This window comes from Bacillus sp. FJAT-28004, assembly GCF_001280845.1.
Classification (GTDB): Bacteria; Bacillota; Bacilli; order Paenibacillales; family Paenibacillaceae; genus Pristimantibacillus.
In genome coordinates this window covers 2,195,632-2,253,302 of sequence record NZ_LGHP01000001.1, presented here as the reverse complement: position 1 = coordinate 2,253,302, position 57,671 = coordinate 2,195,632, and the positions used below count along the sequence as shown (strand labels likewise).

Genomic DNA, 57,671 nt, shown 5'->3' with positions numbered 1-57,671 from the left:
GTACCGCGCTCTGCTTCAGCTTTGCCCTTCTCTGATACAGAAACCCACACGATTCTTCGATCATGATCATCCCTTGTGCGTTCAATGAGCTCATTTCGTTCCATCCGATCAAGCAGTGTTGTAATTGCAGCAGGCGTAGTAGCCAAATATTGGAGCAGATCCGACGGCTTCATCGGTTGATGCTGCAGCATCAACTCTAATACATTCAACTGCCCTTCGGTCAAAGGAGCAAGCGACTGTTCCAAATTGTTTTTCCATTCACGCGAAAGCTTCGTCCATAATCGAGTAAATTCTCCAGACACCATACTCCCACACTCGCTCTCTGTCAATTTCCACCTATTTGTTATTTATTATAGCAGTCTTTATTGTCGAATAAAAGATTAACCCAATTAATAATTTGCGCTATTAATCGATATATTGTTGAACATTATGACAGGGTTAGACATACAATAAGGCGAAAGCCTAGCGCTATGTCTATTCATGCTTAACATGTAAGGAGCGTGCTCCCAGTGGAAGAAAGAAAAGCAATAATCATTCAAAAAATCAAAAAATACGGCATCATAAAAGACCCACAATGGCTGGACCGCCCGGATGAGCTGGTACCATTGTGGGTCATGCTTGAAGCCATATTGGAGGTAATTGAGCGATTTGATCCGCCTAATCGACCTTTTGATTAGTATCTGAGATGGAGCGTGCAAGCGTGCTCGTAATAACATCGTTTTTCTCTACAGGGAAAATGAGCTTGCCAATCGATTTACGATCTTCAATCGGCGCTTTCTCCGATGTGACTGAAAGCTTAGCCCCAGATGAAGTTATCACTAGGATTTCTTTCGCTGCCTTGCAATAATAAGCTCCTACAAGCGATGAACCATTTGGACGAACTCGTTTGCCTTCTTTGAATTCGAACGTTTGGACGCCTTTTCCGCCTCTGCCCTGAATTGGATAATCCAGAAGCAATGTACGTTTTGCGTAACCGATGTCGGTAATGACGAGTAATTCGCCTTCATCCTCAGCAACCCATTCCGCGGTGACAAGCTCGTCTCCATCCTTAAGCTGTATGCCTCTGACGCCTGTTGCAACTCTACCCATCGAATTAACCTCAGTCTCAGCAAACCGGATACTCATTCCCTGCTTGGAGATAAGCATGATTTGCTTCGAACTGTCGCTCAGCACAACTCGAATGATCTCATCGCCCTCTGACACCTTGCAAGCTGCAACAGCCGTGGATCTAGTCGTTGCATATTCCTTAAGTTCCGTCCGTTTCACTTGGCCTCGTTTCGTTACAAATACAAGTGATGCAGTAGAAGCCAAAATATCTTTGATTGGAATGACACTGACTATAGAGTCATCCTTAGGAATTGGAACAACATTCACAATCGCGGTTCCTGTATCTTTCCACTTAAACTCTGGAATTTGATGCACAGGCAATAAATAATATTGACCTTTGCGCGTAAACAACAGCAAATTGTCAATCGTATTGACCTCAAGTAATTCTCGTACGAAATCGCCTTCCTTGACGCCTGCGTTTTGCAGCTCGCCACCTGATCTCGTAAACGAGAGCATGCTCGTCCGTTTTACATAGCCATCCTGGCTTAGTGTGACCAGCACATCCTCAGGTGTAACAAGCACTTCGAGGTTAACTTTAAGCTCTTCAATTTCACCACGCAGAACAGAACGACGATCAATGCCGTATTTCGTTTGAATTTCGAGAAGTTCATCCCTGATGACACCAATCAACTTCTTTTCGCTAGCCAAGATCGATTTCAAGTAAGCAATCTTCTTCATCGCTTCCTTAAGCTCTTTCTCAAGTGTTGTGATCTCCAAGTTCGTTAAGCGATATAGCTGCAAAGTAAGGATAGCATCCGCTTGACGAGCTGAGAAGCCAAACTTAGCAACCAAATTGTCCTGCGCATCCCCACGGTTTTTGGAGGCTTTGATCGTCGCAATGACCTCATCCAATATGTTGAGAGCCTTCACTAGCCCCTCAACCACATGAGCGCGATCCTCAGCCTTCTCCAGATCGTATTTCGTGCGGAATGTGACTACTTCCTTCTGATGATCGATATAAGCTGATAATATTTGCTTCAGACCGAGCTGCATCGGTGTTTTGTTCACGATTGCGACCATATTGAAGCTGTAAGCTACCTGTAGATCCGTTTTCTTAAACAAATATGCCAAAATACCTTGTGCATCGGCATCTTTCTTAAACTCAACAACGATGCGCAAGCCATTACGTCCGCTCTCATCACGCACTTCTGCTATGCCTTCGACCTTCTTCTCTAGCCGAATGTTTTCCATTGCGGTAACCAAACGTGATTTGACGACCTGATATGGAATTTCAGTAATGACAAGCTGCTGCCTGCCGCCGCGCATATCCTCGATAGCCGTTTTGGCGCGAATGTAGATACGTCCTTTACCCGTAGCGTAAGCATCGCGAATGCCTTCTTCGCCCATTATAATGCCTCCGGTAGGAAAATCCGGCCCTTTCACATACGCCATAAGCTCTTCGAGCGTTAACTCTGGGCTTCCCATAAGGGCGATACAAGCATCAATAACCTCTCGCAGGTTATGAGGCGGGATTTCCGTGGCAAAGCCGGCAGAGATGCCGCTAGTTCCGTTAACGAGCAAGTTAGGGTACCGCGATGGCAGCACAACCGGTTCCTTTGTCGTATTATCGAAATTATCTTTGAATTGTACTGTTCTTTTCTCGATGTCACGAAGCAGCTCCATCGCAATTGGCGATAAACGAGCTTCCGTATAACGCATAGCTGCTGCAGGATCATCATCCTGAGAGCCCCAGTTTCCATGCCCATCCACAAGCGGATGTCCCATTTTCCAAGGTTGTGCCATCCGCACCATACCCTCATAAATAGACGAATCTCCATGCGGATGATAGTTACCCATTACGTCGCCGACTGTTTTAGCCGATTTGCGGTATTGCTTGTCCGGTGTATTTCCTGAATCATACATCGCATATAGAATACGACGCTGCACGGGCTTTAAACCATCGCGAACGTCAGGAATGGCACGGTCCTGAATTATATACTTTGAATAGCGTCCGAAGCGGTCGCCTACCACTTCCTCCAAAAACGCCGGTAAAAACTGTTCCAGCATACTCACGCAGAAATCCCCCTATTCCTCGTATTCCATAAAATCGACATTTTCAACAATCCAGCGTTTACGCGGGTCAACCTTATCTCCCATAAGCGTCGATACTCTGCGCTCCGCTTTGGCAGCATCCTCGATCTGTACCTGTAGAAGCGTCCTCTTCTCAGGATCCATCGTCGTTTCCCATAATTGATCGGGATTCATCTCACCAAGCCCTTTATAACGTTGTAGCTCATAATTTTTACCGTATTCTTTCAAATAGTTTTGCAGCTGCTCATCCGTCCACGCATAGCGTATCGTCTCCAGCTTGCCGGATTTACGAGTAATTTTGTACAATGGCGGCTGAGCGATATATACGCGTCCCAAATCGATTAATGGCTTCATATAACGGTAGAAAAAAGTAAGAAGCAGCACTTGAATATGAGCACCGTCTGTATCCGCATCTGTCATAATAATAATTTTGTTATAGTTGCATTCCTCTGCTACAAACTCCGAGCCTACGCCCGCGCCTATTGCTGAAATGATTGCCTTATACTCGTCGTTTTTCAAAATATCGATGAGCTTGGCCTTCTCAGGATTCATTGGTTTTCCCTTAAGCGGCAGCAGTGCTTGATACTTCGAGTCACGGCCCTGCTTAGCTGAACCTCCGGCAGAATCACCTTCCACAATAAACAACTCCGTACGCGTTATATCCTTAGACTGCGCAGGGGTTAGCTTGCCATTTAGATTAGAGCTCTCGCTCCGCTTCTTGCCGCTGCGAATTTCTTCACGCGCTTTGCGTGCAGCTTCTCTCGCTTTTGAGGCTTGAAGCGATTTCTTTAACAGCATTTGGGCGATTTGAGGATTTTCCTCTAGAAATACCTGCATCTTCTCAGAAACGATCGCATCAACTGCGCTCCGTGCAGATGAGCTGCCGAGCTGATCCTTTGTTTGTCCGACAAATTCAACCTCAGACATCTTGATATTAATTACGACCATCATGCCTTCACGCAAATCGTTGCCTTCAAGATTTTTGTCTTTCTCCTTCAGCATCGATGCTTTGCGGGCATAATCATTCATGACACGAGTATAAGCGGTTTTAAAACCAGTTTCATGTGTACCGCCGCCGCGTGTTGGAATTGAGTTAACGAATGAAGCTATCGTCTCGGTATAGCCGTCATTATATTGGAGGGCTACCTCCACCTCAATATCATCCCGTTCACTGGCAAAATGAATAACATCATGCAGTACGGTCTTTTCTTCGTTCAAAAACTGGACGAATTGGCGAGCTCCGCCTTCATAATGAAACACATCCTGTTTGCCGCTGCGGTCGTCTTTAATCGTTACTTTCAGCCCTGAGTTCAGAAATGCGATCTCTTGCAAACGTTCAGCCAGCGTATCATAACTTAGTGTCGTACCATTTTGAAAAACACGTCCATCTGGCTTAAAAGTAACCTTAGTGCCTGTCCGATTCGTAGTTCCTATTACCTCAAGGCCGCGTACGGGCTCACCAACATGCTCACGCCCCGCTTCATCAACCCAATATTCAAAACGTTGTCTATGAATTTTGCCGTCACGGTAAATATCGACCTCAAGCCATTCCGACAAAGCATTTGTTACTGACGCACCAACGCCGTGCAAACCGCCGGATTTCTTATATCCGCTGCCGCCAAACTTACCGCCTGCATGCAAAATTGTAAAAACGACCTGCGGTGTAGGTATACCGGTCTTATGCATGCCGGTAGGAATACCACGCCCGTTATCATGTACGGTTACTGAGCCGTTCTTATGCAGCGTTACTTCTATGGCCGAACAAAATTTAGCCAAATGCTCATCTACTGCATTATCGACAATTTCCCAAACGAGATGATGCAAACCCGAGCTGCTTGTACTTCCTATGTACATGCCCGGTCTTTTTCTTACTGCGGTTAACCCTTCAAGCACCTGTATATCATCGGCCTCATAATTTCGGTCTGCGGCCGCTGTATTTGCGAAGAGATCTGTTTGCTCAGACATGAGCGTCCCCCTATCTTTAATCACGTTTCCGTATCTTCAAGCTATTTTAATTCAATTTGTCATGTTTCGTAAAGTCTCCTATGGAAACGATTCGTGTAAGAATACCAATAATCGCAAGCACGGTAAAGGAAAACTCAGGCACTTTAGTTTGATAAATCGTTGCAAGCTGTTCTAATAAGTAGCCGGTTTCAGATTAACGTCAATGAAAATAATTAATACTCATTTAGGATGCTTTATTTTACACATTGCCAAAAGAGATACATATAAGGATAACACACTATGCTTACTTAACCGAACATTTCAACGTATAGTTGAATTGCAGCCATTGGATACCATCATGATTTACACCGAATGACAATAACTTATTCATAACCATCAGCTCAGCGTATGTAATAATCGGAATAAGTGCAAGCATAATTAACACAATAACAAAAAAACTTTTTTTGTTCCACAATTTCCACAACTCATTTTCAATAAGCGGCATAAGCAATTGATGTACTTCCTTGCTCCAGATGCTTCTACCAGCTTCGACCACGAAACATAGCGTTATACTCTTATCGTACATGGAGGAATTTTAGTAATAAAAAGCCGTTTACAAACGTTTCGTTGGATTAACTGTTGTTAGCATGTTTTACAGATTCATTAAATTTATGTATGCATGGTAACAATTTTAATAAAAAACATACGAATGTGATACTAAGTCCTGTATTATTAAACGTTTAGGATTGACTTTATCACTCATCCTTCGTAATATGGTTTACGGTTCAAATCCACATCCAAAATCATATTCGAGGTATCCATATGCAAATGAATACGAATGATCGCATTGATTGTATGAAATGCAAGCATTATTTTATAACATGGGAGCCGAGTGCCCCTAAAGGTTGCAAAGCCTTTGGTTTTAAGACAAGCATAATGCCAAGCCTTATGGTACTTCGTTCATCAGGTAAACCTTGCATGCATTTTGAGTCAAAAGAAATTCGTCAAAAGTAAATATAAAAATATGGATTGCTGAATTTAACCCATTAGGCATATGCGCAACAAAAAAAAAGCACCCTAAGGTGCTTTTATCGAGAACAGATTATCTTATTGAACTACGACTATAATCCTATGATTTATGCTTTGACCAATTAGGATCACTATTGTCAAGCAAATAAGAGAAGTCGTTTTCCAAACGCTTCTGCTCCTGCTTTTTCTTTTCCTCTTCCTGTTTGCGAAGCTCTTCTTTGCGTAATGCCTCAGCTTGCTTCATATCATCAGCCTGTGCTTTTAACTTGCCAAGTACCTCATTACTGAGCAAATCCTTAAGCGTCAAGCCATTGTCCGGCTCGTTTTTTGGAGCTGATCTTGGAGCTGATGACGTTATTTTCTTCTGTTTCTTTCCCATAGCTGCTACACCTGCCTTAAAATGAACATTCTATTCGTTATTATACGATACGTAAAGAGCTTCCGCAGCTGTACGAGCCAAATCGCGTGCTTGTTCAACATTTGGAGCTGTGCTTAGCGTAACGGCCATTCTACGTCCGACCTTCGTTTCCGGTTTTCCGAAAACCCGAACCTGTGTATTAGGAACCGACAACGCCTCTTCAATACCTCCGATGCGGAAATCGGAAGACTCACGGTCTGCTTTCAAGGTATGTGATGCACCATGCGTCAGCAATCGAATCGTTGGAATAGGGAATCCTAAAATAGCTCTTACATGCAATGCAAACTCAGACAAATCCTGAGTCGCCATCGTTACCATGCCTGTATCATGCGGACGCGGCGATACTTCACTAAACAAGACGCCATCCTTTGTAATGAATAACTCAACACCATAAATACCATACCCGCCCAGCTCGTCTGTGATGCGTTGCGCTATTGACTCCGCTTGTGCGATCTGAGCCTCTGTCATATGATGCGGCTGCCAGGATTCGATATAATCGCCATCCTTCTGCACATGACCAATTGGCGGGCAATAGCTCGTACCCGAAACAGATCGAACGGTAAGCAGCGTAATTTCGGATTCAAATGTTACGAAACCCTCCACGATAACGCGCTGCTTCTTCGCACGTCCACCTTCCATCGCATAGCTCCAGCATGCTTCTAGCTCCGCTTCGGATCGGCAGACGCTTTGTCCTTTACCTGAGGAACTCATAATTGGTTTGATGACGCATGGAAAGCCAAGTGTTTCAGCCGCGAGACATAGCTCGTCAAAAGTGTCTGCAAATCGATATGGAGCCGTTGGCAGCTCTAAAGTCTCAGCAGCCAAGCGGCGAATACCTTCGCGATCCATCGTCAGCCAAGCTGCGCGTGCCGTAGGAATGACGCGATGTCCTTCCTTCTCCAGCTCTAGCAGCGTTTCGGTTGCGATCGCTTCAATTTCCGGAACAATAAAGTCAGGCTGCTCCTTCTCGATAATACGGCGAAGCTCAGCTCCGTCCAGCATATCGGTCGTATAGCTGCGATGTGCAACTTGCATGGCTGGCGCCTGGTCATAACGATCTACAGCAATCGTCTCTATGCCAAGTCGCTGAGCCTCCAGCACGACCTCTTTACCAAGCTCACCGGAGCCTAGCAGCAGCAACTTACGAGCATTCGTTGTTAAGGGTGATCCATACATAAACAAAAAGAACCTCCTGGAAGCAAATCGAATCGGCAGCTCTGCCCAAAAGGCAGTGACAATCGTTTCGGTTCGTTTTTTCTTCCATTGTGGAGGTTCTATGCTCAAAAATCAACTATTTTTATAAGCAATTGATGATAAAGATAGGATTATTGCTTATGTTTTAAAGAAAACGGTATTGCGCTTCGATCAAGCCGTTGTATACGCCGCGCTTTGCAAGCAATGCTTCATGATTGCCTTGTTCGACGATTTGACCATGGTCAAGCACGATAATTTCATCCGCATGACGAATCGTTGACAATCGGTGAGCAATCATAAAGGATGTACGACCAGCAAGCAGCGTCTTAAGCGCCTCTTGAATTTTTAACTCCGTTTCAGTATCAATGCTGGCTGTCGCTTCATCCAAGATCAGTATTTGCGGATCAGCAAGCAATGCTCTGGCGAACGACAGCAGCTGACGCTGACCCATGGATAGCACATTGCCTCGCTCCTCTACCTGCGTATCATAGCCATCAGGAAGCCCCATGATGAAATCATGCGCATTAACAGCTTGAGCCGCTTTTACGACTTCAGCGTCGGTCGCATCCAAACGTCCATACCGAATATTGTCGCGAATCGTGCCTGCAAAAATAAACGTATCCTGGAGTACGATGCCGACCTGTGAGCGCAAGCTCTCGATCGTCACATCACGAATGTCGATGCCATCGATGAGCACTCGACCTTCAACTGGATCATAGAACCGGCATAATAGGTTAATGATCGTACTTTTTCCTGAACCTGTATGACCTACGAGAGCAATGGATTGGCCTGCCTTCACATCAATAGTAATGCCCTTGAGTGCCGGTCTACCCTTCTCGTATTCGAACACGATGTGATCGAACTTCACCGCGCCTACAATTTTAGGCAGCGGTTTTGCCACCTTTTGTTCTGCTACAGTCGGTTCTTCATCAATAAATTCAAAAATCCGCTCTGATGAAGCCATAGCAATGAGAAGCTGGGAATACATTTGTCCTAGTCTGTTGATCGGGTCCCAGAAGTTCCCTATATAGTTGGCATATCCGACAAGCAAACCAACCGTAATGGCTCCTACTTGAATTAGATGTGAACCGTACCAGAAAAGAATAAACGTACCGATTGCTGAAGTGATTTCGATTACTGGACCAAACGTTTGGTTTAACGATGACGCTCTGTTCCATGATTTATTGTTGACCGTGTTCATATGATCGAAAAAGCTCATATTGTCTTTCTCTTGTACGTACGCTTGCGTAACTTTCATCCCTTGAATACTTTCATTTAAATGAGAGTTAATGCGGGACTGCTTAATGCGCACATCCTGCCATGCAAAACGAATCTTTTTGCGCAGCGTCGTCGACACAATAAACATGAGCGGCACGGTTATCATCACCGCGAGTCCAAGCTTAAAGTTCCATACGAGCAAAATAATGACGATACCGAACAGTTGCACACAGTCCATCAATAAGTTGACGACCCCGTTTGTGAACAAATCCTGCAGTGCATTAACGTCGTTCGTTACACGAACGAGTACTGAGCCTGCTGGACGTTTATCATAAAAACGGAAGCTTAGCTTTTGAATATGCTGGAATAAATGATTTCTGAGATCGTAAATGACTTTTTGTCCAATGATGTTCGTATATTTGATCCGGTACGTATTGGATGCCCATTGAATAACATACAACACCAGCATGATGCTTGCTATAGTGATCAGCTTGGATACGCTTGTTTCACCATTCTCAGGAGCAATCGCTTCGTCAATCGCGAGGATGACGAGCGCCGGCACGCCAAGACGTGTCAATGTACCAAGGATCATCATAATGATGACGGGCATTAATTGTTTTGAGTAAGGTTTCATATATCCGAACAATCGACGCAATTGACTCCAGTTAAAGGGTTTTTCAATCAGCTCATCGTCTTGGTATATGAAGCGCTCATTTTTGTTGCTAGCCTTTGCTTTGGCACTCGTACTCATTATACGGTACTCCCTTTCCGCTCATTCGCTTGCGCAGCCACGGCAGCATCATCAAGCGGATAGTCAGCATATTGAATATTGTAGGTGTCGCGGTATGGTCCCTTTTGCTTTATCAACTCTGCATGTGTTCCGCGCTGAACGGCATGACCTTTGTCTAATACGATGATTTCATCGGCATGTCTAAGCGAAGATATCCGATGTGCAATAATAAAGGTCGTGCGGCCGGCCATCAGTTCCTTGAAGCCCGCTTGAATTTCATGCTCGGTTTCCATATCTACCGCGCTTGTTGCGTCATCCAAAATTAAAATTCTAGGATTTTTAATGAGTGCTCTCGCAATCGCAATCCTTTGCTTTTGTCCACCGGACAAGCCCATTCCTCTTTCGCCGACGATTGTATCGTAGCCTAGCGGCAGTTCCAAAATGAAGTCATGTGCTTTTGCAAGTTTAGCCGCATGTTCGATCTGCTCTGGTGTTACATCCCGCACGCCATAAGCGATATTATCGCGAATCGAAGCGGAGAATAAGAACGTTTCTTGGAACACGGGAGCAATTAAGGAACGAAGGCTGGCGACATCCAAATTCTTAATATCGATGCCATCGAGCGTTATCGAACCTGTTTTCACATTGTAGGCTCTCATTAGCAATTGAATAATTGTTGATTTACCTGAGCCTGTCGCACCTAGAAATCCAATGACAGAGCCAGCTGGCGCATCAATGACCAAGTCGGTTACCGCCGGCGTTTTGTCAGGATAGCTAAAGGTAACATGGTCAAAGCGCACATGTCCTTTCACTGTATCGCTTGTAACCTCAATCGCATGCTCAATATTTTTTACATGAACATGTTCATTTAGCAGTCCTAGTACTCTCTCGCCAGAAGCTTTGAACTGCGTGTAGTTATTAATATGGAACCCAAGGCCCCACATCGGGCCGATAATGTACCAAATTAAGCTGAAAAATGCTACGAATTCGCCAAGCTGAAGCGATCCGTTAATAACAAGAATACCGCCGGTTACAAGAAGGATAACCGCACTTAAGTTCGCAACGAGCTCCATTACAGGGAAAAATTTCGCCCAAATTTTTGCTGCGCCAACTTGATTCGTCTGGTAGGCTTCACTGCGTACTGCAAATTTCGACACTTCATGCGATTCGCGTGCAAAAGACTTAACGGTGCGTACACCCGTAATATTCTCTTGAACCGCAGTCGTTAAATTACTCATTGCTTGACGCATTTCGCGGAACGCGGGATGAATATTACGCTCAAAACGAATGGCGGCGAAACCAAGCAGCGGTATAGTCACTAGCGTAATTAGCGTTAGCTGCCAATGAATGGACAACATCATCGCACCGCCGAACAAGATCATTAGCACCATATTCAAGATTTGCGCAAAGCCAAAACCGATAAAGTTGCGAATCGCCTCCAAATCAGCTGTCAGACGAGACATTAAATCGCCTGTTTTCGCTTTGTCATAATATTGAAAGGACAGCTTCTGCAGCTTGTCGTACAGCGCATTCCGCATGTGGAACGCTACTTTGTTTCCAAGTCGTGCACCAAAAAAACCATGTAAATACTGCATACACCCTTTAAAGATAATGACTCCGACTACTGTAAAAGCAAGCGTCGGTACTAACTCGAATTTTCGTGGCGTAATGACATCATCAATCAAGTACCGCAGTAAATTCGGATAGACAAGTCCGAGCGCCGTAGCGCACATTAAGCAAAATATTGAGGTGAACATAAACTTTCGTTCTGCCCAATAAAATGCTTTCAACTGCCTTAGTACGTCCAAGTAAATCCATCTCCCCGTATCTATTTTGTAAGCATGAATGAATATTATCAGCATCATCAAATGGGAGCAAACAGTATAAATATGCATATAACTGTTATAAAGCCCTTATTGTCTCGTTATCTAAATTGAAAACGGTTAATACTCCCAATTGGTCGTTAATCATGACAAATATGTGCCTATTACTCAATTTTTGCACAAAAACACACTAAATAAAAAAAAGCTTTTGCAAGCGTTTAACACGCTCGCAAAAGCATTCAGCTATTAATGCGATAGAACAATCCCTATTCATTGACAATTAGAGATGAATCAATTGATCGTACAGCTCCTTAAGCTCAGCCGTATCCGCACTTCCGGACAACGAGATTCGTTTGCCGCTTTCATAGGCAAGCATATCCTCTTGCAGCTGTTTGCCAGCTTGTTCAGCAGCATTCTGCCATATTTGCTCGTATAGCGATGTCCACAGTAAGGTTTGCTCAGACATCCATCCATTTAATGAAGGAGCAAGCAGCGCTTCAAGCTCTTTACGGAGTATCGATTTGCCCTCGCCTTCAAAAAATTGACGCGGTGATTTGAAACGGCTCCAAAGCAGTTTTGCATCAACTGAATCAGATTCCCAGGCAATCGGCTCATCCGGTGTTGGCAAAGCAGCTGGCGCATAAGGAACAGCGCTATAAGCTGTGATTGATGTCTCTAAACGCTGAGCTGTATGACTATATTGCTTTTGCAGCTGAGTATGAACCCCTCGTTCCATCCGAAGCGAGGTTGCCAACATCTCCTGCGATAGCTCCAGCTGGACGAGCCGCTGCAGCTCAAGCCAAGATGTCCATATTGCTTTGCGCAAATCACGTCCATCGTCCTGCAAAGAAGCAGGATTAAAAGCTAGGTTGTAAAACTCACCAAACCGATATTGGATACGTTGAACGACATAATACAATAACTCGCTAAGCTCCTGCTTAAGCTGCTCAGGCATCGTTCCTGTTTGAAGCGCTGATATATCGATCTTCGCTTCGTTAACAGCTTGCAGGAGCGCTATAAGCTCCGCTTCCCGCACGGCTGCATCGCCCTCTGCGCTTTGAAGCCAGCCTGCTACTGTCGCAGCCGCGCGTTTCAAATCTTGCTCCGCAGCATCAATAGCTAGTCGTCCGAGATCGTTCTGAATAAATGAAAGGAATGATTGCTCGAAAGCTTCAATGCCGGAACGTTTTAACAGCTCCGCATTTCCATCCAGTTTACCGTCCAGCGCCTGTAAGCTCGATACAGGGAATAGGCGAGGCGAGCGAATCGCATGTTGAAGAAGATTCGTCTCGACATGCTTTAACACGCCTGTAAGCTCCTCCTGGTCTGCTGCCAAATCAGCTGCGTTAACAAGGAAAAACATTTTATCGAGCTCGAATTGATCCTTCACTCTTCCAAGCTGCATCAGAAACTGACGGTCAGCTTGCGAGAAGGCATGATTGTAATAAGTAACAAACAAAACAGCATCCGCGTTTTTAATATAATTGAAGGCTACGCCTGTATGTCTAGCATTTACGGAATCTGCTCCCGGTGTGTCCACGAGCACGATGCCCTGCGCCGTTAGCGCGCAGTCATAATGGAGCTCGATTTCACTTACGAAGCAGGAACGTGATTCCTCTGCAACATACTTTTCGTATTCCGCTTGATCGACCGATAGCTGCTGACCGAGCAGTGGTTCATGTTCCGCCCAGCCGGCGCGAGCCGCGCGCAGGAAGCTAAAATGCGGGCGTCCGCCAGCACCGATGGAATCCGGTGAAAGGCGATCAATCGCCCGCATAAGAGCAGCGTCATCCGACAACTGCTCTGAACCAGCCTTTTCTCCGAGAAGCGCTAAGGAATAGCGCACATCGTCTACAATGGCAGCGCGCGTCTTCATGACGATGCGCGCGGTACCATGACCGTGCTCCGCCGTAGGGGGCACGAGCCGGTTGATCGCTGCCGTCGTCGGATTAGGAGAAACCGGGAGCACCGGTTCTCCGATCAGCGCGTTCGCAAGCGATGATTTGCCGGCGCTAAAGGCGCCGAATAATGCGATGGTGAAGCGGCTGTCCTGCAGCCGCTTCGCCTTGTCGCGCATCGCTTGCGCTGCAGCTGCCAGTGCAGCATGCGGCGCAAGCAGCTCCGCAGCGCCAGCTAAGCGCGCAGCAGCGCTGTGCTGCTGCGCCAAGGCTGCTCCGCCAGCAAGGGCGCTTCGCCCTGCTGCCGCGTGATGCTGCTCCGCTGACGCGCTGCGCCCGCTCACGCTCGTTAACACACCCCGCGCTTCAGCAGCTACGCCGCCTGCTTGCGCGAGCCCGCCCCCACCAGCACCAGCTGAACGCGGCGCTGGCAATGCCGGCCTTGCCGGCGTCTCAGGCAGCGCTGCAGCAAGCCGCGCCTTATGCTCCTCAGCGCGCTTCGCCAGCGCCGTGAGCGCATGAAGTGCACCAGCCTGCGCGCGAAGCGCAGCAAGCTGTGACTCTGCCTCAGCGGCGGCAGCTTCGCCTAGCACCGCTGCATGATCCGCCAGCGCATCGATGATTTCAAGCGCGCGCTGGCGATAAACCGCCTTCACATCCGCGGCTAGATCGCGGCTAAACGTCATTGTATATTCGTTGCTGATGACGGCTCCTGTTTTCACCCTTGCAATAAGCCATTCCGAATCCGGCAGCCAAGCCAAATTCCGTACTAGCTCCGCTTCCAGCTGCTCCCCATCGTATCCGATACGTTCAGCTTCTGTGCGCAGCAAATGCTTCACATGCCAATCGATTGAAGCACTGATTAAGCTGTTTAACTCTTCGCTGAACACCAGTAAGCGCCGTTCCTGCTCTGCAGCAGTCTTGGCTGCCGCAAATAGCAATCCAGCCTTAAAACCAGGTTTGCGGCTCTCTAGAAACGTTTGAGCCAAATCACGCAGTCCCGCTGGCGTTATATTCGCATTATCGAGCAGCGTTTGCAGCTCTTTGCGCAGCTGCGCCCGATAAACCTCTTTCTGCTCAGAAACATGACGGATCTTCTGTTTCAACTGATCCATTTCCATAGAGACAAGGGCTACTGCCTCAACGCCACCTGCCTCCGCCAGAAGCCGTTCACGCTCAGGCTCAGCTTGCAGCTCGCTCCATTTCAAATGTCCATCTGCCACATGACGCAGTGACGCATCTACGCTGTATACACATAGCGGCTTGCGGATCGTTTGCAGTTTATCAAGCAGCTCTAGCAATTGCTCCCACTCTTGAAATGGGTGTTCGGGATCGCGTAACGACAAATAAACGATCCCCGCCGGCTCCAAGTGCCAAGCGTGAAACGCATCCTCAACGCTTTGCCGATAACTCGCGAAGGACAGCTCGCGATCACGATGCTTATCAATCTGATTAACAATAAAGTATAAGGGCTTTCCCCAATCCTTCAATTGCTTGGCAAAAGAAAAATTGATTTCGGACTGAACATGGTTATAATCCATTACATAAAACACGACGTCTGCAAGATGCAAAGCGGATTCAGTAGCCATGCGATGGGCATCGTCAGTCGAATCAATACCAGGCGTATCAAGCAGCACCGTATGATCTCCTAGAAGCTCCGTTGGATAAACGATGGATACGGAGGTGAATTGCTCGCCATCCACGCAATAACGATCAAGCTCGTCGATTGGCACTTCCGCTTTGGAAGCTACACCGTTCTTAACTGTTTCAACAGCTGCATATGCTCGATCACCGCCGCGAATGGATACAACGTTCGCGCTTGTTGGAATTGGACTTGAAGGAAGCAGCTTTGTACCGCATAAACGATTGATAAGGGTTGATTTACCTGCTGAAAAATGTCCACAAAAAGCGACAGTAAGCCGACCATCGGTCAGCTTACTGTTTAGCTCCTGTGCTTGCTTTGCATGTAATGTATCTCCTGTAGCGGACATTAATCCTGCTGTCTCGGATATAGCTCCCGCTATGCTTTGCACGGTAATTTCTGTCATTTGCTTCTCCTTAAACGGCTTGCTCTTCTTCAGACGGCAAACAAATTTCAAATACGTTGCCATGCTGCAAAATCATGATGTTGCGTTCTTTATCTCTCATAACGACAACCTCAGGTTTTACGCGCATACGCTCGATGTATTGATCAGGAACGTCACCTGAGCCGCTAACTGTAATTCCTTCTACGAGGATATCCTCATGCTCCTCTGGCGGAGACTCAAGCACTTGCTCATAAATATCAGAAAAAAGCTCAAAATTGTTTGTGTACACGGAAATACAGTTCATTTTCATCATCCTTCACTGGCTATTTTAGGTTTTATACTCTTATTTTTGGTTTTAAAACCTGGCTTCATACGTTGTTTACCTTCTTTGCACAAATCAAGCAGCGGACAAATCGGACACTGCGGGCTTTGCGCTTTACAATGATAGCGGCCGAAAAAGATGAGCCTGTGGTGGGTTAATGTCCACTCCTCGCGCGGAACGAGCTTCATCAGCTTCTTTTCAACCTCTAGAACACTGTCATCCGCTTTAGCAAACCCTAATCGTTTCGTTACGCGATCCACATGCGTATCGACTGCGATGGCAGGCACGCCAAATGCATTTGACATGACGACATTAGCCGTCTTCCGCCCTACACCTGGCAGCTCGGTTAGACCCTCATGACTTTCAGGCACTTTCCCGTCATATTTATCAATGACTATGCGGCAAAGCTTTTGTATATTTGAAGCCTTACTTCGAAACAAGCCGATGCGGCGAATGTCCTGCTCTAGTTCTTCCAGCGGCACGCTCAAATAATCCTCGGGACACTTATATTTTTGAAATAAGTTCACCGTTACCTTATTGACCGTCTCATCCGTACACTGAGCAGACAGCAGCACTGCTATTGTAAGCTCAAACGGATTACTGTGAATCAGCTCACAGTGTGCATCTGGAAACATGTCCGCTATAATATCTAGCACATGACGCATTTTCTGTTTCGCAACCATCGTCCTCTCCCCTAATCTAACACTATCGTTCAAAGTGTAGCGAAATTTGTCACGGTTAGCAACCGTAAACAAGCACATTCTATAAAAAAACTGCCCCTAAGGGCAGTTTTTTCACAAAAAATGAATATCTCAGGCTATATTTCATGAAAATTTCATTAAAAAGCTACTTGACGATTGCAATAGCATAATTTCTAAAGCCAAAGATTGTAATTGTATCTCCTGACTTAAAAGCTGTTACCGAAACCGAATTTCCATTTAAAATGTATTTGGTCTGGCTGTTTACATTAAAATAATTCCGGTTATCCGTATCCGATGCTTTCTCCGTCCATACTTGCGATGTCGTTGCATTGAAGTTCGTAAATACACGGCTCTCGCCAACAGCTACAGTCAATTGTGTTTTGTTGCCTTCCAGCTTCTGAACCTCAACATAGTCGCCAACCGTCAACAAGCTCGTTGCTGTTCCTTGTGAGGCTCCTTTGAGGATAACAAATCCAGCATCGCCATTGTAGGCAACGGTTTGACCTACAAGGTCTACAATCGTGACACTGTTTGCTGATACCGATTGAACTTTTCCATAAGTAACGGATACTGTACGTGCTCGAGCAGCTTCTTTCCCTAAGTAATTCACAGCAATAATAGAGCCTGGAGTAATCTGTTCAATCGTGAGCGTTGCACCTGCTTCGTTAACCAATTCTGTACCTAATACATTAAGTTCAAATGGAGCTGTCATCGCGTTTTTGACACGAATCTTTTTGTTATTTACATCTACTGAGATTACATCGTATTGAGCATTTGTATGGACTCTGATCTTTGTTACTCGATCTTGGTTACTGCTTAAATCAAGCGTTAGTAGATCGCCTGCCTTTAAATCACTTAAAGACGCATTTGCAATCGCAGAGTGCTCCACGAGAGCAGTGTTATATGGAAGTGATAACGTAGCACCGTTCTCCAAACGAATGTTCATCAAATTACTTGACGAGTTCATTGAAATTAAAGTACCCGTATATTTAGTTAAAAATTGCAGTGATACGATCGAATTTCCTGTATAGCTGATAACAATTTTTCTGTTAACAGTCAATAAGCTATTTGCAGATGCAAGTGAAATAACATTACCGCTGTATTCAATTCTTGTTTTATCCGTAAAATATAGTGCTTGGGCATTGTTACCATTAGCATCGAGGATAGTTAACAGCTTTTTATCGTAAACAAAACCGGCAATCTGAGCACCTGCAATCATTTTCACATTGCGGTTGACTACTTTCACCTTCGTTACTTTATCTGACTCATTAAGAGTTAGCTCCACTTGGTCTGCTTCTTTAATCAGATCACCAATTGTCGCACCGTTAATTCCCTCAATTTCAACGTTTACCGTATCCGCCATCAATTTAGATACAAGTGTAGTACCCTCCATAATGGTAATTAGGTCACCAGTCGCGCCATAGAAAGTACCTTTTACATTCGTAGCTGATGCTTGTGTCGATGCAATTATTTTAAGAGTTGCGGGAGCATCACGGAAACTGTCCTGCACAATGCTAATCTGGCTATCTCTCTTAATTGCACTCAAAGCTAACGGTTTGCCATCCGTATCAACTACTGCTACTGCATCATTATAGAAAAATTCCACAGGCTTATTGTTGATCCATACATACAGCTTCTTCTCATCCGCTATGACACGATCCAGTGTACCTGTCGTTGTTTTTGTGTAGGCTTTATCACCCGTCACCTCGACGTACAACGCTTTTCCGTCCTTGGCAATAATGCTTATATCTCCGTACTCAAGCAACTGCTGTTTCGTAATCGGTGTTTCCGTATTGTAATGATAGAATAACGTATCTGAATTGATACTATAGTTGGTTTCCTTTTTATCGCTGTAAACGGTAATTTGTGTATCAGTTATTTTAGTAACAATACCGTTCACTTGACCTTCATATGCTACGGGGAACAGCTTCTCAGCACGGCTGAACATCGTAGCAAGACTCGCGCGGTTCACGTTCGCTTTAGGTTGAAATTTGTCGGTCGTAACACCTTTTACGAGATCAAGCTTGTTTGCTGCATTCACGTATCCTTTATATAAGGAATTGATTTGCGCTGCATCCGCGAAAGTTGAAGCTGTATTTTGCAATCGTTTGGCTTCTTCCTCTTGCTGAATAGCGCGAACCATAAGTTTTGTCACCCATTCACGGGTAGCAGGCTTCGTCCCCCAAGCCGTTTTGGGATCTTTAGCAGCAAGTTCAAACTCTTCTGCTTGATCAAGCAAGCCTTCCTGGAAAGCTAGCGTAACATACGCTTTAAAATACTTGCTTACGGAAAAAGAATTAGGAAATCCTATGATAGCGTCATTATCAGCTTTTTTATCCAGACCTGCAAACCTTAGAGCCATCAGAACAGCCTCTTGCTGACTCACATTTTCTTTCGGACGAAATACGGCGGCTCCTGTTGATGTCTTATTTCCTTCAATAATTCCTTGCAATGCAAGTTTAGCTATATGCTTCTCTGCCCAGTGACCGTTGCTTACATCGGTAAATGGTGTTGTATATCCGGAGGCTGCGGATGCAAAAGAAGCAGGCATGATTACCCCGCTTCCTGCAACTAGTGAAAAAGCTAGCGCTCCAATCAAAATCTTTTTGCTCGCAAATTGCATTGTCATAAGTAGATATTCCCCCTGATTAGTATGTAATAACTCATGCAGAACGGCTTCGCCAACCTATTGCTAGGACGGAGCGAAGCCATTCATAGTCTTTGCTTATTGCTTGTTCATTGGATATTCTAATTCAACATGACCCATCAGAGTCTCAACCTTTTGTCCATCGACAAGCAGTTCGATCGATTGAACAGCATCGAATTGAAACAATGTTTGTTGAAGCGTCTTAATGACAAACATCTCGCCTGGCGCGCCAAGTCGCGCTTCATCTGGCAAATGGATATCCAGTGTAACAAGCCCGTCTGATAGTTGTACGGATTTAACCTCAATCCGTTTCCATAAAGATAATTTATTCTCGTCAGCATCTTTCTGCAATTCAGCAATTGCAGCCTTGACCAGATCAATATCCTTCTCATAAGTTAGCTTGACTGGATGCTCCACGGTTTCAACCAGCTCTGGATCGGTTAAGTAAATAATAGCATCTTGCTCTTTTAATGCCGGTGTAGGCTCTGGTGAAGGCTCTGGTGAAGGTGAAGTCGTTGGCGATACAGTGCTGCCTGGATTATTACCTGGCTTGTCCTGTGCACCACAGCCGACAAGCGCAGCGGATAAAATGATGACAGCAAGCAGCCCGCGTGCTTTGAAAGTTTTCATAACACTGAACACCTGCTTTCTATTTTACATTTAAGTACTCTTTGATGCCTGCAACAAGCTCAGCAGCTATTTTGTTTTGTGCCGCATCATTAAATAACAATTTTGCATCGTTAGCGTTGGATAAGAATCCCGCTTCAATCAGTACAGCAGGCATCGTTGTTTGTTTGATGACTTTATAAGCTTCTTTCTTGACCCCACGATCTCTAAGACCTGTTGCGGCAATCAGATGCTTATGAATAACACCTGCAAACGCCTTGCTGTTATCGCGATAATAGTAAGTTTCAGTTCCTGTTGCGGAACTAGCACCACTATTGGCATGAATAGACATAAATAAATTAGCCTTTTTGCTTTCTGCAAACTTGACGCGATCATCTAAAGTCGGATAGGTATCACCCGTTCTTGTTAGATGAACCTTTATCTTGCTTTCTTTGTCAAGCAATGCCTTCATCTTTAGAGCGATATTAAGCGTAAATTCTTTTTCCCACTTTTTCAATACACTCGCTGCACCTGGATCTGAACCGCCATGTCCCGCATCAAGAACAACGTTATAGACTTTGGATGATGGAGGATCGACCGGCGTACCTGGAACATCTGTTGCCGACATTAAGCTAAAATGAATCTTTCCTAATTCCTCGGTCATCTCATAGCCGGTATTATCGCCAATAAGAATGACTAGTCGAGCGGTAGCTGGCGTGTTCGAAAATAATGAATAACGATAACCTTGCAAATAAGTGCTGTCTGTTACATTAACCTCAACTTGTCCATTCAAAAACTGTGAAGATAAGTCCGATGAATAGTTAGTATTCGGAAAATCAAATACGATACGCTTTGGGTTTTCGAGCACCATTGGCTTGCTGGCTTTAACTTCGCCTTCATAATCAATAGTCACTCTGCTTTCGCCAGAATAAGAAATGTCTGTAATCTGGCCTGTTGTTTCAGGCGGAAAAGTCGGTTCAGGATCGATCGGTTCTGTCGGATCTGTTGGTTCTTGTTCGTACATATGTACTTCCTTCTCAACAGCTTTCCATTCGAAATCCAAACCAAACTGTTCACCAATAAAGCGTAGTGGAACTAATGTGTAGCCCTTAATGATTGCAACTGAGGTGTCCATTTTAACCTTTTTGTCATTAACGACTGCCATATTGTCATTTAGTTTTAACTTTATGACATTATTGGCGTGAGTTACTGTCGCTGTTTTGGACGTGTTATCCCAAACAATCTGATAGCCTAAGCCTTCTGATACGGTCCGTACTGGAACAATCGTTGAACTGTTGATGATTTGCGGACTGACAACAGATTTCAATAGCTGACCATTTAAGAAAAGCTTGGGTACGACCTCAGCAGCTTGTCCTACTGCGGAGAACATCGTGAAAAAAATCGACATAAACATTAATACGGATACAAATCTTTTCATTTCCCACCTCGATGACTGAAATTGCCCTCATCGAATGAGTGCATTCGACTTTAACAGACGCAAATATAGACGCAGCTTGTCAGAAAAAGTTGCGTTTAAAGGAAAAAAGAGGACGATTCTCCCCTAAGGGATGATTCGTCCTCTTCATTTCATTTTAATTACACAAGACGAGCGATATGTTTTTGCTCATAAGCTGTAATTTTGTCTTCATGTTGAAGAGTCAAACCGATATCGTCAAGCCCTTGCAGCAAAAATTGACGACGGTGCTCATCAAGGTCAAATGAGATCGTTAGACCATGCTCATCCGAAAGCTGTTTGTTTTCCAAATCAACAGTAAGCTTGTAGCCGTCATGCTTAGCCGTGCGCTGGAATAGCTCTTCCACTTGCTCTTCGCTAAGCTTGATTGGCAAAATACCGTTTTTGAAGCAGTTGTTGTAGAAAATATCCGCATAAGACGGAGCGATAATAACTTTGTAGCCATAGTCAAGAATAGCCCAAGGAGCATGCTCACGGGATGAGCCGCAACCAAAGTTAGCACGGGAAACAAGTACAGATGCGCCCTCGTAACGCGGTTTATTCGGCTCGAATTCTACGTTCACATCACCATTTTCATGAAAACGCCATTCGAAGAAAAGAAATTGGCCAAAGCCGCTGCGCTCAATGCGCTTCAAAAATTGTTTCGGTATAATTGCATCAGTATCAACATTGACCCGGTCGACCGGGGCTACGATGCCTGTAAGTTGTTTAAACGGTTCCATATCTTATTTACCCCTCTCGCGTTCCATTCGTTCTACACTACGGCTTTAATTTCCCAATCGCGTACATCTGTGAAATGACCTTTAATCGCGGCAGCAACTGCCATCGCAGGCGATACAAGGTGCGTACGTCCGCCGCGGCCTTGACGACCTTCAAAGTTACGATTAGAGGTCGAAGCGCAGCGCTCGCCTGGTTTCAATACGTCAGGGTTCATCGCAAGGCACATTGAGCATCCTGCGTCACGCCATTCAAAACCTGCTTCCGTAAAGATTTGATCCAGGCCTTCTTTCTCGGCTTGAATTTTTACACGGCCTGAGCCTGGTACGACGATAGCCGTTACACGATCGCTAACTTTGTAGCCTCTAGCGATTTCAGCAGCAGCGCGCAAATCTTCGATACGGCCGTTTGTACATGAACCGATAAATACATAATCGATTGCGATTTCATTCATTGGTGTTCCTGGCTTTAGATCCATATATTCCAGTGCAGCTTCAGCTGCTTTACGCTCGTTCTCTGTTGGAAGATCAGCAGGGAATGGAACCTTTGCTGTAATGTTGGTACCCATGCCCGGGCTAGTTCCCCAAGTCACTTGCGGGATTAGAGCATCAACGTCGAAGTGAACGACTGTGTCATACTCTGCACCTTCATCAGTTGTAAGCTGTTTCCAAGTCTCAACTGCTTCTTCGTAGTTAGCTGGCGCATATTGACGGCCGCGAAGGTAATTAAATGTTGTTTCATCTGGAGCGATTAGGCCTGCGCGTGCGCCTGCTTCAATTGACATATTACAAACAGTCATCCGCTCTTCCATAGTCAAGCTTGTGATTGCTTCGCCAGTAAACTCAATGACGTAACCTGTTGCGAAATCTGTTCCGTACTGTGCAATAACGCCAAGAATTAAATCTTTTGCCGTTACGCCTGGTTTGCGTGTGCCGTTAAAGCGAACCTCAAGCGTTTTTGCTTTCGATTGCTGCAAGCATTGAGTAGCCATAACGTGCTCAACCTCACTCGTACCGATACCGAACGCCAATGCGCCGAAAGCACCGTGAGTGGATGTGTGGCTGTCTCCGCAAACGATTGTTTTACCTGGGTGTGTAAGACCAAGCTCAGGACCCATAACGTGTACGACACCTTGGTCAATGCTGTCAAGATCGAACAATTTTACGCCAAAGTCTTTACAGTTTTGAGTTAGTGTGTCAATTTGTTGCTTCGAAATCGGATCTGTAATGTTGAAGCGATCCTTCGTTGGTACGTTGTGATCCATCGTTGCGAAAGTAAGATCAGGACGACGCACTTTGCGTCCTGATAGACGCAAGCCTTCAAACGCTTGCGGAGATGTTACTTCGTGAACAAGCTGCAAATCGATATAAATAACGCTTGGCTTGCCTTCTTCTTGATTAATGACGTGATTATCCCAGATCTTTTCAAACATTGTCTTTTTCGTCATTATATTCACCCCACCGTTTCATTGAATCTTCTGCTTTTCTTAACTGAAACTACTATAGCATTTCTTTCTTCATTGATCCAAGATATAATATCTATAACGTCTATAGGTAATAACTATAATGATAGTTTCCTTGCATAATAAACAGTTGAAAGGAAAATTTATATGGAATTAAGACAATTAAATTATGTCATTCAAATCGCTTCGGAGAAAAACTTTTCTCGTGCTGCGGAAAAACTTCATATTGCGCAGCCCTCTTTAAGTCAGCAGCTCTCCAAGCTAGAACAAGAAATCGGTGTTCTTTTATTCCGCCGGACAACGAATTCCGTGGAATTAACACAAGCCGGACAAGTATTCGTCCAAAAATCGCAAGCGATTCTCGACGCTGTTGAACAATTAAAACAGGAAATGGACGATATGGCGCAAATGCGGCGCGGGCGACTTGTTGTCGGGACTCTACCATTAACAGGCTCGCATATATTACCGCTTGTTTTACCTGTATTCGGTGAACAATACCCGCAAATAGAAGTTGTGCTTGTTGAAGAAACAACCGCTAAGCTCGAACAGCTAACTGCTAGCGGCGGTACCGATTTAAGTCTGCTCTCACTGCCGCTCATCGATAACTCTCTTGCATGGGAGCCGTTCTTGAAAGAAGAAATTTGCTTAGCTGTTCCACCACAGCACCCACTTGCACAAAGAGAAGGTTCAATCCCTATTTCCGAACTTGATAAAGAACCTTTTATTGGGCTTAAGCGTGGTCAAGGTTTCCGTCAAATTACCGTCGAACTTTGTGAGCAGTCAGGCTTTACTCCGCAAATCGTATTCGAGAGCAGCAACATGGAGACCATTCAATCTTTGGTCGCCGGCGGCATGGGAATAGCCTTTGTCCCGCAAATGCTGACGCGAGTCAAAGGCTCTGATTTCACTCCAACTTACCTTCCCTTGGCGTCAAAGCCTACCAGAACGTTAGTGGTGGCCAGTCGTAAAGGACGATATTTATCTAAGGCTGCTGAGGCTTTTATCCGCACGCTCAATATGACGATAAGCAGCTACCGGTAATTAAGCTTCATATATAGAAGGTCTGCGATCTTCAAAAACCGGGATTTTTGTGCGTACAGAATCAACTAAATCCAAATCGATGTCTGCGTAAATAATCGTTTCCTCTTCGCCCGCTTCCGCAATCGTCTCTCCCCACGGATCAAGCACGAGCGAGTGACCAAAGAAATGCGTGTCGCCGCTCGAACCCATCCGATTACAAGCGATCACGAACATTTGGTTCTCAATTGCGCGTGCCGTCAGCAGAGTACGCCAGTGATGAAGCCTAGGATGCGGCCATTCAGCCGGAACAAACAACAGCTTGGCTCCATCCAGCGCAAGTTTACGGGCAAGCTCCGGAAAGCGAATATCATAACAAATCATCATACCCGCTTTAGTTCCTTCAATTTCTAACTTGCCGAGCTTATCTCCCGCAGCCAAATACTTTTCCTCTTCCATGAGACGGAATAGATGAATTTTTGAATAATCGGATACTACATTGCCAGAACGATCAAAAACGTACATTGTATTTAGTACTTTGTCTTCCTTAAGCTCTGCTATGGAACCTCCAATGATATGTACCTGATGTTTTTGGCTGAACTCGGATAAAAACTCTCGAGTACGCTCACCTTCGCGATCAGCTATCGTTTGTATTTCAGTTAAAGCGTAACCTGTGTTCCACATTTCTGGAAACATAATGACATCCGGTTTATTTGTTTGACTGACGGCTTCTTCAAGCATGCTTGCAAGCTTTGAGAAGTTAGCCTCTGGGTTTCCTGCTTCTATATGCATTTGCAGCAGCGCAAGCCGCAATGGTTTACTCATATGATTTCCTCCTGATGTTCCTTTTTTCCCCTAATGATACCCTGTCATGGTTCTGTGTCAAGATGGGAAACGTAACAACGAGGGATTTACTACTACATGAAATAAAGGAGAATGTCTGTTATGCTTCCAAAACGAATAGCCGCAATGCTTGTTGCTTGCTGCTCGATTTTCCTGTTTGCCCAAATCGCATCTGCTCATCAAGCACTAAGCGCACCTAGCCCTGAAACTGGTCTTAAGCCGGTTCAAGTATTCGATGTAGCTGCTGGCAAAGTTACAAAAACCATTCCAAACGATGCCAAATATCAAGCGATGGCAGCTTCTTGGGTCGATTCCATTACGGGTCTTGCTCCGCAGATAACGAATGATTCAAGCTGCAGCTATGTGTACCGTGTGCCGCTTGAGAAAGCCGTTACCATTAAATCAAATGACGTTTCAGTCTCATCTGATGATCTATTTCTCTTTTATTGCAAGGATAAACCACCGCTCTTGCTCGTATTTGACGAGAAGCGCAGACCCTTTTTGTTCCTATTCAAAGCCGATATTAAACCCTTTATCGAAAAGGTAGGCATTCCTGCTGCATAAGCAGCCGCTTCTCATCTCCCCCTATTCATGCTACATTAAAGCTATTGCCTTATATAGATAGCGATTTTGTCATGTGGAGTGTGAGGGTATGGAAACACAAATCGGTCAACACCTTATTCAACCTGCGGAACGGATGAATGTACTTCCGACGCAATTTTTTGCCAAGCTGGTCGCCAAAGCAAATGCTCAAACGGCCAAAGGACGCGATGTCATCAATTTGGGACAAGGCAATCCGGATCAGCCGACTCCTCCCCATATTGTTGCGAAGCTACAGGAAGCTGCGGCTAATCCGTTGTATCATAAATATCCACCCTTTAGCGGCTACCCTTTTCTAAAGGAAGCCGTAGCGAAGCGGTACAAAGAGGATTATAACGTAGATATAGATCCCACTACTGAAGTCGCTATCCTCTTCGGTGGAAAAACCGGGCTTGTCGAAATTAGCCAATGCCTGCTTAATCCCGGTGATGTCTGCCTCGTACCCGACCCTGGTTACCCTGATTATTGGTCTGGTGTTGCACTTGCAGGAGCCGAGATGTCATTTATGCCACTAACTGAGGAAAACAGCTATTTGCCTGACTATAACGCCATTAGTCCTGAAATAGCTCAGCGCGCTAAGCTTATGTTCATGAACTATCCGAACAATCCAACAGGCGCTGTCGCAAATGCGGAATTTTATGCACAAACCGTGGAATATGCTGAGAAGCACGGAATCGTTGTAGCAAGTGATTTCGCTTATGGCGCGATTGGCTTTGATGATAATCAACCGATCAGCTTCCTGCAAACTCCCGGCGCCAAAGAAGTGGGCGTTGAGTTTTACACCTTGTCCAAAACCTATAACATGGCTGGCTGGCGTGTTGGCTTTGCGATCGGAAATGCTCAAATCGTTAAGCTAATCAATTTAATACAAGATCATTACTATTGCAGCCTATTCGGCGGCATTCAAGAAGCAGCCGCGCTCGCGCTTACTGGTCCGCAGCAATGTGTTACGGAGCTAAGAGCCATGTACGAAAGCCGACGTGAGGCTTTGTTTACCGCTCTTGATCGTATTGGCTGGAAAGCGGCTCGACCGGGAGGATCTTTTTTCTGCTGGCTGCCTGTACCTGAAGGCTATACATCTGAATCCTTTGCGGACCTGCTCCTTTATGAGGCTGACGTTGTTGTCGCTCCAGGCGTAGGGTTTGGAACTCATGGAGAAGGCTTTGTTCGGCTCGGGCTGCTTACGAGTGAAGAACGCTTGCAGGAAGCGGTCGAACGGATTGGAAAACTAAATTTATTTTAGGACAATCCCGCCATTTGCCTTGCTTTACAGCAGCTTTGGATCGTGATATGCTTGTAGGAATTGAACATGAAACGTGATGACGGGACAATTAAGCAAGAAGGGTCGCGATCAGAGAGTAAATTCCATGGGCTGCAAGAATTTACCGAAGGCCGCTTGCTGAACCTACCTCCGAGCGGCCGGCTATGAACCGGACAGCGCCTTCTGTTATAGGCTTAAGCTGGATAATTCTATTTATGAATTATCAACAAAGGTGGTACCGCGGAAGCTAAGACTTTCGTCCTTTATGGACGGAAGTCTTTTTTGTTGTCACCAAACAAGCATAGGATGGGATCAATGATGACGGAACGTATAGTCGTAAAGATTGGCAGCAGCTCGCTTACCTCCGAAGAAGGCGGTCTAAACCGCGAGCGTATTCAATATTTCGCATCAGAGCTCGCTTCCTTGCATCAAAAAGGGAATGGCGTGATGCTCGTTACATCAGGTGCAGTTGCAGCAGGCTTTCGCCAAATCGGTTATGCAACAAAACCAAAAATCGTTCATGAGAAACAAGCAGCTGCAGCTGTCGGGCAAGCACTGCTTATGCAGGCCTACCAGGAAGCATTTAGCGGCTATGGCATAGTAGCTGCTCAAATTTTACTTACACGAGCGGATTTCTCCAATCGCAGACGCATTCAGAATGCTTTAATGACAATCGAGGAGCTGCTGCGGCTCGGCATCATTCCGATTATTAACGAAAACGACACGGTAGCAACCGATGAGCTCGTTCCTAAATTCGGAGATAACGACAGTTTATCAGCGCTTGTCGCTGCAATGACAAAAGCTGCGCAACTAATCATCATTACCGATATGGACGGTTTATACACGGAGGACCCGCGTAAAAACCCGCAAGCAGTCAAAATCGAGCGTGTTGACCAAATATCCGAGGATATTATGAAGCTCGCAGGCGGAGCTGGTTCATCCGTCGGAACAGGCGGCATGCGCTCCAAAATCGAAGCAGCACGCATCGCAATGCGCGGTGGCGTGCATGCTTTCATCGGCAAGGTGCAGCAAGAAGGCGATCTGAAGCTGGCTGTTGAAGGCAATGGTCGAGGTACTTACTTCGATACGAAACTGAACAGTCTGCCGATGAAGAAACAATGGCTCGGCTTTCACTCTATGCCGCTTGGTCGTGCAATTGTGGATGAAGGCGCTGTTCACGCATTGCTTGAAGGCGGCAAGAGTCTGCTTCCTGCCGGCGTTAAAGAAATTCAAGGCGATTTCCATTCCGGCGATGTCGTCGAGGTCGTTAATCCACAAGGCCAAACCATTGGCCGCGGCGTCGTCAACTATGCTGCATGGCAAATTCAAGCGGTGGCCGGACTAACTACAGAGGAAGTTAAACGTAGAGTCGATGTCGCCCGTATCGAATTTATTCATCGCGACGAATGGATTACATTAAATTAATAAGGGGGATTTCAGCTATGACCAGTGAAGTGAGAACAAAAGCAACATTAGCGCAGGATGCATCAGCCATTATGAATCGTTTATCCACAGAGCAAAAAAATACAGCCCTTACTCGCATGGCAGAAGCTCTGATCACCGAGACGGCTGCAATTATTGCCGCTAATGAACTTGATTTGCAAAGAGGACGCGAGCAAGGCACAAGCCCTTCCCTGCTCGATCGTCTTGCCTTGAACAAAGATCGAGTAGCTTCTATTGCTGAAGGACTTCGACAAATTGTTGAGCTGCCGGACCCAGTTGGTGAACTGCTTGAACATTTCGATCGTCCAAACGGGCTGAAGGTAAATAAAATCAGAGTACCAATCGGTGTCATTGGCATGATCTATGAAGCGCGTCCGAATGTAACCGTCGACGCGGCTGGTTTATGTTTAAAAACCGGTAACTGCGTCGTGCTTCGCGGCGGGTCTGCTGCAATCGAGTCGAATCGAAAAATCGTAGAAGTTTTAAAAAATGCGCTATCCGATACTGCAATGCCAGCAGATGCTATTCAGTTGATCGAGGATTCTGATCGTGCTTCTGTTAACGAAATGCTCAAGCTAAATGGACTCCTAGACGTTGTTATACCACGCGGAGGCGCATCGCTTATTCGAAATGTCATAGAAAATGCCACAGTACCCGTTATCGAAACGGGAGCCGGTATTTGCCATACTTTCATAGATGCCAGCGCTGACTATACAATGGCAGTCGATATCGCTTTTAACGCAAAAGTACAACGCCCATCTGTTTGCAATTCGATGGAGACGTTGCTCGTTCATGAAGCTTTTGCTGATCAGCATCTGTCCGCACTTGCTGATCGTTTTGTTCAAGCAGGCGTTGAACTCAGGGGCTGTGATCGAACGGTTTCCCGTCTAGCAGGCATCAAACCTGCTACAGATGAGGACTATAGTACAGAATACAACGATTACATTATGAATATCCGCATCGTTTCAGATGTTGACGCTGCGCTCGCGCATATCCGTCGTTTCAGTACAAAACATTCCGAATGTATTGTAACCGAGAGTATCGCAAATGCTGAACGATTTATTCAAGATGTAGATGCGGCTGCCGTATATCACAACGCCTCTACTCGCTTTACCGACGGATTTGAATTTGGATTCGGAGCTGAAATCGGCATTAGTACGCAAAAGCTGCACGCTCGCGGTCCAATGGGCCTGCCTGCATTGACTTCTACAAAATATCTTATTTATGGGAATGGACAAATTAGGGGTTAATAAAGCTGTTAAAGTCTAGTTACATCAAAAGAAACAACGGAGGAATGCTTCAATGACACAATTAACACAACCAGCTATTGCTAGTCAGCAGCTTTGTTTCTACGGTGCCGGATCGATGGCTGAAGCCATTGCGAGAGGACTTATCAACAAAAAACTCATTTCACCCAGTCAGATTTCCATGATCAATCGACAAAACAAAGATCGTCTCTCTGAGCTGAGTGAACGTTATGGCGTACAAACCATCGTACAAGGCTCTACCAATGAAGCTTATTTGAGTGAGGCAGATATTATTTTTCTAGCCATGAAACCTAAGGATGCAGCAGCAGCTATCGCATCCATTAAGCCGTTCATCTCGTCTAAACAGCTCATTATTTCGGTCATCGCTGGTTTGTCTATCAAAGCGATCGAGCAGCTGCTTGGCGGGCAGGCGTCGGTCGTACGGGCCATGCCAAACACATCTAGCACTATAGGGCTTGGAGCAACCGGAATCAGTTATTCAGATAGCGTCTCCTCACAGCAAAAATCGCTTACAGAAGCGATTTTCAGCTCTGTCGGCATAAATGCAATCGTTGACGAGTCGCTTCAGCAAGCCGTTACAGGCGTGTCTGGCAGCGGCCCAGCTTATGTCTATTACTTTATGGAGTCGATGATTGAGACAGCAATCCAATTAGGTTTTTCGGAGACTGCAGCGAAGGAGCTTGTCGTTCAGACTGTTCTTGGCGCAGTAGAAATGGTTCGTCATACTGGCGAAGAGCCATCTGAGCTTCGTCGCAAGGTGACTTCGCCTAACGGTACGACGCAGGCCGCAATTGAGCTGATGGCTCAGAATCATTTTTCCGAAACCATTAAGAAAGCCATTAATCGCTCAGCAGAACGCGCAGGTGAGCTTGGCGAAGCTATTGAGAGGAGCATAAACGAATGAATGGAGTTTGTATCGCAACATATCGTTCCTATGACGATCAAGCAGATTTCAATAAAAAAGCACTTTCGATTGCTGTCGGTTTAACGGTTGGCAGCTGGACAGAGCTTCCGGAAGCGCAAAAGGCGAATATGGAGAAGCATCTTGGGAAAGTATTGTCGGTTAGCGTCCATGAACCAGATAACGCAGCACCCGGCGAGCGATATGCCGACATTCGTATTGCTTACCCGGACATCAACTTCAGCCGTGACCTTCCCGCTTTGCTTGTGACCGTGTTCGGCAAGCTATCGATGGATGGCAAAATCAAACTCATGGATCTGGATGTCTCCGAAGATTTTGTTTCTGCTTTCCCAGGTCCCAAGTTTGGGCTAAACGGTGTTCGCGATTTGCTTGGCATCCATGATCGGCCGCTGCTTATGAGTATTTTTAAATCCGTTGTCGGATATGATCTTGCAAACCTTCAGGATCAGTTCTATAAACAGGCGCTTGGCGGTGTGGACTTAATTAAGGATGATGAAATCCTGTTTGAGAATCCACTAACCCCTCTTGAGAAACGTGTGGAAGCATGTATGGACGCAGCACGCCGCGCTGAAGCAGAAACTGGCCAGAAGCTGCTTTATGCCGTTAATTTGACGGGGCCTACCTCATCTCTTGCATCAAATGCTCGGAAAGCGATTGACGCAGGCGCTAATGCGCTCTTATTCAATGTACTTGCATATGGCTATGATGTACTGCATGAGCTTAGCAGTGACAAATCCATTAATGTACCTATAGCAGCTCATCCTGCAATGGCTGGAGCGATGTACCCATCGCCTCATTATGGCATTAGCGCCTCGCTACTGCTTGGCAAGCTGATGCGTCTCGCAGGTGCCGATCTTGTACTCTTCCCTTCACCTTACGGCTCGGTTGTAATGCCGAAGGAAGAAAATTTAGCGGTTAAGGATGCTTTGCTTGAGCCGCTGCATGGACTCAAAACGAGCTTCCCAGTGCCTTCTGCGGGCATCCATCCAGGACTTGTACCTTTAATCTTAAAAGATTTCGGTACCGACGTTGTTGTAAACGCCGGCGGTGGAATACACGGGCATGCTATGGGAACTTCTGCTGGCGGACAAGCATTCCGCCAAGCTATTACAGCTACACTAAATGGAGTACCTCTTCGCAATGCAGCTGAGCAAACGGGCAATGAAGCATTGTTAGCCGCAATTAACGCATGGGGGATTAAACAATAATGACAGAAAATAATACATCGAAGAAACGCATCGTGTTTTGTGATTTTGATGGAACCATAACGGTTAATGACAACATTATCGCAATTATTAAACATTTTAATCCAGCTGGTTGGGAGAAAATTGCAGAGCAGACGATTGCTCAGGAGATTTCGATAATGGATGGCGTTGGACAAATGTTCCGGCTCCTCCCTGCTTCTATGCAGAAGGAAGTCATCGATTTCAGTATCTCCAATGCTCGCATTCGTGAAGGTTTCGCTGAATTCTTAAACTATTGCAAAGAACAACAGATTGATTTTTACGTAACGAGCGGCGGCATTGATTTTTTTGTTTATCCAATTCTTGAATCATTCGACATCCCGAAAAATCACATTTATTGCAACGGAAGTGATTTCAGCGGCGAGCGCATTGAGATTTTGTGGCAAAACCCGTGCGATGCTCATTGCTCCAACAATTGCGGCATGTGCAAAACGACTATTATGCGCCGTTTCCCTGAGGAACAATACGAGCGTATCATTATTGGCGACAGCGTGACCGATTTTGAAGGTGCCAAGCTTGCTGATATTGTCTATTCCCGCTCTCACTTAACGGTGAAGTGCAAGGAGCTTGGACTTCCGCATCACGAATACGAAACTTTCCATGACATTATCAACACTATGAATACCGAAAGGAAGACAACGAAATGAGTTTTCAACAAATTGCCTTAGAAGACAAACAGCGCGCTCTATCCGAGCTGCGCGACGTGAAGGAGCTGTTCGCTTCACGCGGTTGGTTCCCTGGCACAAGCGGCAATCTATCCATCCGTGTAGGCGACTACAAGCCAGATGATTTTCAATTTGCGGTTACAGCAAGCGGTAAAGACAAAACCGTTCATACACCGGAGGATTATTTATTTGTTGACCAAGATGGCAAGCCCTGTGAAGCAACACGTTTGAAGCCATCCGCTGAAACACTAATCCATTGTGAAATTTATAAGTTAACTGGCGCGGGTGCTATTTTTCACGTGCATACCGTATTTAACAGCGTAATCTCGGAATATTTCTGGGATCGCAAGTCTGTGCCGGTAGACGGCGTTGAGTTGATCAAGGGGTTTAACATTTGGGATGAGGAAGCACATATCGATATTCCAATCGTTTCGAACTTTGCACATATCCCTTCTATCGTACCGGAAATAACTGAGCGTATCGTGAAAAACATACCTGGTATCCTGCTGCGCAAGCATGGCATTTATGCTTGGGGAGCCAATGCGTTCGAAGCAAAACGCCACCTTGAAGCATTTGAATTTATTTTCGAATATGTATACCGCTTGGAATTGCTGCAACGCGGTAAGGCTTAGGCATTTTTCTGCTTGATCAATTAAATGTTTAGAAGGATTTTCTCCCGTTAATCACCGCTTTGCATGTTTCAAAGTGCTGATGTGTACCATAACGGGAGATTTTCCAGCTCATATATATGACAGCATTCCCCGTTCTTATCTGCTATTCGACCTCCCCTTCCCGATCAAGTATTACGGCAAAACAGTTCCTTTAATGTATTCTCTTCTTTCTCTCGCAGTTTCTGTAATCCAATTCATTAACTCATTTTTGCTGATGTACACTTTCTCACCAATTTTCATATATGGAAACATAACGCCAGAAAATGAGCCTGAGTTTTCCAGTTTGAATTTCTCCGAATTAATAATTATATTGACTTCGGTTACGGATAGTTGCAAATATTCCGCAGCCTCTTCTACATTTAGCAAAGGTTTTTCCATATTAATCGTCACGTCAGACTGCTCTTTCTTAGGTGCCTCGTTTTTCCCCAAAAACATACAGCCAACTATAAAAGATACACCTAAAATGCAGCTTGCTAATATCATTGATTTACCGTTTGAAATAATAATCATCCTCCTTAATATTAAACATACTCATTCCGTTCCATAATAAAAATAAACCTGTCCTGCCGTCTCCGATATCCGTTCGTTTTTAAAATAAATGCCAGAAGCATCATCAATCCCATACCCTAGCGACAGATTGGTTTTGGCAAGTGCGGCCAATAAGTTCTTTTCTTCGTCCCATTTTGAAAAATGCGCACTAATCACGCAATGATTTATTAATCCAAGACCTTGTAGGAAAAGATGCTCATTAGCTCTGTTGTCGATGGGTGGAATAACACATATATTTGGACTGATTAAGGCGCCAGCGGAGAAACCTGCGACGGGCACACCTTCTAAGTATAATGTTTTGATTATTGCTCCGATCTTAGTTCCCACGATATATTCTTGATAAAGCTCAGTATCTCCACCGCTAATAATAATTCCAGTTGCTGAATGAAGTTGTTCCAATAAGCCTTATGAAGGTGATGCATCCAAGACGAAATATACAAAATGATCAACACCATGTCGTCCTAATAGGTCGGTATATTTCGACATATATTCTTGCCAGCCGTCTTGCTCAATGAATAAAATCACGACTTTGCTCGAACCTTTTGATGACATGGTTGCGAATTTTTCTCCTAAGCTTTCATTGAACGGTGCCCCTCCGCCAAACATAAACAAATGCTTTTCTGACATAAAAATCCTCCTTGTTGTATTTGCATCTCTGAAATTTGGTCAATGCACGTATAATAACCCACTATAAACTATTTTTCTCACCTTTTACCATACTTATCTGCTTACAGACGAAACTCCGAACCATATGTTGTATAAAACCTGCTTCGTGATCCCCTATTTCCCATATCCTATGAAAAATGAAGTATGTTATATTGACTTTAACGTAACGTAAACGTTCATAATGGCAAGAGGAGGTGGTTTGTTTGAAGGTCCATGAGGCAGCAAAACAGCTCGGTGTCACACCGCGCACACTGCGTTTTTATGAAGAAAAAGGTCTGATTCATCCTCATAAAGCAATAGAAAATAAATATCGTGACTACTCTGAGGAGGACATCATCCAGCTCCGCTGGATTATATCACTTAGAGAATTAGGCTTATCCATATCAGCTATACAGGATGCTTTAAACGCCATTGACGAGCCAGAAGCTTTCATCCGAAGTGTCGATGGTGCTCGCGCATTGTTGTATGAGCAATGGATCACAGCGACAAAAGCGCTACAAGCGCTTGATGAAACGATCTCAGCATGGCAAAGAAATGGCGCTGTTGAACTGACACAAGCAGAACTTGTTGCTGAAGAGATTAAACAAAATCGTATATCGCGAGCCTCGTGGAGCGACCAGTGGGACTACGATGAAATGGCAATTCAACATGGATATAAGGCACCTATCGTTACACTGAGTGGTATCCTCTCAGAGGAGCAATATAATTTGGCACTACTACGGACCGTTGATTGGCTTGATCCGCGATTTGATGAGCTTGGCTTAGAGTTAGGTGCAGGAAGTGGAAATCTCTCCAGCATGCTCGCTGCGGCCGGTACGAAGCTTACCGTCGTTGAGCAATCGACAGAAATGCTCTCGATCATTAGAGATAGGCTTCCTGCCATTGATGCCAAGCAAGGCAATTTACTAGCACTGCCTCTTGCGGCATCCAGTTATTCATTTATAGGCTGCAGCTTCGCTATGCATCACTTGAATCATTCTCAGCAGCTTCTGGCGCTTGAAGAAATGGACCGAGTTTTATTAATAGGGGGACGACTTGTGATTACGGGATTAATAGAGGAGGATGAGGTTCATGGAGATATAGCTGCAAGGCGGCTTGCCATCCATTCTAATTGGCATCCATCCTCTGCTTCCAAGCTCATCAACTGGTTCAATAAACGAGGTTATTCCACCGTAACAGATCGTCTTAGTCCATATATTGGTTTACTCTACGCTAGTAAGCCTTAGGCTTACAGATTAAAGTGACCTCTTACATAAAAAAAGAGCTAAGCCGCATGGCTTAGCCTCTTCCTCCACGAAATTTTTGCGCATGTGCGCGAGCCTCGTCTGCATTCGTTACCCGATTGCGGCTCCACTCGATTAGTATCCGATCAATGTATCGCAAGCTAAGCTTACCTGCAAATACAGCTTCTTTAAGCGCAAAGCGAATAATTTCATCTGTATATCGATCATGATCGAGCCAGCCCGATATCGTCTCGCATTCAATCGGGGATAATAAACGTCCAAACTCTTGTTCAAATACACTGAATAAGTCCGATGATGAAGCTGCTTGTGTCTTAATAGGCTGACGTTCTGCCTTCCGCGTTTCACGTTTCTGTTCCGCGGTTAATGCAGTAGCCTTAAGCAGCCAGCCTGTCCAATTGTAACGCTCAGACTGCATCCCAGTAGAGCTGTCTACATACTCGTCAATCGTCAGAAAATCCTCTTTCATCAGCCGGCCAAGTGATTGTCCAACTTCCCTAACATTTAGGCCCATCCGTTCAGCCAACTGTTCAGGCGTCGGGAAATCATTCATATCCGCTTCCATATATACCATGATTTGCAGAAGCAGCATTGCTTCTGTATCCGACAAATCAAGCTGGCGGTATGTTCGCAGCAGCATCGCTGAAACATAGACGCCGCCTTCCTGCAATGCAGCAGCCATACCATGCGAGTAAGCTTTCCATATCTCGTTGTTCACTGCCAGCTGCCTCCTAAACGACTACGCCTGTACAGACGCATCCTTTTGCTTAACTAAGTTATATGTGTCTCTTGCAATAAGAAGCTCCTCATTCGTTGGAACAACCAATACTTTAACACGAGAGCTGTCTGTCGTTATCTCACGAACATCCTTGCGACGCTCTGAGTTGCGTTCTTCATCAAGCTCAATGCCCAAGAAAGAAATACCCTCGCATATCGCTTTGCGCAGTGCGACAGAATTCTCGCCCACTCCAGCAGTGAATACAATTGTATCTACACCGTTCATCGCTGCGGCATATGCACCAATGTATTTTTTAACCCGATAAGCATACATGTCAAAAGCAAGCTTTGCGTTTTTGTCGCCTTCAACCATTGCATCTGTAACCTCACGCATATCACTGCTTATACCCGAAATCGCCAACATGCCGCTATGTTTGTTCAGCATAGAATTAACTTCGTTTAATGTCAATTCCTCTTTGTTCATGACAAACGGCACGATTGCTGGATCGATATCTCCGCTTCGCGTACCCATCATAAGACCTTCTAGAGGAGTCATTCCCATACTAGTATCAAAAGACTTACCGTTCAATATGGCTGTACAGCTAGCCCCGTTTCCAATGTGGCAAGTAATCATTTTGATCGATTCCAACGGTTTCTCCAAATACTCAGCTGCATGTGCGCTTACATAGGAATGCGATGTTCCATGAAAACCGTATCTCCGTACCTTGTGACGACGGTAAAGAACTGTAGGAATTGGATATAAATACGACGTATTCGGCATTGTCTGATGGAAAGCCGTATCGAATACTACCGCTTGCGGAACTTCAGGCAAATTCGTTTCTACCGCTAAAATACCCATCATATGTGCTGGATTATGAAGCGGTGCTAAATCAAATAATCTGCGAATCTCCAGCTTAACTTCTTGCGTTACAAGTACTGAGCTGCTAAATGCCTCGCCGCCATGAACGATACGATGTCCAACTGCTTCGATTTCGTTCAGGTTGGTGATCGCTCCGAATTCAGGATTTGTAAGCATATTTATAACCTGCTTAACCGCGGCAACATGATCTAATATTTCACTCACTTTGCGAACTTCGGGTTTATCAACCGGTTCATGAGTAACAATGGAAGAATCCATTCCGATACGTTCCACGCGTCCGCTTGCAAGAACCGATTCGTCTCGCATATCGTAAAGTTGATATTTTAAAGAGGAGCTTCCTGCGTTGATGACTAATACTTTCATTTAAATCCGATCCCCATCCATATCATATTTGAAGAAGCCGATTCCTGATTTGGCTCCAAGATGTCCAGCACGCACCATTTTTTTCAGCACGATCGATGGACGGTATTTTAACTCGCCATACTCGCGGAACATTCTCTCAAGGGCTGCCAAAACAGAATCGAGACCAAAGCGATCACACATCTCGAAGGGCCCATGCTGGAAGGAATAGCCGATACGCATAGCACTGTCAATATCTTCAGCCGAGGCTACGCCTTCCTCCAGTACATGCAATGCTTCGTTAATAAATAAGCAAATAAGTCGAGAAGTTACGAAACCAGGAGATTCAAATACCATGACTCCTTTTTTGTTAATAACCTCTTCCACAAAATGTTTCGTACGCAGAAATGTTTCTTCTGAAGTCTTCAGACCACGAACAATTTCCACCAAATCAATTTTGAAAACCGGGTAAATAAAATGCATACCGATTACGCGATTCGGCTGCTTCGTAAAGCTGGCTAGCTCAGTTAAGCTAAGAGTAGATGTATTGCTCGCTAAAATAACATTTGGTCCGCAAATTTGATCAATCTTTTCAAATACGGCTTTTTTCAAATCCAAATCCTCAGTTATCGTTTCAATAACAAGCTCACAACTTGTTAACTTCTCGTAACTTGTTGTCGCCTCTATTCTATTCATAATCAGCTTCTTCTCGGAATTCGTGAGCGCCCACTTCTCGATTTGTTTATCCAAGCTTACTTCAATCATTTGTTTACCATAAGCAAGACGCTCGTCCGAGTGCTCGATAATGATAACATCCAATCCTTTGGAGGCTAGCATTTCCGCGATCCCTTGACCCATCGTGCCTACTCCAATAACTCCAACTGTTTTGATATGCAATGTATTAGCTCCTTTAGTGTGGGGAAAATCCTTCTTATAATCATATTAGAAGTATTCTCTGCAAAGATAGTTCAATCTTATTATAACGGTTTTCATCAAAAAAAGAAGGCGGACGACAACTCCGCCTTCAAATTGTAATATTGTAAACGCTTCATGCTGCTGTATTTGAAGAAAAGAGCTTTCTAAACTCATCTCCGCTTAATGTTTCCTCACGAAGAAGCGTCTGAAGAGACTTTATGAACACTTCTCGATTCGTTTCCAATAGACCTTTTGTTTGCAGCATTAGCTCATCCAAAATGCTTCGATTGATGCTCGCCCATCCTTCTTTTGTCATCATCGAGGAATCAATAATGCCAAGCTCGGTCAATCCCGACTCCACCAACGTTTTGACGATATTCATGGATTGTTCGAAGTCGCCTCTTGATCCGGTGCTGCGATCACCATAAAACATTTCCTCTGCCGCAGCTCCGCCAAGCGCTATCATGATTTGACCGTTCAGGAACTGTTTCGTATACAAATACTGATCCTGCTGCGGATTGTGGCGAACATAACCAAGAGCTTGCCCACGCGGCGACAAGGCAACCTGAGATACACTGCCTGGACGCATCAATTCCGCCATGATAGCATGTCCCAGCTCATGAAGTGCAATCCTTTCACGTTCTTCCTTCGATGTCTCACGATCCGTTTTCTCACCCATCATTACCTTATCTATAGCCATCGATAAATGCTGCTCAGCAATGGTTTCACTGTTCTCGCGCATGGCATAGATCGCCGCTTCATTCATGACGCTCTCGAGCTGCGCGCCTGAGAAGCCGAAGGATTCACTTGCGATGCGTTCCAAGTTCACGCCAGTCCGGATAGGCTTGTTTTTCGCATGGATATTCAATATATGCAGTCTGCCCTTCTTATCAGGTAATTCTACACCGATATGTCTGTCAAAACGGCCAGGACGCAGCAATGCACTATCGAGCATTTCCTTACGGTTAGTTGCCGCAATTAACAAAATACGCGGTGATTCATTTGCATAAATACCGTCCATTTCGGTCAAAAGTTGATTCAAGGTTTGATCATACTCACGCTGCTGACCGCCATCTCTTTTGCCGCCAATGACTTCAATTTCATCTATAAAAATAACAGCGCTGCTTTTTTTCGCCTTATTCGCTTTCGTACGCGCCTCTTTGAACAGGTCGCGAATACGTCCTGCCCCTACGCCGACATACATCTCAACGAACTCACTGCCGGATGCAGCCAAATAGATGGAATCTGTATATTGAGCTGCCGCCTTGGCGAGCAGCGTCTTACCCGTTCCCGGTGGGCCTGATAACAAGATGCCTTTCAACGGTCGAATGCCAAGCTTAGCAATTTTCTCTTGATGAACGAGAAAATCAAGCGCCTCTACAAGCTCCTGCTTTGCTCGCTCCTGACCTCCGATTTCTTCAAAGGTTAAAGGTATCAATTTCTCTTCAGAACGCCGCTTTTGACTCGACAAAGCGGTTAGCTTACCTCTTCCTCGTGCTGCATAAACTACGGTAAATCCCAATAAGCCAAGTAATAATATTGGTACAACATTTTGACCAACATAAATAAAAAAAGCAATAAGTACAGGAAGTATGCCTATCGCAATTTCTTTACTATATTTCATCATATTACCATGCCTCCAATTGGTTAGGCGTGCGTGGCAGTACGACATATTTCACCGCTTCGTTATTCTTAATCGTAATATATACATTCGTTTCATCCATTTCTGTCGTCACCGTGACATCTTTCATGGACTTTGCAGCTTCATTCATCGCATCTGGGATATTAGAGTACGTTTTTCTCTCCATCGCCTCAGCAACTTCAAACATCGAAGCATACCATAGGTCTTCGAGCTGCTTATTTGATTTTTCTTTTATATTAAGCTCAAGCTTACGTTCGCCTACTACATCTTTTCCGTTAGCTGCAATACTTTCATATACGTCTCGAAGATTCGCATTAGGTGCTAATTCAAGGGAAATAGCTACTTTGTTGCGATCCATAACTGGTTTTTCTGAAGATACAACGCTTTCGATGCCCTTTGTTACTTTCTCTAAAGGAGCAGCTACAGCCACTTGATTATATATAGCCCAGCCCCCGAATAAAACGGAAGCGGTAATTGCAGCAGTAATTACAATTGGTATCACACGCGGTTTCATCATTATGAAAATCCCTCCCGCATCTATTTTATGAACACTTCGTATATCAACTCCGCTATACGAAAGTATATCACGAAACGCTGCGAGTATCGTCCAACAATATAAGGAAACGGGGCCTCACGGCCCCGTTTTTGCTGGTAACGTATAAGAATCAATGAATGCTCCATCATCAAAACGGTAGAAATCATATCTGTAATGCTGTGGCTTCTCGCCATCATTATAATAAATCTCCCATATGGGCTTATCATCAAACAGTCCTGGCTGAATTCGCTTTACTTCTGCCTGTGGCTTGTTGCTCGTGAAGGCATCCTTTATCGACTTTTCGGACATGCCTTCAGACGCTTTAATGATGACTGGCAGTTGACCCTCTGTCACCCATACGAATACAGCTTCATTCTGATCATTGATGCCTTCAACGATCCAGCTGTCTTTTTGCCATATATGATGACTCACCTTGTCTATCTCCGTTAGTTTGGCCGCTTCTGTGGCTTGTTCCTTTGCAGCTTTAATTGCTGACCACTGAGGTGACTGAACATTGCGGAAATAGATAAAGGAAACCGTTATAAGCAGCAAGAGGCATACTGTGATTAAAACCAACCATCGCTTAAGTGTCATAAACGGCTTACGCTTCCTTGTTGTTGCACGCATTAGGCTTGCAGCAAGCGATCAAAGCTCGCTTGGGCCTCGTAACGAATTTTCTCCTCATCGAGCCAAGTACATTCGCCGTTTTTCAATACTTGTCTGCCATCAATCCATACATGCCGCACATCGCGTCCAGAACCTGAATAAACCAGATGCGATATCATATCCGTCTTCGGATAGAAATGAGGCTGTTCAATGTCGATTGCGATGAAATCAGCTTTCATGCCGACTTTGAGGCTGCCAAGGTTGTTCTCTTGCCAAATGGATTTTGCTCCATTAACCGTACCAAGTTTCAGTGCTTCCAGTGCAGGAATGGCAGTAGGATCACCCGATACACCTTTGTGAAGCAGCGCCGCGAAACGTATTTCCTCAAATAAATCTAGATTGTTATTGCTAGCAACACTATCCGTTCCAAGCGATACCGTCACACCAGCGCGAATCAAATCAGGCACACGAGCAATGCCGCTTGCGAGTTTGAGGTTGCTGACAGGATTATGTGATACCGCAACCCCTTTCGCAGCAAGCAGCTCAATTTCAGCATCATTCAAATGCACCGCATGTGCAACGAGCGCTGGACGTGAGAAGAAGCCCAGACGATCCAAATGCTCAACCGGACGAAGTCCATAATCACGAACATTTTGCTCTACTTCAGCAATTGTCTCCGACATATGTGTGTGCAAGGGCAAATCGTAATCATGAGCCGCTTGGACAAAACGTTCTATATAAGCAGGAGGACAAGTATAAGGCGCATGTGGAGAAATCATCGTTGTAATACGTCCGTCAGCTTTGCCATTCCAATCGCGAGCAAAAGCGATTGCTTCAGCAAGCTTAGCTTCCTGTACCTCAGGAGGACAAAGCCCGATAACTCCTCTAGTTAAAACACCGCGGATGCCGCTTTGTTCAACCATTTGAGCAACTTGATCCATACGATCATACATATCGACAAAAGCTGTTGTACCTGATTTCAGCATTTCCACAATAGCTAAAGCGCTGCCTGCACGTGTATCCTGATCAACGTATTTGCCTTCCATCGGCCACATCTTCTGTTCCAACCACACCTGTAGATTTTGATCATCAGAATATCCGCGGAGCAAGCTCATTGCAGCATGTCCGTGCGTATTAATAAGTCCTGGCATAAATGCCAGCTTGCTGCCGTCGATTTTTTGAACGGTATCCGAAAGTTGATCAGGAACAGCTGTACCTATGTACGTAATCCGATCGTCAGTTACGATCATATGTCCTGTAAATGAAGGATTTTCATCATCCATCGTAATAAACAAACCATTTTCAATCCAAATCTGACTCATCCTGCGTCTCTCCCTCTTTAACTAAGTAATAGGCTAAGCTAAGCAATTCCCTTGTGAAATCAGCATTATGTATCCGCATTTCATCCGGTACGCGTAAAATAGCAGGTGCAAAATTCAGTATTCCTTTTATGCCAGCTTCTACGAATTGATTTGCTACATTTTGAGCTTCAAAAGCTGGTACTGTAATAATGCCTATTCGAATATTTTGCTCGGCAACGGTTGCAGCCAGTTCACTCATTGGCATAACGATTAAATTATTTATGCTCGTCCCAATCTTGCTTGGATGTACGTCGAACACAGCTGTAATTTGCATGTTATCCTTGGAATACTTATTGTAATTGCATAAGGCATGACCTAAATTTCCAGCTCCAACCAATGCAACCTTTATCGTCTGGTCAACCTTCAAAATTTGACGTATCTTCTCAATCAAATAGACAACATCGTAGCCTACGCCTTTTCGTCCAAATTCTCCGAAATAAGCAAGGTCCTTGCGAATCTGAGCAGGATTCAAATCAAGCTTCTTGCCTAAATCCTGCGAAGAAATGGTCTGAATCTCACGATTGAGCATTTCATTTAAAACTTGCAAATAAACGGGAAGCCTTCTGACGACAGCCTCCGATATTTTCGTTTGCTTCATCGCTTTTCCTCCTCTTCGCTTGACACGGCTTGATTTTCCTGCGGCAAAGCTGCCTTTTCCTCAGACAACCATTCCCTCATTCGAACGACCATTTGATCCATATGCATCGTTTCGATTTTTGGACCTGGCAACGAATATAAGAAATGCTTACCATAGTAAGTGTCGATTACCCTTGTATCATAGATGATTACAATCCCTTTGTCTTGCGAAGTTCTTACAAGACGCCCAAAGCCCTGTTTAAAGCGAATAACGGCTTGAGGAATCGATAGCTTCATGAAAGGATTTTGTTTTTGGCGCTGCAGCATCTCAGCTTTTGCCTCCACTAAGGGGTGATTAGGCGGCTGAAATGGCAAACGAACAATGGCAAGGCAGATCAAAGCTTCACCAGGTATGTCTACACCTTCCCAGAAGCTGCTCGTACCTAGCAAAACAGATTCCGGCGTTTGACGAAAACGTCTTGTAAGCTTCGTACGGTTACCACTGTCTATCCCTTGTCCAAGCACTTGAATCCCTGCAACGCTTAAGAGCTCCTTAAGCGGCTCATAGACCTGCCGAAGCATGCGATAGGAGGTGAATAGAACGAGCATTCGGCCTTTCGTTTCCTTAGCAGCGTCTGCAAGCGATTTTACAAGCATTTCTAAATAGGTATCATCTACGGAAGCTCCCTTTAAAACAGGGAAATTTCGAGGGATAACGACTAATGCTTGCTCCCGATAATTAAAAGGCGAAGGCAATTGAACCGTTTTGAGCCTACCCTGTTGTTCGTATCCAAGCAGACCTAGCTGCTCCTCTGCATATTGAAAAGACTTTTGTACAGATAACGTCGCAGAAGTCAGCACGATACTTTCTTTTACATCGAAAAAATACTTTTGCAACTGAGCGCTTACATCTACCGGAACACCGTATAACTGTACAGACCTATATCGATAGACGCTGCTTGCTTCGATCCAAAATACCGAGTCTGTAAGTTCTAACGTTATAAAGGTTCTAAGCTCATCCTTAAGACGCGACAAGTCGCGAACAGCACCATTTAGATCTGTAATAATGGCTTGGACGCCAGAATCGTCAACTCGATCTTTAATATCCGTTACCATCTTGTCGACCGTTCGAATAACACGATTAAGCTCGGTATGCAAATTCCCTTCTACCGTAACGCCATCTTCCCAGCTAGCTGGCAGTTCATTTTTCTTAAGCCGGCATACCGACTGACCATTCTCGGTTGGACCATCGGATGACGTAGATGTAAAGCTGTAAAACATTTCAAACAGCTTATCCCAGTGTTCTTTAATTTCTTGAAAAATAGGAATAACCGTGTCAATGGTCTCTAGCCAAGAAGCTTGATGAGCGTCATCCTCATACATGAGCTTCTGACGAAGCCCCGGCAATAACCCCGAGCGAGCATCTTTATATAGTCGCAGTACGGACTGTGTCAATGAAAAATAATTAATTTGCATGCCAAGATGCTTGCCGGCTACCTCTTCGACATGATGTGCTTCATCAATTATAAGATGAGTATAAGAAGGCAATAAACGATGATCTGCTTGCACATCGGTAAACAGCATGGAATGATTGGTAATCGTAACATCAGCAATATTCGCTTCATGTTTCGCTCGATGATAGAAGCATCTCTTGAACCATGGGCAAGCACGATTTAAGCAGGAATCTGTATCACTCGCTACCGTTGACCAAAATTCAGCACCTTTGTTGCCGAAATTAAGCTCTTCTTGATCACCTGTCTCTGTCTCGCCAAGCCACACAACCATTTGTGCCGCTGTAACGGTATCCTCAATTGGCGATACAAGATCTTTGGTATTAATTTTCCCTTCGAATTTGCGCAAACATAAATAATTTCCTCTGCCTTTGAAAATCGAAGCTCTGAACTCAAATGGCAGAATTTCTTCAAGCAAAGGCAAATCGCGCTGCCGAAGCTGCTCCTGCAAATTAATCGTATGTGTGCTTACGACAACTTTTTTCCCGTTCTGAATGCCATAATAAAGCGCAGGAATCAAATATCCAAGTGACTTGCCTGTGCCTGTTCCCGCTTCTATAAGTAAATGTTGATTTTGACTGAGAGCGCTGTAAACCTCTTGGAACATGGCAACCTGCGCTTCTCTTTCCTCATAATTTTCGAATTTCTGTTCGAAGCGTTGTTTTATATCAGCCAGATAATTGTCAAATGACACATCAGTTAATGGCAAAGCATTAGCACCGCTCGAGCGCGGAGGCTGTTCATCGCTCCACTCACGAACTTTCAGAGCAAATTGATTAAAATAGTCATACTCATTTGATTCGAATACTGTACGATATTCCATCTGCTGCCCAGTTAGCTTAATAAACCAGCTCAAATCGCTGCCGTCGTCTACAAGCGTGGAAAGCCGCTGCAAAGTGAGCAGCGGCATTTTGCGAAGCTTTTTTACCGTTTCAATAAGCAATAACGCAGTTGCATATGCATCGCTGTCTGCGCGGTGATGCTGATCATGCGGTATACCGAAGAGCTCAGATACAGCTCCGAGCTGATACGTATTTATTGTAGGATATAAAATTCGTAATAATTCAATCGTATCCAGCCTACGTCCCGCATAGGGACGCTCGCCGCACCTTGCTAGTGCTTGGTTCAGAAAGCCGGCGTCAAAGCCGACGTTATGAGCGACCAGCACGGCATCATCCAATAACGGAACTAGCCCCGCGATAACTTCTTTGAGTGTTGGGGCATCCGCAACGACCGTTTCATCTATGCCTGTTAATTGTGTGATGAAGGTCGGTATCGGGATATTAGGTCGAACAAAGGAGCTGAACGTATCGATAATATCCAGCTCCTCGGAAACGATGACTAGCCCAACCTGCAAAATATCATCATCCGAGCTATGTCCCGTCGTTTCTAAGTCCAATACTGCAAATTTCATTCATTCCCCGATCCTCTCACAAACAGCACAGCTCCGTGCTTCCGAAATATAACGATAAGTGCTTTGGTGTTTCTTGACATGATTTCAAATTGTTTAACGGATCTTTGAAGCTTGGACATACCTCATAGGCTTTCCTGAATAATTGCTCTGCTTGTGCCAAATTCATCTGCACAGCTTGAATGCATCCTAGCGCATTATAGCCCATTGCAAGCCATTTGGGGAAGTCCGTCAATACAATCAGCAATTGAAAATGCCGCTGAGCTTCACTCCAGTTCTGTAGGTGCATCTGAGTCATGCCCAAAAACAGTCTAGCCAAATTACATTCCGGCGATTGTAAAATAGCCGTTTGAAATTGCACTGCTGCTTGCGAAAACATAAATAACTTGTAGTAACCTTGCCCTTTGGAAATGACCGCTGCAAGCTCGTCCGAAATTTCAAAATCAGACGATGGGTTAATTGCAGCGATACTTGCTGGCATGCTTGGCTGAGCAGCTCCTATAGGAGCTTGCGCTTCAGTATGCGTTACTGCTGCATGATCATTTTGCTGCTCCTTGAACTCAGTAAACTTCTCCTCAAATTCAAGCCATTGTTCAATAAACGTATCACTTACTTTTTTGAGCTCAAGCATTTGCTTCTCGAATTGCTGCTTTTCACTTGCTCCTGCACCATCGTACTGTTCAATAATTTGATCAAGCATTTCGTTCATGGATGAAAACATATGCTGGAACATACCGCATCCCGCCTTCGCCAAAGAATTAAGGAGTGTTATGTTCATTTTTTGTTTCAACGCAGTTTTTCATACAGCATCCCATTCGTTACATAATACAGGGATTAACGTTACGAAAGATCAAATTACAGGATGGTTGCATGCAGCTCTTCGTTTATTATTTGTAAAGGACGGTTGTTTGCATCCAAAATGGTAACAATCGGTCTGTGTTCTTTGGCATCCGCATCCGTCATCATCGCATAAGAAATAATAATCACCTGATCACCTGGTTGAACTTGTCTAGCGGCTGCGCCATTCAAGCAAATAACACCAGATCCGCGTTCACCAGTAATAACATAGGTTTCAAAGCGCGCACCGTTATTATTGTTAACAATTTGAACCTTTTCATTTTCCCAAATGTTAGCCGCATCCATCAAATCTTCATCTATTGTAATGCTACCTACATAATTCAGGTTCGCTTCTGTTACTGTTGCCCGGTGCAACTTCGATTTCATCATCGTTCTGAACATGCTGGTTCACCTCCGCTATCTGTAATATCCGATTGTCAATAAGCCTTGTTGTGCCAAACTTCACCGCTAATGCCAATATAAGTGGTTGATGGATCGTTTTTAATAAAGCTTTTGCATCCAGCACTTGAAGCGAAGGATAATGAAGCAGCTCGACGTAATCAATTACAGCTTCACTCGCTTTCACCAATTGTAGCTTAACCTTAGCCTCCAGCCGTTCAACCGTCATTTCAGGCTCATTTATCCAATCAGAAGCCTGCGCCAGCGTTTTGGATAAAACGACAGCCTGCTCCCGCTGCTCCGCACTAAGGAAAACGTTTCGCGAGCTTAAAGCAAGACCATCCGGTTCGCGAACGATTGGACTTGGCACGATCTGCACAGGAAAGTTAAGATCACTCACCATCTGTTGAATAACGGCAACCTGCTGCGCATCTTTCATGCCAAAATAAGCTCGATCCGGAGCGACCAAATGAAACAGCTTGCTTACAACCGTCCCCACTCCGTCAAAATGTCCTGGTCTGGAAGCGCCGCATAAACGATCCGTAACCTGATTGACGATGACCATCGTTAATGGCTTTTCCGGATACATTTCCTGAACGGATGGAATAAACACGATGTCAATACCGCATTCTTCCGCAATGGCTAAATCGCGCTTCTCATCACGCGGATAACGGTCCAGATCTTCGTTCGGTCCAAACTGCAGCGGGTTTACAAATATGCTAAGCACAGCCGTATCATTTTCAGCATGAGCTTGTCGCAGTAGGGAAGCATGGCCTTCGTGCAAATAACCCATGGTCGGAACAAAGCCGATACTTTTGTTCTCCTTGCGCACGGCAATTAAATGCTGCTTTAGCTCTGATTTTGTCCGGCAAATGATCATGGCAGTTTGACCTCCTCTTTTGTGAGGCCATCATTTTCAGTTGTTTTATGATTGCCGCTATCATTTGAACCGCAATACAAAGACGGAATAATGGCAGGTTGTGTATTGAATACATGCTCTTCTTCTGGAAAGCTTCCTGTTTTCACATCATCTACATACGATTGGATTGCATTTCTAATTGTTGTACCGATATCTGCATATGTTTTTACGAATTTTTTCTCAAAATAAGGCGATGAATATTGCAATATATCATGATATACAAGCACTTGGCCATCACAACCGCGTCCTGCACCGATTCCTATAACAGGAATCGAAAGCATATCGCTTATCATAGTAGCGATTGGTTCTGTTACTAGCTCCAGAACGATACTGAATGCGCCTGCTTCTTCCAGCGCTCTCGCATCTCTTATGAGCTGCTCCGCTTCGGCGTCTAATTTACCTTGAACTTTGTAGCCGCCAAGCTGATGGACTGATTGTGGTGTAAGACCGATATGTCCCATAACAGGAATACCAGCTTTTACGAGTGCAGCGACATCAGATGCGATGTCAACCCCACCTTCCAGCTTTACAGCTTGGGCTCCGCCTTCTTGCATGATTTTTGCAGCATTGCGCAGTGTTGATTCACGTCCGATGCCATAAGTCATGAAGGGCATATCGGCAACGATAAACGTTTGCTGGGCTCCCCTAGCAACCGCTCTTGTATGATAAACGATGTCATCGATTGTTACGGGTATGGTTGTATCATAACCAAGTACTACATTCCCGAGCGAATCTCCAACCAATATGACATCAATTCCAGCTTCTTCAGCAAGTTTGGCTGAAGGATAATCATAAGCTGTCAAAACGGAAATCGCATTGCGGTCCTGCTTCATCTTTTTAAGTTTCGTAATCGTCAGTCGTTTCCTCATCAGCTTTCATCCTCCCGTTCAATGATAGGATAAACACAAAAAAACCTTTTAGCCGCTGCTAAAAAGGTCCCCAAACTGAAAAGGAAACGTTTGCTTGTTGTGCTTCCTTCTGTCTCGGTCCCTACGGCTCAGAGCAGAGTGTGCATTCCCAACCATTTACATCGTATTTTTTATCACCAGTGCAGCTTCCTTAGAATACCGCCTGATAACTTTAGTTTACCAAAATATCTGCATTACGTAAACGACTAGTAACGTATTATAGCGGTTCGCCCATTTCTGCCGAGAATACAGGCTTAATCGATCCGTCTTCAAGTTGGATTAGAATAGCACCACTCTCATCAAGCCCCATCGGAATCCCAACCATATCGCCTTGTGGGGTCATGAGACGCACTGTTTTGCCCAAAGATACGGACAAAGCTTCCCAAAGCGTTACAATCGGGCTGAAACCTTGCTCATGATAAAGGAAATACAACTGCTCCCATTCCTTCAGAAAATCAGCAATGACTTCTTCTCTTGACCATTTCTGCTGACCACTTATGCGAAGAGATGTTGCTTTCTCCAGCAATTCCACTGGATAATCGGATTCTTCTAGATTAACGCTAATGCCTACCCCTGCAATGACATATCGCAGTCTTTCGTCTTCTGCGGCTGACTCAAGCAAAATCCCGCTAATTTTTTTACCTTCAATAAGCAAATCATTTGGCCATTTAATTCCAATCGGCAACCCAGTTAACCGTTTCAAGCTGCGGCATAACGCAACCGCTGTCAATAACGTGAGCTGTGGCGCAAAATGAATAGGTACGGATGGACGAAGCACCATGCTTATCCAGACACCTTTGCCACGCGGCGAAATCCATCCGCGTCCCATTCGGCCACGGCCTTTGACCTGCTGCTCAGCAACAAATAACGTGCCCTCTAAAGCGCCTTCTTCGGCAGCTGCACGGGCAAGATTTTGAGTTGATTCCACGGTTTCAAAGTAATGAATTTGTTGCCCAAACACTTTAGTATCCAGCCGATTCTCAAGTTTTTCTACAGACAGCATGTCCGGTATGCTAAGGAGACGATAACCAAGCCGCCTTGAAGCTTCAAATTGATACCCTGCTGCTTCCAGCTTGCGAATTTGTTTCCATATTGCTGTTCTGCTAACGCCGAGCTCTTGACTTATGTTTTCTCCTGACACATATTCACCTGGTTTGTCTATAAACAATTGAAGCAAGAGCTCCTGATTCATTTGCACTTTCCTCCTAAAATATTGCAAAGCATTCTGCTGCGTAAGTTACTATTTATCGTCCAAGCGACGCTTGTTCAAGCAAAACGCTTCGATCATTCTTAACCTCTCCAATGGCTACTAATAGTAGTAGTCTGCTCAAAGTTTCACTAACCCAAGGCCCTGCATCTTTTTGCAAATGGTTTGATAGATCCTTGCCCGTCACTTTAAGCTGCTTGAGTGATGAAATGGTCATTAAATCACGCCAGCTCTCCAAACGTCTTAGAAAGTCAGCAGCGAAGCCTTGCTTCATGCCTTCGAGCGTTCGTATAATTTGAATCCATTCGCTGCAAGCACCTTTACCGTAACGAAAAACAATGTTCAACCAGCCCGCGTGAAGCTCACGTTCATTAGTATGATTCGAGATAACTAACATTTCCTTATGTATCGATACGAAATTAGTAATGGTCTTACTTCGCGTATTTGAAAATTTCAGCACTTGCAACGCCTGCTGCGTCGCCTCAACTGATAAATCCAAACCTATAGCCAGTGCTCCCCAGCGACAATCGACAGCTGTCAGCTCATGCAAACGAGAATAAAGCCTTTTCGCCTCACCTAATTGTCCCATCTCTTTTAGCGATTTCAATGTTTCTTCGATAAAAGACTCCTTCAGATGAAACAAAAGGCCGCTTGCAACGACAAAATGCAGTGCCCTTTGAGGCTCAGCTCCTGTTAGCATTTTATCAAGCTCGACCTGTACACGCTCCATCGCAATATACTTCATCAACTCGCGATAACGAATAATCGCTTTCCATGTTCGCAGTGACGGAGTAAGCTGGTAAACGCCAATGAACCTGACCGCTCTTAACATGCGAAGCGCATCCTCTTGAAAACGCGCGTTCGGATCGCCTACTGAACGGAGCAGATTCGACTGCAAATCTTGAATACCTCCATATGGATCGTAAAGCGTACCATCGCTATAAAGTGCCATCGCATTCATTGTAAAATCACGACGCAGCAAATCACCGTCAAGCTCTGTAATATAAAGTACACTTTCAGGCTTGCGATGATCCTCATAAGCAGATTCTTGCCTAAAAGTCGTCACTTCATATGTAATGTCGTCATGTATGACGGTTATTGTTCCATGCTGCAAACCCGTTGGGATGCATCGCTCAAAGAGCCCCAGCACCTGCTCCGGAAGAGCAGACGTGGCGATATCCACATCCTTTATCGATATGCCTAAAAAAGTATCACGAACTGCGCCCCCCACAAAAACGGCTTCGAAATGATGCTCTCGAAGCCGTTCAACGATGGGCAATGCAGCTATGATCGGTGCTGATAATGAAAGCCGCATGTCATACACCTCTCTTTGCTGCGGACTTTATTAGCTATCGCTGCATACAGCGATAGGCAAATCCGCTTCAATGCCGAGTACCCGATAATAGATTTGCTCATATTGTGTTGTAATTACATCATTACAAAACTCGTTTCTCGCTCTAAAGATGCAAGCCTGCTTGAACTGATCATGAAGCTTCTCATCCGTAAGCAGTCTTTCCGTATTTTTTGCCATATCATCCACATCGCCAATAGCAGACAGGAATCCGGTTTCTCCGTGAGTAACAAGTTCAGGAATACCACCGGCATTAGAACCGATAGTCGGAACGCCGCAGGCCATTGCCTCAAGGGCAACGAGTCCGAAGCTTTCTTTCTCTGAAGGAAGCAGAAGGACGTCTGCCATTGAAATGACTTGTGCAACATCCTCTTGTTTGCCTAGAAAATGTACTCGGTCTTCGAGGCCAAGCTGACGAATGCGACACTGGATTTTTGAGAGTTCTGGTCCTTCTCCGACCAAGAGAAGTTTGGACGGTATCTTTTCGGATACACGGGCAAATATTTCAACTACATCCCCAACACGCTTGACCGGACGGAAATTAGAAATATGCATCAGAATCTTTTCATTAGGAGCCGCATAATCTGCCCGCAAGGAAACAGCATCACGCGGATAATAGACACGTTTATCAACAAAGTTATAGGTTAAATCGATTGGTGTCGTTATATCAAGCAGTTGTCTGGTCTCTTGAATCAGATCCTTTGAAACTGCAGTTACGGCATCGCTTTGATGGATTGCAAGACGAATTAAGTTTTTCAACGATTCATCCTGTGCCAGCACCGTAATGTCAGTACCATGAAGCGTTGTAACCGTCTTGAGGCCATCGCCATTCATTTGCTTCGCCAAATAGGCGCAGACCGCATGTGGCACTGCATAATGGACATGTAGCAAGTCAAGCTGCTGCATTTTGGCTACCTGAGCCATCTTGCTCGCTAAAGCTAAATCATAAGGCGGGTAACGAAACACATAATAGTCGTTTACTTCTACCTCATGGTAAAAAATATTTTTATTAAAGTGACCTAATCGAAAAGGAATACTGTGCGTAATAAAATGAATTTCATGACCACGTTCCGCTAGCAATTTACCTAGTTCGGTTGCAACTACGCCCGATCCGCCCAAGGTAGGATAACAGGTTATACCAATCTTTAATTTTCTCGCCACTGTTGTCGCACCTCCTGTGTTCGTTACGTATAACTATTGTATTACACAAGAGCTGTACGAATTGTCAAAAATATTGTATGGCGTGAGGGCGCTTAATTGCGAAGCCCTCTGCATATGCCCAGCCTCTTGCTTGTCCAAGTAACGAATCGCGTGCTTCTACTCGTTCAATGTAATGATTCGTGAGCGGCGTAGCTACTCGGTCGGAACCAGTTGCCGCATCGAATTGTGAACGATAAGCTAAAAGCGCATTTCGTTTTGTCGCTTGAAAATCAGTAATATCAACGGTTAACGATACTTGATCTACATCATTTATATAGTAATAAATAAGCTGTGATACTGAAGCGGCAGGCAACTCCGGCATATAGCGGCGCAGCTTGGCGTTGAACACAGCTTCTTCAATTAATCTGCTGCAAGCCACATGATCAGGATGACGGTCTACCCAATAGGGTGCAAATACAATTCTAGGCTTAAAATAGCGAATTTCTGCCACGATACGTTCGATTTGATCGCGTGTAGGCTCCAAACCCCGATCAGGCAGACCCAAATTAGTACGATCATGCAGTCCCAGCACTTTTGATGCTTCATCTGCTTCTTGTTTTCTCAGCTCGACTGTACCATTGGAGGACATCTCAGCCATCGTCAAATCACATACGCCAACTTTATAACCAGCATGTACATGTTTTGCGATCGTACCGCCCATTCCAATTTCAGCATCATCCGCATGTGCGCCAAAAACGAGTATATCCAGCTCTGCCGTCATTATTCAATACCTGGTTTATATTTATGGACGAGCTCGCGCCAAGCGAAATCACCGCGCTCAAGTGCTTTTACCAGCAGCTCAGCAGTCGCTACATTTGTCGCAACTGGTATGCCTTGTACATCACATAAACGAAGCAAAGCAATAATATCCGGCTCATGCGGCTGTGCCATTAATGGATCACGCAAAAAGATAATCAAATCCATTTCGTTTTGTGCTACCATCGCGCCGATTTGTTGATCGCCGCCAAGGGGTCCTGACATAAACCGATGAATGGATAAGTTTGTTTGTTCCATAATACGAGTACCCGTCGTGCCAGTTGAAAATAACTGATGCCCTACAAATACTTTCTCGTACGCGATAACAAAATTAACGATTTCCTCTTTCTTCCGATCATGCGCAATGAATGCAATGTTCAACATGCCGTTCCCCTCTCCTGCTGCCCATTAATCTAATCCATAATATGTTCAAATCCGTAAATTAAACCGCTATACGTCATTACCTTCTTCACTGCTACGTTTACACCAGGCATATAGCCTGCACGATCATAAGAATCATGTCGGATTTTGAGCGTTTGCCCATAGCCGCCAAACACAACCTCCTGCTGAGCAAATACGCCAGGAAGTCTTACACTATGTATACGGAAGCCGTTATAATATCCGCCGCGCGCACCCTCAATGACTTCTTCCTCTTGCGGGTTCCCTTGACGAAATTCTTTACGTACCTGTGAAATCAATTCTGCAGTTTTTATTGAAGTACCGGATGGAGCATCCAACTTTTGATCACCATGATACTCAATGATTTCAACATGCGGTAAATACTTAGAAGCTTCAGCAGCAAACTTCATCATCAAAATAGCACCGATAGAGAAGTTAGGTGCGATTAGGCCGCCAATTCCTTTTTCTTGACAAAGCTCGTCCAACTCCACGATTTGTTCAGGAGTAAAACCAGTTGTCCCGATAATAGGACGAACTCCCGATTCAATTGCCGTTTTGGTATGGCCATATGCCATCTGTGGCACTGTAAAATCAACTAGAACATCTGCTTGCGCTTTTTGAAGTGCTTCCTCAAGTGTTGCGCTAACTACGACTCCAGTATCGGCTTTTCCAGCAAACAAACCTGCGTCAACTGGACCTGCAGATGGAGCGACGGCCGCCACCAATTGAAGCGACTCGTCCTCCAGCACCATTTTTACAACTTCACGGCCCATTCTCCCGCTTGCACCAGCTACTGCCACGCGTATTTTTTGTGTCGACATCATATCACCTGTTCCTTTTTCTTTTTGATGCATCCATTTGAAATCGCAGCATTCGCCTCTTACGATTAACGTCAGCAAATAACCTTCTCGCTGCCGAATGGCTGGGATCAAGCCGCATGGCTTCCCTTGCGTTAATTACCGCGTTATCGTATTGATTAAGAGAAGCATACAAAACGCCGAGCGTATAAAATGCATCGAAGTTTAATGGATCAAGCAATGCTGCCCTCTCCAGCAATGGTGCAGCTTCAAGCAACTCTGGCGGCACTTTTGTCAGCAGAAAATTGGCTTCCGCTTGCAAAATTCCTGCTTCAACGGTTTGCAGATGATATTTATACTCTGCAAGCTCAGGCTCAAGCCTAACTGCTGTTTCTGCATGCTGTTTGGCTTTTGACCATTTTCCGCTTCGAGCGCATGATACGGCGCATGTATGATAATAGAATGCATTCTCCGGTTCAACCTCAATGGCTTTCTCAAACCAATATATCGCTTGCTCGAAATCACTATTAAAGATGAATTCATAGGCTTTTTTCATGCAGCTCTCTCCATCCATCCGCCCATCCTCCTTGTACACAGGTTGATGGTACAGCATATGTATGGAGCTTGTTTACTGTTCGGTTATTTTCTTCGTCCACCGATTCGCATCGCGAGTAGCAAACTTATGCATGACTTTATTATGCGCTTCGGTTAAATCTATATTGAGTGAATTAGCGAAGCACGAAAGAATAAATAAAATATCTCCAAGCTCCATTTCAACGGAATTATCCGCTTCATCGGCTTTTTTTGGTTTTTCTCCATAAAAATGGTTCACCTCGCGAGCAAGCTCGCCCACTTCTTCAGACATTCTTGCCATCAATGCAAGTGGACTGAAGTAACCTTCTTTAAATTGAGAAATATAATCATCAACTTCTCGCTGAATATCTGACAACGTTTTTTCCGACATCTGTACTTTTCCTTTCTGTCGATAGCTATACATTCATATGTTAACTTAAAGACCTAAACAAAATCAATGTTTTTAAATAGCTTTCTCTGAATAGCAAAAAAGTCGTCTATTGCGTCGTTCAGCAGCAACGAATTTGCCGCTAAAATCGAATGTACGCAATATCGACTTTCGAGCTTTTGAGAAATCGGCCATTTAGGTTAAAGGCTTGACTCCAAAAGGATTTGTTTTGTATTTTCTCCACCCTGTATAGGTAAGGATGGCTGAAATAAAAGCACCTAAAAATAGTGTCCAGCGCAGTGGATTCGAGATTGGCACTGCAGCGACAACGGGAACATCTGCTTCCAATTGGTTCTGATTAAACAATCGAACGAGCGTTTCCTTTAACTCAAGCAAAGATCGATTAATCTGAGCATTATTATTTTTATCATTTCGAGATGCTTCCAGCAGTCGATTTGTATATTGAATCCGTTCAGTCAGCTCTGCTTCATGTTTGCTTCCATACAGCATACTCACAGCAGGTTTAATGCGATTCGCATGTTGTTCCAAACTTATCATTACAGCACGTGCTGCTATCGCTCCATCATCAGTTTGTCGCTTCCAAGCTTTTTCTACCCGAGAAATATCGTCCAGCATAATTTTTTCATATTGCAGCCACAACGCGTTTTCAGGCCTCGCAAGTGCATCAGCTGCTAGCTTAAGCCGCGCTGCTTCTAGAAACCAGCTTGTCCCTATTGAGCCTTTTACGAGCGTTTTCTCAATCGCGCTAGCATCTTTTTCAACCGCCACCCAACCATCAGCATTTCCTGATGAGTATTTAAGTCCTCCATCAACCATTTGCTGAAGCTGCTGGACATATTGATAAGCCGCTTGTCGATTATTTGTATAAGCTGCTTCATATAACGAACTTGCAATATCATCCAGACGTTGAACTTGTTTGCCCGGATCTGGCGTCAACATCGTTGCATATGCTTGAAGCGCTGCTCCGCTACCCCAAACTAAATTAACATAACCTATCGTCATGACGATACATAAGACGAATGGAATTATAAATCGTACCTTCATGGACATCCCCCCATAGTACACTTTATGAGGGGATGTCCATCGTTATACCTTCTTTCTAAAACGCAAAACGAGTAAACCCGCACATAAGCTGAAGATCGACAAACCATATGTAAACATGCGAACTGCTGTTAAATCATCCTGCAATTCATCTGCAAGATACGGAAAAATTCCAAATGTGTAATCGACCGTATCATTTAGAAGAAGCCATCCAGTTGCTATAATAAGCGAGAATGCCCCTGCTTTCATAAATCTGAAGAAAAGCAAAGCCTCAAACGCCATTCCAAGGTGGGAGGCCATAAGCATGTAATGCTGCCAATTCAGTTCAGAACCCTGCCATGCTCCCGCTAAAATCATCGATACAGCCCAAATGCCGTATTTGACTGAACACACAACAGCTAACCCTTCTATAATGTAACGTCCAATCATAACGAGGCCGTAAGAGCGTTTTGGAGGAAACAAAAAATAAAGAAGAGCAATAGTGAAGAACAAACTTGCTGTCGGAGAATCAGGTACAAAAACAATTTGCCACAAAGGATGGCTATTTAAGGTTTCAGCTAATTGTCCTTCGTACCAGATGTAGCCATAAACCGTTCCAAAGAAATTAACAATAAACAACAACCACAAAAATGGTCGGCTTAGCA

Annotated in this window: 54 protein-coding genes (2 of these 54 only partly in view); 11 read left to right on the top strand and 43 right to left on the bottom strand. The window is 44.8% G+C overall.

Translation table 11 applies throughout. From position 1 onward, the window contains the following. Window positions 1–305 carry the 5' portion of a MarR family winged helix-turn-helix transcriptional regulator gene (locus AC787_RS09560; protein WP_054024560.1) on the bottom strand. The gene continues 100 nt to the left of window position 1, outside the view, so 305 of the gene's 405 nt are visible here — the first part of the coding sequence; its start codon is at window positions 303–305; the stop codon falls past the left edge of the window. A gap of 204 nt (window positions 306–509) precedes the next feature. Here AC787_RS09560 and AC787_RS34440 point away from each other — a divergent pair, with 204 nt between their 5' ends. Beyond that, a complete protein-coding gene (locus tag AC787_RS34440; protein WP_162839307.1) occupies window positions 510–677 on the top strand; it encodes a hypothetical protein in 168 nt (55 codons plus the stop codon). On the opposite strand, the gene gyrA is transcribed toward AC787_RS34440, so the two are convergent. The 15 genes from gyrA to leuC all read right to left on the bottom strand — a co-directional run bounded on the left by gyrA (window position 658) and on the right by leuC (window position 23,333). After that, entirely contained in the window at window positions 658–3,120 is a 2,463-nt protein-coding gene (gyrA, locus tag AC787_RS09555; RefSeq protein ID WP_054024559.1) for a DNA gyrase subunit A, read from the bottom strand. The two genes, AC787_RS34440 and gyrA, sit on opposite strands and share 20 nt — an antisense overlap. Window positions 3,121–3,132: 12 nt before the next feature. Further along, a complete protein-coding gene (parE, locus tag AC787_RS09550; protein WP_054024558.1) occupies window positions 3,133–5,103 on the bottom strand; it encodes a DNA topoisomerase IV subunit B in 1,971 nt (656 codons plus the stop codon). 283 nt (window positions 5,104–5,386) lie between these two features. Continuing rightward, a complete protein-coding gene (locus tag AC787_RS09545; RefSeq protein WP_152970614.1) occupies window positions 5,387–5,593 on the bottom strand; it encodes a hypothetical protein in 207 nt (68 codons plus the stop codon). A gap of 618 nt (window positions 5,594–6,211) precedes the next feature. After that, on the bottom strand, window positions 6,212–6,490 hold the full coding sequence (locus AC787_RS09535; RefSeq protein ID WP_054024556.1) for a YqkE family protein: 279 nt from the start codon (window positions 6,488–6,490) through the stop codon (window positions 6,212–6,214). 30 nt (window positions 6,491–6,520) lie between these two features. Then, a complete protein-coding gene (gene purT, locus AC787_RS09530; protein WP_054024555.1) occupies window positions 6,521–7,705 on the bottom strand; it encodes a formate-dependent phosphoribosylglycinamide formyltransferase in 1,185 nt (394 codons plus the stop codon). A gap of 163 nt (window positions 7,706–7,868) precedes the next feature. After that, a complete protein-coding gene (locus AC787_RS09525) occupies window positions 7,869–9,692 on the bottom strand; it encodes an ABC transporter ATP-binding protein (protein ID WP_054024554.1) in 1,824 nt (607 codons plus the stop codon). After that, window positions 9,692–11,479 (bottom strand): ABC transporter ATP-binding protein, encoded by a 1,788-nt coding sequence (locus AC787_RS09520; RefSeq protein ID WP_054024553.1) that lies wholly within the window; start codon window positions 11,477–11,479, stop codon window positions 9,692–9,694. Before AC787_RS09520 ends, AC787_RS09525 begins: the two co-directional genes overlap by 1 nt. 295 nt (window positions 11,480–11,774) lie before the next feature. Then, entirely contained in the window at window positions 11,775–15,440 is a 3,666-nt protein-coding gene (locus tag AC787_RS09515; RefSeq protein ID WP_054024552.1) for a dynamin family protein, read from the bottom strand. Between the two features lie 10 nt (window positions 15,441–15,450). Beyond that, window positions 15,451–15,723 (bottom strand): hypothetical protein, encoded by a 273-nt coding sequence (locus tag AC787_RS09510; RefSeq protein ID WP_054024551.1) that lies wholly within the window; start codon window positions 15,721–15,723, stop codon window positions 15,451–15,453. Between the two features lie 5 nt (window positions 15,724–15,728). Then, window positions 15,729–16,424, bottom strand: coding sequence for an endonuclease III (gene nth / locus AC787_RS09505; RefSeq protein WP_054024550.1), 696 nt, complete (start codon window positions 16,422–16,424; stop codon window positions 15,729–15,731). Window positions 16,425–16,587: 163 nt separating this feature from the next. Beyond that, window positions 16,588–19,071 carry an S-layer homology domain-containing protein gene (locus AC787_RS09500; protein WP_054024549.1) on the bottom strand — a complete coding sequence of 828 codons (2,484 nt, stop codon included), beginning with the start codon at window positions 19,069–19,071 and terminating at the stop codon, window positions 16,588–16,590. A gap of 96 nt (window positions 19,072–19,167) precedes the next feature. Continuing rightward, a complete protein-coding gene (locus AC787_RS09495) occupies window positions 19,168–19,719 on the bottom strand; it encodes a GerMN domain-containing protein (RefSeq protein WP_054024548.1) in 552 nt (183 codons plus the stop codon). 19 nt (window positions 19,720–19,738) lie between these two features. After that, window positions 19,739–21,133, bottom strand: a complete 1,395-nt coding sequence (locus AC787_RS09490; RefSeq protein WP_054024547.1) for an N-acetylmuramoyl-L-alanine amidase — start codon at window positions 21,131–21,133, stop codon at window positions 19,739–19,741. 158 nt (window positions 21,134–21,291) lie between these two features. Further along, window positions 21,292–21,891 (bottom strand): 3-isopropylmalate dehydratase small subunit, encoded by a 600-nt coding sequence (gene leuD / locus AC787_RS09485; RefSeq protein WP_054024546.1) that lies wholly within the window; start codon window positions 21,889–21,891, stop codon window positions 21,292–21,294. A gap of 32 nt (window positions 21,892–21,923) precedes the next feature. Next, window positions 21,924–23,333 (bottom strand): 3-isopropylmalate dehydratase large subunit, encoded by a 1,410-nt coding sequence (gene leuC / locus AC787_RS09480; protein WP_054024545.1) that lies wholly within the window; start codon window positions 23,331–23,333, stop codon window positions 21,924–21,926. 162 nt (window positions 23,334–23,495) lie between these two features. On the opposite strand from leuC, the gene AC787_RS09475 reads away from it, so the two are divergent. Beyond that, window positions 23,496–24,389 (top strand): LysR family transcriptional regulator, encoded by an 894-nt coding sequence (locus AC787_RS09475; protein ID WP_054024544.1) that lies wholly within the window; start codon window positions 23,496–23,498, stop codon window positions 24,387–24,389. Here AC787_RS09475 and AC787_RS09470 read toward each other — a convergent pair whose 3' ends face one another. Further along, on the bottom strand, window positions 24,390–25,190 hold the full coding sequence (locus tag AC787_RS09470; RefSeq protein ID WP_054024543.1) for a carbon-nitrogen family hydrolase: 801 nt from the start codon (window positions 25,188–25,190) through the stop codon (window positions 24,390–24,392). A gap of 120 nt (window positions 25,191–25,310) precedes the next feature. Between AC787_RS09470 and AC787_RS09465 the strand changes: the two genes are divergently transcribed. From AC787_RS09465 to mtnB, 8 genes are all read left to right on the top strand, one after another. Beyond that, window positions 25,311–25,772: a hypothetical protein gene (locus AC787_RS09465; RefSeq protein ID WP_054024542.1), complete on the top strand. Its 462-nt coding sequence runs from the start codon at window positions 25,311–25,313 to the stop codon at window positions 25,770–25,772. Window positions 25,773–25,860: 88 nt separating this feature from the next. Next, window positions 25,861–27,051, top strand: coding sequence for a pyridoxal phosphate-dependent aminotransferase (locus AC787_RS09460; protein ID WP_054024541.1), 1,191 nt, complete (start codon window positions 25,861–25,863; stop codon window positions 27,049–27,051). 336 nt (window positions 27,052–27,387) lie between these two features. Continuing rightward, window positions 27,388–28,494, top strand: a complete 1,107-nt coding sequence (proB, locus tag AC787_RS09455; protein ID WP_054024540.1) for a glutamate 5-kinase — start codon at window positions 27,388–27,390, stop codon at window positions 28,492–28,494. Window positions 28,495–28,511: 17 nt separating this feature from the next. Continuing rightward, complete coding sequence (locus AC787_RS09450; protein WP_082360690.1) at window positions 28,512–29,762, top strand: glutamate-5-semialdehyde dehydrogenase; 1,251 nt, start codon at window positions 28,512–28,514, stop codon at window positions 29,760–29,762. Between the two features lie 52 nt (window positions 29,763–29,814). After that, window positions 29,815–30,684, top strand: a complete 870-nt coding sequence (proC, locus tag AC787_RS09445) for a pyrroline-5-carboxylate reductase (RefSeq protein ID WP_054024538.1) — start codon at window positions 29,815–29,817, stop codon at window positions 30,682–30,684. Next, window positions 30,681–31,910, top strand: coding sequence for a 2,3-diketo-5-methylthiopentyl-1-phosphate enolase (locus tag AC787_RS09440; protein ID WP_054024537.1), 1,230 nt, complete (start codon window positions 30,681–30,683; stop codon window positions 31,908–31,910). Before proC ends, AC787_RS09440 begins: the two co-directional genes overlap by 4 nt. Further along, window positions 31,910–32,593, top strand: a complete 684-nt coding sequence (locus AC787_RS09435) for a 2-hydroxy-3-keto-5-methylthiopentenyl-1-phosphate phosphatase (protein ID WP_054024536.1) — start codon at window positions 31,910–31,912, stop codon at window positions 32,591–32,593. The genes AC787_RS09440 and AC787_RS09435 overlap by 1 nt, the downstream gene beginning before the upstream one ends. Next, on the top strand, window positions 32,590–33,243 hold the full coding sequence (mtnB, locus tag AC787_RS09430) for a methylthioribulose 1-phosphate dehydratase (protein WP_054024535.1): 654 nt from the start codon (window positions 32,590–32,592) through the stop codon (window positions 33,241–33,243). Before AC787_RS09435 ends, mtnB begins: the two co-directional genes overlap by 4 nt. A gap of 171 nt (window positions 33,244–33,414) precedes the next feature. Here the strand turns inward: mtnB and AC787_RS09425 are convergent, their stop codons facing one another. From AC787_RS09425 to AC787_RS34735, 3 genes are read right to left on the bottom strand one after another with little or no spacing between them, the layout of a single operon-like run. Then, window positions 33,415–33,792, bottom strand: a complete 378-nt coding sequence (locus AC787_RS09425; protein ID WP_054024534.1) for a helix-turn-helix domain-containing protein — start codon at window positions 33,790–33,792, stop codon at window positions 33,415–33,417. Window positions 33,793–33,813: 21 nt separating this feature from the next. Beyond that, complete coding sequence (locus tag AC787_RS34740) at window positions 33,814–34,230, bottom strand: Type 1 glutamine amidotransferase-like domain-containing protein (protein WP_235560939.1); 417 nt, start codon at window positions 34,228–34,230, stop codon at window positions 33,814–33,816. 6 nt (window positions 34,231–34,236) lie between these two features. Beyond that, window positions 34,237–34,458 (bottom strand): hypothetical protein, encoded by a 222-nt coding sequence (locus tag AC787_RS34735; RefSeq protein ID WP_235560938.1) that lies wholly within the window; start codon window positions 34,456–34,458, stop codon window positions 34,237–34,239. Between the two features lie 242 nt (window positions 34,459–34,700). Here AC787_RS34735 and AC787_RS09415 point away from each other — a divergent pair, with 242 nt between their 5' ends. Further along, on the top strand, window positions 34,701–35,723 hold the full coding sequence (locus AC787_RS09415; protein WP_054024533.1) for a MerR family transcriptional regulator: 1,023 nt from the start codon (window positions 34,701–34,703) through the stop codon (window positions 35,721–35,723). Window positions 35,724–35,775: 52 nt separating this feature from the next. On the opposite strand, the gene AC787_RS09410 is transcribed toward AC787_RS09415, so the two are convergent. From AC787_RS09410 to AC787_RS09300, 23 genes are all read right to left on the bottom strand, one after another. Then, a complete protein-coding gene (locus AC787_RS09410) occupies window positions 35,776–36,456 on the bottom strand; it encodes a DnaD domain protein (RefSeq protein ID WP_063847507.1) in 681 nt (226 codons plus the stop codon). Window positions 36,457–36,477: 21 nt separating this feature from the next. After that, a complete protein-coding gene (locus AC787_RS09405) occupies window positions 36,478–37,698 on the bottom strand; it encodes an acetate/propionate family kinase (RefSeq protein WP_054024532.1) in 1,221 nt (406 codons plus the stop codon). Continuing rightward, entirely contained in the window at window positions 37,699–38,571 is an 873-nt protein-coding gene (locus AC787_RS09400; RefSeq protein ID WP_054024531.1) for a 3-hydroxyacyl-CoA dehydrogenase family protein, read from the bottom strand. Between the two features lie 151 nt (window positions 38,572–38,722). Beyond that, window positions 38,723–40,216, bottom strand: a complete 1,494-nt coding sequence (locus tag AC787_RS09395; protein ID WP_054024530.1) for an AAA family ATPase — start codon at window positions 40,214–40,216, stop codon at window positions 38,723–38,725. 1 nt (window position 40,217) lies between these two features. Next, entirely contained in the window at window positions 40,218–40,748 is a 531-nt protein-coding gene (locus AC787_RS09390; protein WP_054024529.1) for a hypothetical protein, read from the bottom strand. Window positions 40,749–40,862: 114 nt separating this feature from the next. After that, complete coding sequence (locus AC787_RS09385; RefSeq protein ID WP_054024528.1) at window positions 40,863–41,360, bottom strand: DUF5590 domain-containing protein; 498 nt, start codon at window positions 41,358–41,360, stop codon at window positions 40,863–40,865. 32 nt (window positions 41,361–41,392) lie between these two features. Continuing rightward, window positions 41,393–42,694 (bottom strand): amidohydrolase, encoded by a 1,302-nt coding sequence (locus AC787_RS09380; RefSeq protein WP_054024527.1) that lies wholly within the window; start codon window positions 42,692–42,694, stop codon window positions 41,393–41,395. After that, entirely contained in the window at window positions 42,675–43,331 is a 657-nt protein-coding gene (locus AC787_RS09375) for a redox-sensing transcriptional repressor Rex (RefSeq protein WP_054024526.1), read from the bottom strand. The genes AC787_RS09380 and AC787_RS09375 overlap by 20 nt, the downstream gene beginning before the upstream one ends. After that, window positions 43,328–46,234: an ATP-dependent DNA helicase DinG gene (gene dinG / locus AC787_RS09370; protein WP_054024525.1), complete on the bottom strand. Its 2,907-nt coding sequence runs from the start codon at window positions 46,232–46,234 to the stop codon at window positions 43,328–43,330. The genes AC787_RS09375 and dinG overlap by 4 nt, the downstream gene beginning before the upstream one ends. A 16-nt stretch (window positions 46,235–46,250) precedes the next feature. Next, window positions 46,251–46,964 (bottom strand): hypothetical protein, encoded by a 714-nt coding sequence (locus tag AC787_RS09365; protein ID WP_054024524.1) that lies wholly within the window; start codon window positions 46,962–46,964, stop codon window positions 46,251–46,253. Window positions 46,965–47,086: 122 nt separating this feature from the next. Continuing rightward, entirely contained in the window at window positions 47,087–47,470 is a 384-nt protein-coding gene (panD, locus tag AC787_RS09360) for an aspartate 1-decarboxylase (RefSeq protein ID WP_054024523.1), read from the bottom strand. Next, on the bottom strand, window positions 47,397–48,347 hold the full coding sequence (panC, locus tag AC787_RS09355) for a pantoate--beta-alanine ligase (protein WP_063847506.1): 951 nt from the start codon (window positions 48,345–48,347) through the stop codon (window positions 47,397–47,399). The genes panD and panC overlap by 74 nt, the downstream gene beginning before the upstream one ends. Then, window positions 48,344–49,255: a 3-methyl-2-oxobutanoate hydroxymethyltransferase gene (gene panB, locus AC787_RS09350; RefSeq protein ID WP_054024522.1), complete on the bottom strand. Its 912-nt coding sequence runs from the start codon at window positions 49,253–49,255 to the stop codon at window positions 48,344–48,346. Before panB ends, panC begins: the two co-directional genes overlap by 4 nt. Before the next feature lie 256 nt (window positions 49,256–49,511). Continuing rightward, window positions 49,512–50,486 carry a biotin--[acetyl-CoA-carboxylase] ligase gene (locus AC787_RS09345; protein WP_054024521.1) on the bottom strand — a complete coding sequence of 325 codons (975 nt, stop codon included), beginning with the start codon at window positions 50,484–50,486 and terminating at the stop codon, window positions 49,512–49,514. A gap of 52 nt (window positions 50,487–50,538) precedes the next feature. Continuing rightward, window positions 50,539–51,816, bottom strand: coding sequence for a CCA tRNA nucleotidyltransferase (locus AC787_RS09340; protein WP_054024520.1), 1,278 nt, complete (start codon window positions 51,814–51,816; stop codon window positions 50,539–50,541). 30 nt (window positions 51,817–51,846) lie between these two features. After that, a complete protein-coding gene (gene bshA, locus AC787_RS09335) occupies window positions 51,847–53,013 on the bottom strand; it encodes an N-acetyl-alpha-D-glucosaminyl L-malate synthase BshA (RefSeq protein WP_054024519.1) in 1,167 nt (388 codons plus the stop codon). A 64-nt stretch (window positions 53,014–53,077) separates the two neighbouring features. Then, window positions 53,078–53,773 carry a bacillithiol biosynthesis deacetylase BshB1 gene (bshB1, locus tag AC787_RS09330; RefSeq protein WP_054024518.1) on the bottom strand — a complete coding sequence of 232 codons (696 nt, stop codon included), beginning with the start codon at window positions 53,771–53,773 and terminating at the stop codon, window positions 53,078–53,080. Then, on the bottom strand, window positions 53,773–54,192 hold the full coding sequence (locus tag AC787_RS09325; RefSeq protein WP_200930707.1) for a methylglyoxal synthase: 420 nt from the start codon (window positions 54,190–54,192) through the stop codon (window positions 53,773–53,775). Before AC787_RS09325 ends, bshB1 begins: the two co-directional genes overlap by 1 nt. Before the next feature lie 29 nt (window positions 54,193–54,221). Next, window positions 54,222–55,031, bottom strand: coding sequence for a 4-hydroxy-tetrahydrodipicolinate reductase (dapB, locus tag AC787_RS09320; RefSeq protein ID WP_152970613.1), 810 nt, complete (start codon window positions 55,029–55,031; stop codon window positions 54,222–54,224). A gap of 1 nt (window position 55,032) precedes the next feature. After that, window positions 55,033–55,578: a tetratricopeptide repeat protein gene (locus AC787_RS09315; protein WP_054024517.1), complete on the bottom strand. Its 546-nt coding sequence runs from the start codon at window positions 55,576–55,578 to the stop codon at window positions 55,033–55,035. Window positions 55,579–55,632: 54 nt separating this feature from the next. Continuing rightward, window positions 55,633–55,968 (bottom strand): nucleotide pyrophosphohydrolase, encoded by a 336-nt coding sequence (locus AC787_RS09310; protein WP_054024516.1) that lies wholly within the window; start codon window positions 55,966–55,968, stop codon window positions 55,633–55,635. 192 nt (window positions 55,969–56,160) lie between these two features. Beyond that, the gene (locus AC787_RS09305) at window positions 56,161–57,030 is read right to left on the bottom strand and encodes a sporulation protein YpjB (protein WP_054024515.1); all 870 of its coding nucleotides are present in this window, start codon (window positions 57,028–57,030) and stop codon (window positions 56,161–56,163) included. A 42-nt stretch (window positions 57,031–57,072) separates the two neighbouring features. Next, window positions 57,073–57,671 carry the 3' portion of a DUF1405 domain-containing protein gene (locus tag AC787_RS09300; protein WP_054024514.1) on the bottom strand. Its footprint extends 34 nt past the window's final position, so 599 of the gene's 633 nt are visible here — the last part of the coding sequence; its start codon lies beyond the right edge, outside the window; the stop codon is at window positions 57,073–57,075.

Excerpts from the sequence above, each read along its gene's own strand:
- parE (WP_054024558.1), bottom strand. The coding sequence starts at position 5,103 with ATGTCTGAGCAAACAGATCTCTTCGCAAATACAGCGGCCGCAGACCGA.
- AC787_RS09535 (WP_054024556.1), bottom strand. The coding sequence starts at position 6,490 with ATGGGAAAGAAACAGAAGAAAATAACGTCATCAGCTCCAAGATCAGCT.
- purT (WP_054024555.1), bottom strand. The coding sequence starts at position 7,705 with ATGTATGGATCACCCTTAACAACGAATGCTCGTAAGTTGCTGCTGCTA.
- AC787_RS09525 (WP_054024554.1), bottom strand. The coding sequence starts at position 9,692 with ATGAGTACGAGTGCCAAAGCAAAGGCTAGCAACAAAAATGAGCGCTTC.
- AC787_RS09515 (WP_054024552.1), bottom strand. The coding sequence starts at position 15,440 with ATGACAGAAATTACCGTGCAAAGCATAGCGGGAGCTATATCCGAGACA.
- AC787_RS09510 (WP_054024551.1), bottom strand. The coding sequence starts at position 15,723 with ATGAACTGTATTTCCGTGTACACAAACAATTTTGAGCTTTTTTCTGAT.
- nth (WP_054024550.1), bottom strand. The coding sequence starts at position 16,424 with ATGGTTGCGAAACAGAAAATGCGTCATGTGCTAGATATTATAGCGGAC.
- AC787_RS09500 (WP_054024549.1), bottom strand. The coding sequence starts at position 19,071 with ATGACAATGCAATTTGCGAGCAAAAAGATTTTGATTGGAGCGCTAGCT.
- AC787_RS09495 (WP_054024548.1), bottom strand. The coding sequence starts at position 19,719 with ATGAAAACTTTCAAAGCACGCGGGCTGCTTGCTGTCATCATTTTATCC.
- AC787_RS09490 (WP_054024547.1), bottom strand. The coding sequence starts at position 21,133 with ATGAAAAGATTTGTATCCGTATTAATGTTTATGTCGATTTTTTTCACG.
- leuD (WP_054024546.1), bottom strand. The coding sequence starts at position 21,891 with ATGGAACCGTTTAAACAACTTACAGGCATCGTAGCCCCGGTCGACCGG.
- leuC (WP_054024545.1), bottom strand. The coding sequence starts at position 23,333 with ATGACGAAAAAGACAATGTTTGAAAAGATCTGGGATAATCACGTCATT.
- AC787_RS09475 (WP_054024544.1), top strand. The coding sequence starts at position 23,496 with ATGGAATTAAGACAATTAAATTATGTCATTCAAATCGCTTCGGAGAAA.
- AC787_RS09470 (WP_054024543.1), bottom strand. The coding sequence starts at position 25,190 with ATGAGTAAACCATTGCGGCTTGCGCTGCTGCAAATGCATATAGAAGCA.
- AC787_RS09465 (WP_054024542.1), top strand. The coding sequence starts at position 25,311 with ATGCTTCCAAAACGAATAGCCGCAATGCTTGTTGCTTGCTGCTCGATT.
- AC787_RS09460 (WP_054024541.1), top strand. The coding sequence starts at position 25,861 with ATGGAAACACAAATCGGTCAACACCTTATTCAACCTGCGGAACGGATG.
- proB (WP_054024540.1), top strand. The coding sequence starts at position 27,388 with ATGACGGAACGTATAGTCGTAAAGATTGGCAGCAGCTCGCTTACCTCC.
- AC787_RS09450 (WP_082360690.1), top strand. The coding sequence starts at position 28,512 with ATGACCAGTGAAGTGAGAACAAAAGCAACATTAGCGCAGGATGCATCA.
- proC (WP_054024538.1), top strand. The coding sequence starts at position 29,815 with ATGACACAATTAACACAACCAGCTATTGCTAGTCAGCAGCTTTGTTTC.
- AC787_RS09440 (WP_054024537.1), top strand. The coding sequence starts at position 30,681 with ATGAATGGAGTTTGTATCGCAACATATCGTTCCTATGACGATCAAGCA.
- AC787_RS09435 (WP_054024536.1), top strand. The coding sequence starts at position 31,910 with ATGACAGAAAATAATACATCGAAGAAACGCATCGTGTTTTGTGATTTT.
- mtnB (WP_054024535.1), top strand. The coding sequence starts at position 32,590 with ATGAGTTTTCAACAAATTGCCTTAGAAGACAAACAGCGCGCTCTATCC.
- AC787_RS09425 (WP_054024534.1), bottom strand. The coding sequence starts at position 33,792 with ATGATTATTATTTCAAACGGTAAATCAATGATATTAGCAAGCTGCATT.
- AC787_RS34735 (WP_235560938.1), bottom strand. The coding sequence starts at position 34,458 with ATGTCAGAAAAGCATTTGTTTATGTTTGGCGGAGGGGCACCGTTCAAT.
- AC787_RS09405 (WP_054024532.1), bottom strand. The coding sequence starts at position 37,698 with ATGAAAGTATTAGTCATCAACGCAGGAAGCTCCTCTTTAAAATATCAA.
- AC787_RS09395 (WP_054024530.1), bottom strand. The coding sequence starts at position 40,216 with ATGATGAAATATAGTAAAGAAATTGCGATAGGCATACTTCCTGTACTT.
- AC787_RS09390 (WP_054024529.1), bottom strand. The coding sequence starts at position 40,748 with ATGATGAAACCGCGTGTGATACCAATTGTAATTACTGCTGCAATTACC.
- AC787_RS09385 (WP_054024528.1), bottom strand. The coding sequence starts at position 41,360 with ATGACACTTAAGCGATGGTTGGTTTTAATCACAGTATGCCTCTTGCTG.
- AC787_RS09380 (WP_054024527.1), bottom strand. The coding sequence starts at position 42,694 with ATGAGTCAGATTTGGATTGAAAATGGTTTGTTTATTACGATGGATGAT.
- AC787_RS09375 (WP_054024526.1), bottom strand. The coding sequence starts at position 43,331 with ATGAAGCAAACGAAAATATCGGAGGCTGTCGTCAGAAGGCTTCCCGTT.
- dinG (WP_054024525.1), bottom strand. The coding sequence starts at position 46,234 with ATGAAATTTGCAGTATTGGACTTAGAAACGACGGGACATAGCTCGGAT.
- AC787_RS09365 (WP_054024524.1), bottom strand. The coding sequence starts at position 46,964 with ATGTTCCAGCATATGTTTTCATCCATGAACGAAATGCTTGATCAAATT.
- panD (WP_054024523.1), bottom strand. The coding sequence starts at position 47,470 with ATGTTCAGAACGATGATGAAATCGAAGTTGCACCGGGCAACAGTAACA.
- panC (WP_063847506.1), bottom strand. The coding sequence starts at position 48,347 with ATGATCATTTGCCGGACAAAATCAGAGCTAAAGCAGCATTTAATTGCC.
- panB (WP_054024522.1), bottom strand. The coding sequence starts at position 49,255 with ATGAGGAAACGACTGACGATTACGAAACTTAAAAAGATGAAGCAGGAC.
- AC787_RS09345 (WP_054024521.1), bottom strand. The coding sequence starts at position 50,486 with ATGAATCAGGAGCTCTTGCTTCAATTGTTTATAGACAAACCAGGTGAA.
- AC787_RS09340 (WP_054024520.1), bottom strand. The coding sequence starts at position 51,816 with ATGCGGCTTTCATTATCAGCACCGATCATAGCTGCATTGCCCATCGTT.
- bshB1 (WP_054024518.1), bottom strand. The coding sequence starts at position 53,773 with ATGACGGCAGAGCTGGATATACTCGTTTTTGGCGCACATGCGGATGAT.
- AC787_RS09325 (WP_200930707.1), bottom strand. The coding sequence starts at position 54,192 with ATGTTGAACATTGCATTCATTGCGCATGATCGGAAGAAAGAGGAAATC.
- dapB (WP_152970613.1), bottom strand. The coding sequence starts at position 55,031 with ATGATGTCGACACAAAAAATACGCGTGGCAGTAGCTGGTGCAAGCGGG.
- AC787_RS09315 (WP_054024517.1), bottom strand. The coding sequence starts at position 55,578 with ATGGATGGAGAGAGCTGCATGAAAAAAGCCTATGAATTCATCTTTAAT.
- AC787_RS09310 (WP_054024516.1), bottom strand. The coding sequence starts at position 55,968 with ATGTCGGAAAAAACGTTGTCAGATATTCAGCGAGAAGTTGATGATTAT.
- AC787_RS09305 (WP_054024515.1), bottom strand. The coding sequence starts at position 57,030 with ATGAAGGTACGATTTATAATTCCATTCGTCTTATGTATCGTCATGACG.